The organism is Streptococcus parasanguinis, from assembly GCF_047465465.1.
In the GTDB taxonomy this organism is placed as follows: Bacteria; Bacillota; Bacilli; order Lactobacillales; family Streptococcaceae; genus Streptococcus; species Streptococcus parasanguinis_AI.
In genome coordinates this window covers 402,206-459,644 of record NZ_JASGZU010000001.1, presented here as the reverse complement: position 1 = coordinate 459,644, position 57,439 = coordinate 402,206, and the positions used below count along the sequence as shown (strand labels likewise).

General features: G+C 42.5%; 58 protein-coding genes, 3 tRNA genes and 1 pseudogene (2 of these 62 cut by a window edge). 15 read left to right on the top strand and 47 right to left on the bottom strand.

From position 1 onward, the window contains the following. Positions 1–950 carry the 3' portion of a YdcF family protein gene (locus QM351_RS02385; RefSeq protein WP_414326397.1) on the top strand. The gene continues 73 nt to the left of window position 1, outside the view, so only the last 950 of its 1,023 coding nucleotides appear in the window; its start codon lies off the left edge, out of view; the stop codon is at positions 948–950. Positions 951–997: 47 nt separating this feature from the next. On the opposite strand, the gene QM351_RS02380 is transcribed toward QM351_RS02385, so the two are convergent. After that, entirely contained in the window at positions 998–1,552 is a 555-nt protein-coding gene (locus QM351_RS02380) for a GNAT family N-acetyltransferase (RefSeq protein WP_061455550.1), read from the bottom strand. A gap of 95 nt (positions 1,553–1,647) precedes the next feature. Between QM351_RS02380 and QM351_RS02375 the strand changes: the two genes are divergently transcribed. After that, entirely contained in the window at positions 1,648–2,991 is a 1,344-nt protein-coding gene (locus QM351_RS02375; RefSeq protein ID WP_371495048.1) for an MATE family efflux transporter, read from the top strand. Positions 2,992–3,064: 73 nt separating this feature from the next. Here QM351_RS02375 and QM351_RS02370 read toward each other — a convergent pair whose 3' ends face one another. Continuing rightward, on the bottom strand, positions 3,065–4,735 hold the full coding sequence (locus QM351_RS02370; protein WP_150906028.1) for a formate--tetrahydrofolate ligase: 1,671 nt from the start codon (positions 4,733–4,735) through the stop codon (positions 3,065–3,067). A gap of 175 nt (positions 4,736–4,910) precedes the next feature. Here QM351_RS02370 and QM351_RS02365 point away from each other — a divergent pair, with 175 nt between their 5' ends. The 5 genes from QM351_RS02365 (at position 4,911) to QM351_RS02345 (ending at position 9,166) form a co-directional block, all read left to right on the top strand. Further along, positions 4,911–5,588, top strand: coding sequence for a phosphopantothenate--cysteine ligase (locus QM351_RS02365; protein ID WP_414326394.1), 678 nt, complete (start codon positions 4,911–4,913; stop codon positions 5,586–5,588). A 10-nt stretch (positions 5,589–5,598) separates the two neighbouring features. Then, positions 5,599–6,138 carry a phosphopantothenoylcysteine decarboxylase gene (coaC, locus tag QM351_RS02360; RefSeq protein ID WP_201037592.1) on the top strand — a complete coding sequence of 180 codons (540 nt, stop codon included), beginning with the start codon at positions 5,599–5,601 and terminating at the stop codon, positions 6,136–6,138. Beyond that, the gene (locus tag QM351_RS02355; protein WP_150906024.1) at positions 6,135–6,695 is read left to right on the top strand and encodes an ECF transporter S component; all 561 of its coding nucleotides are present in this window, start codon (positions 6,135–6,137) and stop codon (positions 6,693–6,695) included. The genes coaC and QM351_RS02355 overlap by 4 nt, the downstream gene beginning before the upstream one ends. Before the next feature lie 150 nt (positions 6,696–6,845). Then, positions 6,846–8,561, top strand: a complete 1,716-nt coding sequence (locus QM351_RS02350; RefSeq protein WP_003007201.1) for a phospho-sugar mutase — start codon at positions 6,846–6,848, stop codon at positions 8,559–8,561. 257 nt (positions 8,562–8,818) lie between these two features. Further along, positions 8,819–9,166 carry a PedC/BrcD family bacteriocin maturation disulfide isomerase gene (locus QM351_RS02345; RefSeq protein ID WP_156672267.1) on the top strand — a complete coding sequence of 116 codons (348 nt, stop codon included), beginning with the start codon at positions 8,819–8,821 and terminating at the stop codon, positions 9,164–9,166. Between the two features lie 181 nt (positions 9,167–9,347). On the opposite strand, the gene mutY is transcribed toward QM351_RS02345, so the two are convergent. The 5 genes from mutY to QM351_RS02320 all read right to left on the bottom strand — a co-directional run bounded on the left by mutY (position 9,348) and on the right by QM351_RS02320 (position 14,108). Beyond that, on the bottom strand, positions 9,348–10,502 hold the full coding sequence (gene mutY / locus QM351_RS02340) for an A/G-specific adenine glycosylase (protein ID WP_414326391.1): 1,155 nt from the start codon (positions 10,500–10,502) through the stop codon (positions 9,348–9,350). 246 nt (positions 10,503–10,748) lie between these two features. Next, complete coding sequence (gene pta, locus QM351_RS02335; protein WP_021153149.1) at positions 10,749–11,723, bottom strand: phosphate acetyltransferase; 975 nt, start codon at positions 11,721–11,723, stop codon at positions 10,749–10,751. A gap of 21 nt (positions 11,724–11,744) precedes the next feature. Continuing rightward, on the bottom strand, positions 11,745–12,638 hold the full coding sequence (locus QM351_RS02330; RefSeq protein ID WP_285307990.1) for an RluA family pseudouridine synthase: 894 nt from the start codon (positions 12,636–12,638) through the stop codon (positions 11,745–11,747). Further along, the gene (locus QM351_RS02325; RefSeq protein ID WP_414326715.1) at positions 12,635–13,453 is read right to left on the bottom strand and encodes an NAD kinase; all 819 of its coding nucleotides are present in this window, start codon (positions 13,451–13,453) and stop codon (positions 12,635–12,637) included. The genes QM351_RS02330 and QM351_RS02325 overlap by 4 nt, the downstream gene beginning before the upstream one ends. Further along, on the bottom strand, positions 13,437–14,108 hold the full coding sequence (locus tag QM351_RS02320; RefSeq protein ID WP_023918039.1) for a GTP pyrophosphokinase family protein: 672 nt from the start codon (positions 14,106–14,108) through the stop codon (positions 13,437–13,439). The genes QM351_RS02325 and QM351_RS02320 overlap by 17 nt, the downstream gene beginning before the upstream one ends. 95 nt (positions 14,109–14,203) lie before the next feature. On the opposite strand from QM351_RS02320, the gene QM351_RS02315 reads away from it, so the two are divergent. From QM351_RS02315 to QM351_RS02290, 6 genes are all read left to right on the top strand, one after another. Continuing rightward, complete coding sequence (locus QM351_RS02315; RefSeq protein ID WP_042766570.1) at positions 14,204–14,761, top strand: CYTH domain-containing protein; 558 nt, start codon at positions 14,204–14,206, stop codon at positions 14,759–14,761. Positions 14,762–14,833: 72 nt separating this feature from the next. Continuing rightward, entirely contained in the window at positions 14,834–15,790 is a 957-nt protein-coding gene (locus tag QM351_RS02310) for a ribose-phosphate diphosphokinase (RefSeq protein WP_003007186.1), read from the top strand. 9 nt (positions 15,791–15,799) lie between these two features. Continuing rightward, positions 15,800–16,912, top strand: coding sequence for a cysteine desulfurase family protein (locus QM351_RS02305; RefSeq protein WP_118228207.1), 1,113 nt, complete (start codon positions 15,800–15,802; stop codon positions 16,910–16,912). A 9-nt stretch (positions 16,913–16,921) separates the two neighbouring features. Continuing rightward, a complete protein-coding gene (locus QM351_RS02300) occupies positions 16,922–17,269 on the top strand; it encodes a DUF1831 domain-containing protein (protein WP_009730974.1) in 348 nt (115 codons plus the stop codon). A gap of 1 nt (position 17,270) precedes the next feature. After that, positions 17,271–17,486, top strand: coding sequence for a DUF4649 family protein (locus tag QM351_RS02295; RefSeq protein ID WP_129824812.1), 216 nt, complete (start codon positions 17,271–17,273; stop codon positions 17,484–17,486). A 129-nt stretch (positions 17,487–17,615) separates the two neighbouring features. Continuing rightward, entirely contained in the window at positions 17,616–18,263 is a 648-nt protein-coding gene (locus QM351_RS02290; RefSeq protein ID WP_031576289.1) for a redox-sensing transcriptional repressor Rex, read from the top strand. A 202-nt stretch (positions 18,264–18,465) separates the two neighbouring features. On the opposite strand, the gene radC is transcribed toward QM351_RS02290, so the two are convergent. From radC to gyrA, 4 genes are all read right to left on the bottom strand, one after another. After that, positions 18,466–19,149, bottom strand: coding sequence for a RadC family protein (gene radC, locus QM351_RS02285; protein WP_045759397.1), 684 nt, complete (start codon positions 19,147–19,149; stop codon positions 18,466–18,468). Between the two features lie 54 nt (positions 19,150–19,203). Beyond that, positions 19,204–19,482, bottom strand: a complete 279-nt coding sequence (locus tag QM351_RS02280) for a hypothetical protein (RefSeq protein ID WP_003003299.1) — start codon at positions 19,480–19,482, stop codon at positions 19,204–19,206. A 169-nt stretch (positions 19,483–19,651) separates the two neighbouring features. Further along, the gene (locus tag QM351_RS02275) at positions 19,652–20,395 is read right to left on the bottom strand and encodes a class A sortase (protein WP_014713268.1); all 744 of its coding nucleotides are present in this window, start codon (positions 20,393–20,395) and stop codon (positions 19,652–19,654) included. 13 nt (positions 20,396–20,408) lie between these two features. Continuing rightward, positions 20,409–22,865, bottom strand: coding sequence for a DNA gyrase subunit A (gyrA, locus tag QM351_RS02270; RefSeq protein WP_254728079.1), 2,457 nt, complete (start codon positions 22,863–22,865; stop codon positions 20,409–20,411). 198 nt (positions 22,866–23,063) lie between these two features. Between gyrA and QM351_RS02265 the strand changes: the two genes are divergently transcribed. Further along, the gene (locus tag QM351_RS02265; protein WP_021153137.1) at positions 23,064–24,050 is read left to right on the top strand and encodes an L-lactate dehydrogenase; all 987 of its coding nucleotides are present in this window, start codon (positions 23,064–23,066) and stop codon (positions 24,048–24,050) included. Between the two features lie 44 nt (positions 24,051–24,094). Here the strand turns inward: QM351_RS02265 and QM351_RS02260 are convergent, their stop codons facing one another. The 11 genes and pseudogenes from QM351_RS02260 to parE form a co-directional block, all read right to left on the bottom strand. Then, complete coding sequence (locus QM351_RS02260) at positions 24,095–24,511, bottom strand: NUDIX hydrolase (protein WP_045759394.1); 417 nt, start codon at positions 24,509–24,511, stop codon at positions 24,095–24,097. Between the two features lie 56 nt (positions 24,512–24,567). Beyond that, positions 24,568–24,639 (bottom strand) — tRNA-Arg (locus tag QM351_RS02255). A 76-nt stretch (positions 24,640–24,715) separates the two neighbouring features. Further along, positions 24,716–25,915 (bottom strand): 30S ribosomal protein S1, encoded by a 1,200-nt coding sequence (gene rpsA, locus QM351_RS02250; protein ID WP_003011990.1) that lies wholly within the window; start codon positions 25,913–25,915, stop codon positions 24,716–24,718. 168 nt (positions 25,916–26,083) lie between these two features. Continuing rightward, positions 26,084–26,155 (bottom strand) — tRNA-Gln (locus QM351_RS02245). Positions 26,156–26,164: 9 nt separating this feature from the next. After that, positions 26,165–26,245: transfer RNA gene (locus QM351_RS02240), tRNA-Tyr, on the bottom strand. A 52-nt stretch (positions 26,246–26,297) separates the two neighbouring features. Further along, entirely contained in the window at positions 26,298–26,528 is a 231-nt protein-coding gene (locus QM351_RS02235; protein WP_049473022.1) for a DUF2969 domain-containing protein, read from the bottom strand. A gap of 236 nt (positions 26,529–26,764) precedes the next feature. Beyond that, positions 26,765–27,793: pseudogene (locus tag QM351_RS02230) on the bottom strand (branched-chain amino acid aminotransferase); the annotation flags it as partial. Between the two features lie 162 nt (positions 27,794–27,955). After that, positions 27,956–30,409 carry a DNA topoisomerase IV subunit A gene (parC, locus tag QM351_RS02225; RefSeq protein ID WP_414326387.1) on the bottom strand — a complete coding sequence of 818 codons (2,454 nt, stop codon included), beginning with the start codon at positions 30,407–30,409 and terminating at the stop codon, positions 27,956–27,958. A gap of 187 nt (positions 30,410–30,596) precedes the next feature. Further along, positions 30,597–31,415, bottom strand: a complete 819-nt coding sequence (locus QM351_RS02220; RefSeq protein WP_414326386.1) for an aminoglycoside 6-adenylyltransferase — start codon at positions 31,413–31,415, stop codon at positions 30,597–30,599. A 72-nt stretch (positions 31,416–31,487) separates the two neighbouring features. Further along, positions 31,488–32,717, bottom strand: a complete 1,230-nt coding sequence (locus QM351_RS02215) for a hypothetical protein (protein ID WP_414326384.1) — start codon at positions 32,715–32,717, stop codon at positions 31,488–31,490. Positions 32,718–32,730: 13 nt separating this feature from the next. Continuing rightward, positions 32,731–34,680 (bottom strand): DNA topoisomerase IV subunit B, encoded by a 1,950-nt coding sequence (gene parE / locus QM351_RS02210; protein WP_414326382.1) that lies wholly within the window; start codon positions 34,678–34,680, stop codon positions 32,731–32,733. Positions 34,681–34,867: 187 nt separating this feature from the next. Here parE and plsY point away from each other — a divergent pair, with 187 nt between their 5' ends. After that, positions 34,868–35,512, top strand: coding sequence for a glycerol-3-phosphate 1-O-acyltransferase PlsY (gene plsY, locus QM351_RS02205; protein ID WP_414326381.1), 645 nt, complete (start codon positions 34,868–34,870; stop codon positions 35,510–35,512). Positions 35,513–35,594: 82 nt separating this feature from the next. Here the strand turns inward: plsY and QM351_RS02200 are convergent, their stop codons facing one another. From QM351_RS02200 to QM351_RS02080, 25 genes are all read right to left on the bottom strand, one after another. Further along, positions 35,595–36,878 carry a glycosyltransferase gene (locus QM351_RS02200; RefSeq protein WP_414326379.1) on the bottom strand — a complete coding sequence of 428 codons (1,284 nt, stop codon included), beginning with the start codon at positions 36,876–36,878 and terminating at the stop codon, positions 35,595–35,597. Then, entirely contained in the window at positions 36,838–37,494 is a 657-nt protein-coding gene (locus QM351_RS02195; RefSeq protein ID WP_414326378.1) for a hypothetical protein, read from the bottom strand. Before QM351_RS02195 ends, QM351_RS02200 begins: the two co-directional genes overlap by 41 nt. Continuing rightward, complete coding sequence (locus tag QM351_RS02190) at positions 37,487–38,629, bottom strand: glycosyltransferase (RefSeq protein WP_414326377.1); 1,143 nt, start codon at positions 38,627–38,629, stop codon at positions 37,487–37,489. The genes QM351_RS02195 and QM351_RS02190 overlap by 8 nt, the downstream gene beginning before the upstream one ends. Continuing rightward, a complete protein-coding gene (locus tag QM351_RS02185; protein ID WP_414326375.1) occupies positions 38,626–39,402 on the bottom strand; it encodes an SDR family NAD(P)-dependent oxidoreductase in 777 nt (258 codons plus the stop codon). Before QM351_RS02185 ends, QM351_RS02190 begins: the two co-directional genes overlap by 4 nt. 367 nt (positions 39,403–39,769) lie before the next feature. Continuing rightward, positions 39,770–40,180 carry a hypothetical protein gene (locus tag QM351_RS02180; RefSeq protein WP_414326373.1) on the bottom strand — a complete coding sequence of 137 codons (411 nt, stop codon included), beginning with the start codon at positions 40,178–40,180 and terminating at the stop codon, positions 39,770–39,772. A 56-nt stretch (positions 40,181–40,236) separates the two neighbouring features. Beyond that, on the bottom strand, positions 40,237–40,602 hold the full coding sequence (locus QM351_RS02175) for a hypothetical protein (RefSeq protein ID WP_414326372.1): 366 nt from the start codon (positions 40,600–40,602) through the stop codon (positions 40,237–40,239). A 378-nt stretch (positions 40,603–40,980) separates the two neighbouring features. Then, entirely contained in the window at positions 40,981–41,766 is a 786-nt protein-coding gene (locus QM351_RS02170; RefSeq protein WP_414326370.1) for an L-threonylcarbamoyladenylate synthase, read from the bottom strand. A 98-nt stretch (positions 41,767–41,864) separates the two neighbouring features. Then, positions 41,865–42,455 carry a 3-isopropylmalate dehydratase small subunit gene (leuD, locus tag QM351_RS02165; protein ID WP_414326368.1) on the bottom strand — a complete coding sequence of 197 codons (591 nt, stop codon included), beginning with the start codon at positions 42,453–42,455 and terminating at the stop codon, positions 41,865–41,867. 11 nt (positions 42,456–42,466) lie between these two features. Next, on the bottom strand, positions 42,467–43,849 hold the full coding sequence (leuC, locus tag QM351_RS02160; RefSeq protein WP_024055810.1) for a 3-isopropylmalate dehydratase large subunit: 1,383 nt from the start codon (positions 43,847–43,849) through the stop codon (positions 42,467–42,469). A gap of 24 nt (positions 43,850–43,873) precedes the next feature. Next, positions 43,874–44,152, bottom strand: coding sequence for a DUF1294 domain-containing protein (locus QM351_RS02155; RefSeq protein WP_150905996.1), 279 nt, complete (start codon positions 44,150–44,152; stop codon positions 43,874–43,876). 1 nt (position 44,153) lies between these two features. Next, complete coding sequence (gene leuB, locus QM351_RS02150; RefSeq protein ID WP_414326366.1) at positions 44,154–45,191, bottom strand: 3-isopropylmalate dehydrogenase; 1,038 nt, start codon at positions 45,189–45,191, stop codon at positions 44,154–44,156. Positions 45,192–45,203: 12 nt separating this feature from the next. Further along, entirely contained in the window at positions 45,204–46,766 is a 1,563-nt protein-coding gene (locus QM351_RS02145) for a 2-isopropylmalate synthase (protein WP_414326364.1), read from the bottom strand. Between the two features lie 433 nt (positions 46,767–47,199). Further along, the gene (locus tag QM351_RS02140) at positions 47,200–47,832 is read right to left on the bottom strand and encodes a YpmS family protein (RefSeq protein ID WP_414326362.1); all 633 of its coding nucleotides are present in this window, start codon (positions 47,830–47,832) and stop codon (positions 47,200–47,202) included. Then, positions 47,801–48,643 carry an SGNH/GDSL hydrolase family protein gene (locus QM351_RS02135; protein WP_414326360.1) on the bottom strand — a complete coding sequence of 281 codons (843 nt, stop codon included), beginning with the start codon at positions 48,641–48,643 and terminating at the stop codon, positions 47,801–47,803. The genes QM351_RS02140 and QM351_RS02135 overlap by 32 nt, the downstream gene beginning before the upstream one ends. A 14-nt stretch (positions 48,644–48,657) precedes the next feature. Next, positions 48,658–49,926, bottom strand: coding sequence for a dihydroorotase (locus QM351_RS02130; RefSeq protein ID WP_414326358.1), 1,269 nt, complete (start codon positions 49,924–49,926; stop codon positions 48,658–48,660). An 11-nt stretch (positions 49,927–49,937) separates the two neighbouring features. Next, positions 49,938–50,402, bottom strand: coding sequence for an NUDIX hydrolase (locus QM351_RS02125; protein ID WP_414326357.1), 465 nt, complete (start codon positions 50,400–50,402; stop codon positions 49,938–49,940). Positions 50,403–50,411: 9 nt separating this feature from the next. Further along, positions 50,412–51,065: a uracil-DNA glycosylase gene (locus tag QM351_RS02120; RefSeq protein ID WP_414326356.1), complete on the bottom strand. Its 654-nt coding sequence runs from the start codon at positions 51,063–51,065 to the stop codon at positions 50,412–50,414. Between the two features lie 130 nt (positions 51,066–51,195). Next, positions 51,196–52,701, bottom strand: coding sequence for a glycosyltransferase family 39 protein (locus QM351_RS02115; protein ID WP_414326354.1), 1,506 nt, complete (start codon positions 52,699–52,701; stop codon positions 51,196–51,198). Positions 52,702–52,849: 148 nt separating this feature from the next. Beyond that, complete coding sequence (locus tag QM351_RS02110) at positions 52,850–53,341, bottom strand: DUF3592 domain-containing protein (RefSeq protein WP_414326352.1); 492 nt, start codon at positions 53,339–53,341, stop codon at positions 52,850–52,852. Positions 53,342–53,397: 56 nt separating this feature from the next. After that, positions 53,398–53,997, bottom strand: coding sequence for a hypothetical protein (locus QM351_RS02105; RefSeq protein WP_414326350.1), 600 nt, complete (start codon positions 53,995–53,997; stop codon positions 53,398–53,400). After that, the gene (locus QM351_RS02100; RefSeq protein ID WP_414326348.1) at positions 53,957–54,079 is read right to left on the bottom strand and encodes a hypothetical protein; all 123 of its coding nucleotides are present in this window, start codon (positions 54,077–54,079) and stop codon (positions 53,957–53,959) included. The genes QM351_RS02105 and QM351_RS02100 overlap by 41 nt, the downstream gene beginning before the upstream one ends. 60 nt (positions 54,080–54,139) lie before the next feature. Then, entirely contained in the window at positions 54,140–54,772 is a 633-nt protein-coding gene (gene pyrE, locus QM351_RS02095; protein ID WP_214259581.1) for an orotate phosphoribosyltransferase, read from the bottom strand. Positions 54,773–54,917: 145 nt separating this feature from the next. Further along, entirely contained in the window at positions 54,918–55,610 is a 693-nt protein-coding gene (gene pyrF / locus QM351_RS02090; RefSeq protein WP_013903499.1) for an orotidine-5'-phosphate decarboxylase, read from the bottom strand. Between the two features lie 179 nt (positions 55,611–55,789). Beyond that, a complete protein-coding gene (locus QM351_RS02085) occupies positions 55,790–56,728 on the bottom strand; it encodes a dihydroorotate dehydrogenase (protein ID WP_315377310.1) in 939 nt (312 codons plus the stop codon). A 9-nt stretch (positions 56,729–56,737) separates the two neighbouring features. After that, positions 56,738–57,439: the 3' portion of a dihydroorotate dehydrogenase electron transfer subunit gene (locus QM351_RS02080; RefSeq protein WP_414326345.1), read on the bottom strand. Its footprint extends 105 nt past the window's final position; 702 of the gene's 807 nt are visible here — the last part of the coding sequence; its start codon lies off the right edge, out of view — the gene reads right to left on this strand; its stop codon occupies positions 56,738–56,740.

Genomic DNA, 57,439 nt, shown 5'->3' with positions numbered 1-57,439 from the left:
TGATCAATGCTTATCTCTTTTCAATAAGTTTCGGACTTTTCCTCCTAATTTCTGCCCTTCTACTAGTTGTTCGTACGGAGCTCTGGTTTAACCAAAAAGTTGCCATCATTATCTTTTCAGTACTTGCTATCCTTGTTTTACTCAGCATTATTTTCTCAACTGTTTTTCTTCTTTTTAACGGCCGTCAAATGATGTCTTTTGAAGGTAAAAGGTTGTCTAACCTCCTCTCACTCCTATATGGGATTTTTATTATCGGCACCTTGGCGCTTCATTTTCTTCCTGATTTCCCAGGAAAAGATCTCTTGATTTATCCAACAGACTTTGCTCTCTTTTACTCTACTTTTCTTTATCTTTCTTATGTTTTATATGGGACTTTTTGCAATTACTTCCCCGTTCGTAAAGAGCCGGATGCTATCATTGTCCTTGGCTCCGGTCTAATTGGGGATAAAGTACCACCACTTTTGGCCCAGCGTCTCACTAAAGGAAAGGCTATCTATGAGCAGTTCGAGGGACGACCAAAACTGATTGTTTCTGGTGGACAAGGAGCAGACGAATTGACTTCTGAAGCTGCTGCTATGGCAAACTACCTGATGGAACAGGGGGTACCACAGGAAGACATTTTGATCGAGAATCGCTCACGTACTACTTTTGAAAACTTGACTTTTAGTAAGGCTATCCTTCAAGAACAGGGACTAGGAAAATATGTTTTAGTCGTGACCAATTCTTTTCACGCTCTTCGGGCTGGTATCTTTATGAGACAATTAAAAATCCCTGGACGCAGTGTCGGTTCAAAAACAGCTTTTTATTATCTCCCATCGGCTTGGATCCGAGAGACGGTTGGGCTAGTTTCTCTCTATTGGAAATGGCATGCTGCTTTCTTAGCTTTTCTGTTTCTGCCTTGGTTCTTTTCACAAGTCATGAGTATCGTGAACTATTTCTTTATTTACTAACCAAAAAAGTTCTCTGCAAATTAGCTGAGAACTTTTTTAAATCATGTCTAATGATCACTAAAGCGTCGGTATTCAATACGGAAATCAAAGTAATTCTCTGCCTGCAGTTTATGGAAGATGTCCCGATAAGCCTCTTCATCAAATTGATCGCCTCGATAGAGAATCTCAAAACTCAGATCATCGTATTCTAAAAAGGCATTAGCAGTTTTAAATCCATTTCGCTTATAGAAATCCATCCGAGACTGACGTTGCTCTATATTGTCGCATTCTTCATCTAAACGTTCCACTTCAAGAATCATGGTCCTTTGGTAAAATTCCACCAATTTTTCAATGATTTCTTGACCATATCCGTGGCTTCTTAAATGTGGCATAATGGCAAAAAAACTGACATAAAAAGCTTTCTGATTATAGATTGAAAAAGCAAATCCGACAAATTCTTCCTCGTTATAAAAAGCAAAGAAATTGGCATCGTCATTGTCCGTATAGCGTAAAAATTCTGACAAAGGAACACGCTCTTCTTCTGGAAATGCTTCGATATTCAGCCTTTCGACCTTATCCAGATCTGGAAACGTTTCAGTGATTAATTGGCTCGTTAAGCTCATAAGGCCTCCTTTTCTGACACGATTATATCAAAAAATGTAAGGGGATTCAACCATCGATGCTTGTCGCCGGTTACTGAAGTTGGTATAATGGCACTATGAAAAGAATTCAACGTGTGGACCTCATAGATGGTCCTATTTTACCCGCTCTTTTAAGTTTTGCCTTTCCTATTCTTTTGTCCAATATCTTTCAACAACTCTACAATACCTCGGATGTTATGATTGTGGGGCGTTTTCTAGGTCAAAAATCATTGGCTGCCGTTGGAGCAACCTCTGCTATTTTTGATTTGATCGTTGGTTTTGCTGTCGGTGTTGGAAATGGAATGGGCATTATTATTGCGAGAAATTATGGAGCCAAAAACGAAGACCAATTACGAAAATCAGTTGCAGCAACTACTGTTATTGGTGGCATCCTCAGTCTCCTCGTGATCTTCATTGGTGCTGTCGGACTTTATCCACTGCTCCAGTTTTTAGGGACCCCATCAGCTATTGTAGCTCAGTCCTATCTATATATTTCCACCATTGTTAATGGTGTGGCAGTGACCTTTGCCTATAATCTTTGCGCCGGACTTCTGAGAGCGGTTGGCGATAGCTTAGCGGCACTCTACTTCCTGATTATCGCTGCCATTCTCAATATTCTTCTCGATCTATATTTTATTACCCAACTACATCTCGGAGTCCAATCTGCTGGAATTGCGACTATTATTGCTCAAAGCTTCTCCGCACTTCTTTGTTTCTTTTATATCCGCAAAAAGGTCCCTTTTCTTTTACCAAGTCGAAAAGATTTTGTCTGGGATCAAAGGCTGTATCAGGATTTGATTAGCCAAGGACTGACAATGGGTCTCATGTCTTCGATTGTCTCTATTGGAACCGTCATCTTACAATCAGCTATCAACAAGCTTGGAATGACCATCATTAGTGCTCAAATCTCAGCCCGCCGGATCATGTCCTTTGCCCTTCTGCCAATGGCCGCTATTTCTACAAGTATGACGACCTTTACCTCGCAAAACTTTGGTGCTAAACAATTCCGACGCATTCAAAAAGGCGTTAAACAAGCTTGTCTCCTCTCTCTTATTTGGTCCATTTTTGTTGCAGTTTTCCTCTTCTTTACAAGCCCCTTCTTTACAAGCCTCATATCTGGATCTAGCGATCCTAACTTGATCGCAAATGCCAGTCTTTATCTGCAGATCAGCTCTTTCTTCTATCCAGTTTTAGGATGCCTCTTGATTTTAGGGAATTCCCTCCAAGGTATCGGCCGAAAATTGACCCCTTTGATTTCTAGCTTTATAGAGTTAACAGGAAAAATTCTCTTTGTTCTCCTGATTATTCCCTATACAGGCTATATAGGAGTCATTCTTTGCGAGCCTCTCATTTGGGTTCCAATGACCCTTCAACTTTGGTTTACCTACCACAAAGCCAGTCATCAGCTTCTTGCATCATAACATTTGACGAGTACATAATAAAACAACTTCTGCTCATTTGAACAGAAGTTATTTTTTGTCATCAGGCGTCTAATTAGAACAAGCCGATCGCTGTTCCATCAGCAGCCACATCCATATTTAAAGCAGCTGGACGTTTTGGTAGACCAGGCATGGTCATCACATCCCCAGTCAAAGCGACAATAAAGCCTGCTCCCAATTTTGGAACCACTTCACGAATAGTAATTTCAAAGTTTTCAGGAGCTCCCAAGGCGTTTGGATTATCGGAGAAGCTATATTGTGTTTTGGCCATACAGATTGGCAACTTATCCCAACCATTTTTCACGATTTGAGCAATTTGTGTCTTGGCTTTCTTCTCAAAATTCACCTTCGTACCGCGGTAAATCTCTGTAACAATCTTTTCAATTTTTTCTTCAACAGAAAGGTTGTTATCATACAAGCGTGTGTAGTTAGCTGAACTTGTTTCGATGGTCTTAACCAAGGTTTCAGCAAGGTCAACTCCACCGTCCGCACCATTCGCCCATACACTCGCAAGCTCAACTGGAACATCAATTTCAGCACACAATTCTTTCAAAGCAGCAATTTCTGCTTCTGTATCAGTGATAAATTCATTGATGGCAACCACTGCAGGAATGCCAAACTTACGGATATTTTCAACGTGACGTTTCAAGTTGGCAAAACCAGCACGAACAGCCTCTACATTTTCTTCAGTCAAAGCATCCTTGGTCACTCCACCGTTCATCTTGAGAGCACGGAGAGTTGCTACGATCACAACCGCATCTGGTGATGTAGGCAAGTTTGGAGTTTTAATATCGAGGAATTTTTCAGCGCCAAGGTCAGCCCCAAAACCTGCTTCTGTAATCGTATAGTCTGCTAAATGAAGAGCTGTCGTCGTTGCTAACACAGAGTTACATCCATGGGCGATATTGGCAAATGGACCACCGTGGACAAAGGCAGGTGTTCCATAGATGGTTTGAACCAAGTTTGGCTTGATCGCATCTTTGAGGATCAAGGCAAGAGCCCCTTCCACTTCCAAATCACGGACATAAACCGGGCTACGATCATAACGGTAACCAATCACGATGTTGGCCAAACGACGTTTCAAATCTTCAATATCTGTCGCCAGGCAAAGGATGGCCATGATCTCAGAAGCAACGGTAATATCAAAACCGTCTTCACGCGGAATCCCATTTAAAGGACCGCCAAGACCGACAGAGACATGACGAAGAGCGCGGTCATTCAAGTCCACTACCCGTTTCCAGATAATCCGACGTTGGTCAATACCTAGCTCATTTCCTTGATGCAAATGATTATCAATCAATGCTGAGAGGGCGTTATTAGCCGTTGTGATCGCATGCATATCCCCTGTGAAATGAAGGTTGATGTCTTCCATCGGTAGAACTTGGGCATAGCCACCACCAGCAGCACCACCTTTAATCCCCATAACCGGACCTAAAGAAGGTTCGCGAATAGCAATCATGGTTTTCTTACCGATTTTATTCAAAGCATCTGCTAGACCAATGGTGATGGTTGATTTCCCTTCTCCAGCTGGAGTTGGGTTGATCGCAGTGACTAAGATAAGTTTTCCTACTGGATTTTTCTCAACTTCACGAATCTTATCAAAGCTCAATTTCGCCTTGTATTTTCCATACAATTCAAGATCATCGTCTACCAAACCAATTTTCTTCACAACGTCCACAATCGGTTGGAGTTCAATGCTTTGAGCAATTTCGATATCTGTTTTCATAAGGGACTCCTTTATATTTGATAGATCTATTATACCTAAAATTCGCGAAAATAACATGGTTTTTCAACCTTTTGAATCGAACGTTCGTTTTTTATCTAAATTTTATGGCTACACATAGCTAATCCTAATAGCTTCAGAACTTTACTTACGTATCTTTTTTGTGTAAAATAAGCATATGCATATTTTAATTACATCAGGCGGAACCAGCGAAGCCATTGATAGTGTTCGTTCGATCACCAATCATTCCACCGGGAGCCTAGGGAAAATTCTTGCAGAAATGGCTCTTGCAAAGGGACATCAGGTGACCTTGATCACAACGCCAACCGCGCTTAAACCCGATCCTCACCCACAGCTTCGTCTTCTATTGATCCAGAATGTCGAAGAATTAGTCGCACAAATGAAAACGGAAGTCCCTCATCATCAGGTTTTGATTCACGCTATGGCTGTTTCAGACTACACACCTGTTTACATGACAGGCCTTGAGGAAGTTGAGAAGGCTCAAGACCTTCATAGCTTTATCCATCGTGAAAATCAGGAAGCGAAAATTTCTTCCAAAGAAGAATACCAAGTACTCTTTCTAAAGAAAAATCCCAAGATTATCTCGCTTGTCAAAGAATGGAACCCTGCTATTCAACTAATCGGCTTTAAGCTATTAGTCGACGTTTCTTCTGAAGAGTTGATCCAGGTAGCGCGTGAAAGCCTGGTTAAAAATCATGCCAGCATGATCGTTGCCAATGATCTGACCAAGATTCAGAACGGTCAGCATCAAGCCTATCTAGTGACAGATGATCACATCCTAGAAGCTTCTACGAAAACAGAAATCGCAGAGGCTATCCTACGTTATATCAAATAAAAAGGAACATATGACACACATTACTTTAGCGGTTACCGGTAGTATTTCTGCCTATAAAGCGGCTGATATTACCAGCCAACTAACCAAATTGGGCTTTGAAGTGAAAGTCCTCATGACTCCTTCAGCCCAAAAATTTATCACCCCTTTAACCTTGCAAGTTCTTTCAAAGAATCAAGTCGGGCTAGATGTTATGATGGAAGACGATCCACAGCGGATCGAGCACATCGACCTTGGGAAAGAAACTGACCTCTTTCTTGTAGCGCCAGCCAGTGCCAATACCATTGCTAAATTGGCTATTGGACTGGCAGATAATATGGTCACAAGCACAGCTCTAGCCTTGCCTCAAAGGACTAAAAAATTACTGGCCCCTGCTATGAATACAAAAATGTTAGAACATCCCGCTACCCAACGAAATCTAAAACTCTTACAAGACTATGGTTACCAGATTATCCAACCTCGTGATGCTATTCTTGCTTGCGGGGACAAAGGTTCTGGAGCTCTAGCGACTGTAGAATCTATTGTTGAAGCTGTTAAGGAGAATTGTTTATGAGAAAGTCATCTTCTATTTCACGAATTGCCATCTTTTTTGCAGTGATGATTACCATTCACTTTGTGACATCTTTCATTCTGCAATTTGTTCCATCAGGAATTCAACCAACCTTGGTTCATATTCCTGTCGTGATCGCCTCTATCATATACGGTCCACGGATTGGAGCTATCTTAGGACTCCTCATGGGACTCTTTAGCCTCACCATGAATACCCTGATTATAACACCAGCCAGCTATCTCTTTAGTCCCTTTGTTCCTCACGGGAATCTCTACTCCCTTATCATTGCCATAGTCCCTCGGATTCTCATCGGGGTAACCCCTTACTTCGTCTATCGTTGGATTCGCAATCGTACAGGACTTGTGATCGCTGGAATTGTCGGCTCTATGACCAATACTATTTTCGTTCTAAGTGGGATTTATTTCTTCTTTGGAAATAGCTTCGGTGGTGGGATTCAACATTTCCTAGCCTTGATTGTATCTACCAACTCTCTCATCGAAGTCATTGCGACAGTACTCATTACCAGTGCAGTCGTTCCATCTCTTGAAAAATTAAAATAACCTTTCAAGCCAAGACCAATTTATCTTGGCTTTTTTTGATGGTGAATTAGCTCTATTTTTTTGAAAAGATTTACAATTATCGCTAGAGTTTTCTGAAAAAATTTGCTATAATGTAAGCGATTAAATTATAAGCAAAAAGGAGACGCTTGCATGACCTATCAAGAAAACTACCAAAAATGGCTCGACTTTGCTGAATTACCAGCTTACCTTCGTGATGAGTTGGTCGCAATGGATGAAAAAACAAAAGAAGATGCCTTCTATACCAACCTAGAATTCGGTACAGCTGGTATGCGTGGATTAATCGGTGCTGGTACTAACCGTATTAATATCTATGTTGTTCGCCAAGCAACTGAAGGGTTGGCCCAATTGATCGACTCAAAAGGTGAGGAAGCGAAGAAACGCGGCGTTGCGATCGCCTACGACAGCCGTCACTTCTCTCCAGAGTTTGCTTTTGAATCTGCTCAAGTTTTAGCTGCACACGGAATCAAATCTTATGTATTTGAAAGCCTACGTCCAACACCGGAATTGTCATTTGCTGTTCGTCATCTTCACACATTTGCTGGGATCATGGTAACCGCTAGCCACAACCCTGCTCCATTTAACGGATACAAGGTATACGGTGAAGACGGTGGACAAATGCCTCCAGCAGATGCTGATGCATTGACAGATTACATCCGTGCTATCGAAAATCCTTTCACTGTACAATTAGCTGACCTTGAAGAAAGCAAAGCTAACGGCTTGATTGAAGTTATTGGTGAAAATGTTGACGCTGAATACTTGAAAGAAGTGAAAGGCGTTAACATCAACCAAGACTTGATCAATGAATACGGTCGCGACATGAAGATTGTCTACACTCCACTTCATGGTACTGGTGAAATGTTGGCTCGTCGTGCTCTTGCCCAAGCTGGATTTGAAGCTGTTCAAGTTGTTGAAGCTCAAGCTGTTCCAGACGCTGACTTCTCAACTGTTAAATCTCCAAACCCTGAAAACCAAGCTGCCTTTGCTCTTGCTGAAGAACTTGGCCGCAAAGTAGACGCTGATGTATTGGTTGCAACTGACCCAGATGCTGACCGCCTTGGTGTTGAAATCCGCCAACCAGATGGTTCTTACCTCAACCTTTCTGGTAACCAAATCGGAGCGATCATTGCTAAATACATTCTTGAAGCTCACAAAACAGCTGGTACCCTTCCTGCCAATGCTGCCCTCTGTAAATCAATCGTATCAACTGAGTTGGTGACTAAGATTGCAGAAAGCTACGGCGCAACAATGTTTAACGTCTTGACTGGTTTCAAATTTATCGGTGAAAAAATCCATGAATTTGAAACACAACACAACCATACTTACATGCTTGGTTTCGAAGAAAGCTTCGGTTACCTCATCAAACCATTCGTACGTGACAAAGACGCTATCCAAGCCGTTCTTATCGTTGCTGAGATCGCAGCTTACTACCGCTCACGTGGTATGACTTTGGCAGATGGTATCGAAGAAATCTACAAACAATACGGTTACTTCGCAGAAAAAACCATCTCTGTTACCCTTTCAGGTGTGGATGGAGCTGCTGAAATCAAGAAAATCATGGATAAATTCCGTGGTAATGCTCCTAAACAATTTAACAATACAGACATTGCTAAGACAGAAGACTTCTTGGAACAAACAGCTACTACTGCTGACGGCGTTGAAAAATTGACAACTCCTCCAAGCAACGTTCTTAAATACATATTGGCTGATGATTCATGGTTTGCCGTTCGTCCTTCAGGTACAGAACCAAAAATCAAATTCTACATCGCTACAGTTGGTGAATCTGAAGCAGATGCTAAAGAAAAAATTGCAAATATCGAAGCAGAAATCAATGCTTTTGTAGGCTAAAACACGAGGCTGGGACAAAAGTCCTAGCCTCTCAATTATTTTTGGATTGTCGAGCAAGACGCAGTGGTTGAGTGGACTCTACTACGCTGATTTTATCAGCTTTTACAGCCCTACTCAACTGTGCGGAGGTGGGACGACGAAATCGAATTCTAACGAATTACCGATTTCTGTCCCACTCTCTCTTTTTTTCGTAGCAAATACCAGCGATTTTATAGAAAATATGGCATACTAGACATAGAAGAAAGCGAGGTAATCTCATGGAACAATTTTTAGAAGATATTAAAGATCTTGAAGTCACAACTGTCGCGTGTGCGCAAGAAGCGATCAATCAAAAAGAAACAGCGACCTTCTTTATCGGACGCAAGACTTGTCCTTACTGCCGGAAGTTCGCTGCTAAATTAGCAACTGTCGTAGCTGAAACAAAAGCTCATATCTATTTTATCAATAGCGAAGAACCAAGTCAGCTAGACGCGTTACAAAGCTTCCGCTCAACCTACAGCATCCCAACTGTCCCAGGATTTTTACATGTCGAATCTGGTGAAGTCACTGTTCGTTGCGACTCATCCATGTCTGAAGAAGAAATCAAAGCATTCGCTCATCTATAAAAAAAAATGAGGCTGGGACAAAAGTCCTAGCCTCTCAATTGTCTTTGGATTGTCGAGCAAGACGCAGTGGTTGAGTGGGCTCTACTACGCTGATTTCATCAGCTTTTACAGCCCTACTCAACTGTGCGGAGGTGGGACAACGAAATCGAATTCTAACGAATTACCGATTTCTGTCCCACTCTCATTTTTCGTTTTCCGTAAACGTCGTCCAAATCTTCTGCTGAGGTTTAGCAAAAGGATAGTCCGAAAATTCTTCTGGTGTTAACCAAACAGTCGATTCACTTGCTGGCTGCACTCCTTCTTTTACCAGGCCGAATCGGATCTGAACCTGCCATTTGCGATGCGAAAAGATATGCTGAACGATAGGATACGATCTGTCCTGCCAATCAATGGCCAAGTCATAGTCCTGTTCAAAAGAAATAATTTCTGGGTTACTCTCTGCTTCCCCCTTCCCATCCAATAGAGATAATTGGCCTAGGTTCTCAGATAGGCTATCCACTTCGATCAAGGGGAAATGCCAGAAACCTGACAAGAGTCCTTCTCGCTCATTTTTCTCCAACAAATAGCGGCCTTGACTATCCTTGATAATAAAGGCTGTGAGATAGACAGGTACCGGTTTCTTCTTGGGAGCCTTAATGGGATAACGATCCATGGTCCCATGTTGGTAGGCCGCACTAAATTCCTTAACAGGACTCTCTTCCGGACGTGGATTGACTGGGGACTCAATATCGGAGCCCAAATCCATCAAGGCCTGATTGAAATCACCCGGCTGGGCCGGATCGATCAAGATTTCCATCATGGCTTGAAAAATCTTGCGATTGGTTGGAACTCCGATATCGTAGTCCACCTCAAACAAGCGAGCTAGAACACGCATGACATTGCCATCCACTGCTGGCTCTGGTAATCCAAAGGCAATACTAGCAATGGCACCAGCTGTATAAGGCCCAATTCCCTTGAGTTTAGATATTTCCTCATAACTTGATGGAAACACTCCTCCGTGATTTTCCATTATCTGCTGGGCAGCTTTCTGCATATTGCGGACACGTGAGTAATACCCCAAGCCTTCCCAAGCTTTTAAGAGTTTTTCTTCAGGGGCTTGAGCCAAATCAGCGACCGTCGGAAACCAGTCTAAAAAACGTTCATAATAAGGAATCACCGTATCGACACGTGTCTGCTGGAGCATAATTTCTGAGATCCAAATTTTATAAGGATCCTGGGTCCTTCTCCAGGGAAGATCCCGTTTATGGGCATCATACCAGGCTAATAACTTTTCTCGGAAGGAAGCAATTTTTTCCTCCTCCCACATGGTAATCCCGTAATCTTTTACATCTAACATATTCCTAGTATACCACAGAATGAGTTAGAGTATAGAAATTCTGATTTTATAAAGAAAAAGAGGCTGGGACAAAAGTCCTAGCCTCTCAATTATTTTTGGATTGTCGAGCAAGACGCAGTGGTTGAGTGGGCTCTACTACGCTGATTTCATCAGCTTTTACGGCCCTACTCAACTGTGCGGAGGTGGGACGACGAAATCGAATTCTAACGAATTACCGATTTCTGTCCCACTCTCTAAATGCATTTCTTATTGTTCCACAGCTTGAGCTGCTGTAATCAAGGTTAATTTGTAAACGTCATCTGCATTACATCCACGAGAGAGGTCGTTGACTGGTTTATTCAATCCTTGCAAGACAGGACCTACTGCTGCAAAGCCACCAAGACGTTCAGCCATCTTGTATCCAATGTTACCTGCTTCAATACCAGGGAAGATAAAGACATTAGCTTGACCTGCCACCTTGCTTCCTGGAGCCTTCAAGGCTGCAGTTGCAGGGACAAAAGCTGCGTCAAATTGCAATTCCCCGTCAATTTCAAGGTCTGGACGAAGTTCATGAGCAAGCTTAGTCGCTTCAACAACCTTATCAACACTTTCACCGAAACCAGATCCTTTTGTTGAATAGCTCAACATAGCAATTTTTGGATCAATTCCAAACATCTTGGCTGTGATAGCTGAGTTGATGGCAATTTCGGCTAATCCTTCAGCATCTGGATTGATGTTGATGGCACAGTCCCCGAACAAGTAGCGTTCAGATCCACGAACCATAAGGAAAGCCCCTGAAGTACGTTTTACATTTGGACGAGTTTTGATAATTTGCAAGGCCGGACGAACAGTTGCGGCTGTTGAGTGAATCGCACCAGAAACCATCCCATCAACAATTCCCATGTGCACCAACATGACACCAAAATAGTTAACGTCGTCTTTCAAAACTTGACGCGCTTCTTCTTCTGTCATTTTGCCCTTACGACGTTCTACTAAGGAAGCTACCATTTCTTCAAAACCTGGATAAGAATGAGGATCGATGACTTCATATCCATCCAAAACCCCTTCGATTTCAAGATAAATCCGAATTTTATCTGGATTACCAAGCAAGACAGGGGTTACTTCTGTCTCGTTCACAATGCGTTTTGTCGCTTGGAGGATACGAGGTTCTTCACCTTCTGGTAATACAATACGTGCATTCTTACCAACGAGGTTGGCTTTGAGATTTTCGAAAACTTCCATGAGTTTTACTCCTTTTAATAATTAATAACTAGTTTGAAGCTGTGTTAATACAGCTTGGAAATCTGGAGGCAGTGGACTTTCTATGACCAATTCTTCCTCTAGAAATGGATGATAATAGGATAGACGATGACAATGAAGGGCTTGGCGCTCAATGCCGTCTTCTAAACTTCCGCCATAGAGATCATCTCCCAAGAGCGGAAAACCAATATGGGAAAAATGAACGCGGATCTGGTGGGTTCGACCTGTGTGTAACTGAATATCCACTAGGTGAATATCACCAAAAGATTGAACAACCTGGTAGCTTGTATGAGCATACTTGCCACCTTTAGCTACCTTTCGGGTGATAATTGAATCTTCATCACGCGCAATCGGAGCAATAATCTCTCCGACAGGATCAAGCTTCCCAGATCCCTTGACCAAGGCATAATAGCGTTTCTGAATCTTTTTAGACTGCAATTGCTTATCCAAGCGGGCATGGGCATAGCCATGTTTGGCAAAAAGCATGACGCCACTAGTATCCTTGTCCAGGCGAGTGACAATGTGAACCTGCTGGTTCTCGTAGCCCTGCTTCACATAGTAGCCTTTTACAAAATTGGCTAAGGTATTGGAATGAATCGCACTTGGAATAGAAGCAATCCCAAAGGGTTTGTTTAAGACCAAAAAATGATCATCTTCAAACAAAATATCCAAAGGCCGATCCATGGGTTTTAGGGTTTCGAACCCTTCTTCTGCTGGAATATCAATGACCAAGCGATCCCCAATATCCAACAAATAAATTGCATTCTCCGGACGTCCATTGACAAGGATCTGGCCACCACGAAACTTAATCTTTGCTAAGAGACCCTTAGAAACCTCGTGCTTTTTCAGGAAGGTCTTGACCTTGACATGCTCATCGACAATGAATTCAAATCTCATTCTCTATCATCTCCGATAAAGGCATCCTTGACCCGATTCCAGAAGCTGGTGTGACTGGAACTTGCCACAAAATTAATCTTATGGTTGTCAATCTGATATTCTACCTTTGCAATATTACGGTAAGAATAGGTTGAATTGTCGACAGAGATAATGTGGAAGCCAGGTCTCGTCGGTGTAATCTCGATCTTATCCTTTTTAGGGACAATGACAGAAGAACCCAAGGTACGATAGACACGATTGTTGAGACTAGCAATCTCAGCGATCTGCAACGCCTCAATAGTCGGGTGAAGGACTGCTCCTCCCAAGGATTTGTTGTAAGCCGTACTTCCTGTCGGAGTCGAAACGGTAATCCCGTCTCCTCTGAAGCGCTCAAAATCCACTCCATTAATCGTGAGATCGGCAACCATAGTCCGGTCGCTTCTCTTAATCGTTGCTTCGTTCAACGCTCTCATAGTACGGGTTTCCCCATTGTCGAAAGTGATCTTGACATTCAAAATGGGGTAAGAAATCTTGGCACCTGTATCATATTTTAAATTTTCAACCAGCTTATCGATTTCACTGTCTAAGTAATCTGTATAGAATCCTAAGTGTCCGGTATGGACGCCAACAAATCGCACCCGATCCAACTGGTGTTCATACTTGTGAAAGGCCGATAGCAACATCCCATCGCCACCAATTGAAATCACAATATCCGGGTGCTTCTCCGTCAAAATAAAATTATTTTTCCGAAGCTTATAGCGCAATTGCTGAAAAACCTCTTCACTTTGACGCTTGCGATTGCGAATAATGGATACTTTTTTACCTGTAGTCTTCATCTGTGTCATCACTATTTCCAACGCCATCATTTAACTTACGATGAAGTGGATCAAACAGGGCTTGAGCCTCCTGAATCGCATCCCGAATTGCCCCCATCTCTTCATCCAAGAGATAGGCCAGGTTTGCTGTCGTCTCTAAGCGTTTTTTGATCTCGTCTGGAAAGTCTCCTTTATATTTATAATTGAGCGAGTGTTCAATGGTTGCCCAAAAATTCATGGACAAGGTCCGAATTTGAATCTCTGCTAAGATCGTTTCATTTCCATCAATAGTATCGACCGGATACTCGACCACGACGTGGTAACTCCGGTAGCCACTTGATTTCTTGTGGCGGATGTAGTCTCGCTCTTGGACCACGCGCATATCCTGCCGTTGTCTCAGAACCTCTAGGATCTCTTCGACGTCATCTACGAACTGGACCATGATACGAAGACCAGCAATATCTTGCATATCCTGAGCCAAATTTTCTTCAGAAATATTTCTTCGGATCATCTTTTCGCGGATACTCTCAATCGGCTTAACACGACCTGTGACAAACTCGATTGGAGAATGCTTTTGTTGCTTACGATATTGCTTACGAATCCCACGCAGTTTGATTTTTAATTCCCCAACTGCTTGGATATACGGATCTAAGAAGTTTTCCCAATCAATTGCCATCCTACCACCTTGTAATCTGAACCATTTTTGTATACAATAAACACATCTCCTATTATATCATGAATCGCTTTCAAAAAAAAGCAAAGGACTACAAAATGAACCATTTAGAAATTGAATACAAAACCTTGCTAGACAAGGAGGAATACCAATCCCTCCTTCCACTTTTTGCTGATACAGAATTGGTTGTCCAAACCAATCACTATATCGATACACCCGACCAGCTCATGCGTAAGGAAAAAATGGCCCTGCGGGTGCGTACTTTCACAGATCAGGCTGAATTGACTCTCAAGGTCCCTGAAGCAGTTGGCCATTTCGAGTACAATCAGAACCTCAGCCCAGAAGAAACCGAGGCGATCCTTCAACACCAACAGTTTCCTGACGGAGAAATCAAAAACCTCTTGATCTCTAAAGAAATCCCCGTTGAACAACTCGCTGTCTGGGGAAGCCTTACAACAGAACGCTTCGAAAAAGAAACAGCTGCAGGATTGGTGGCACTAGACCACAGTCTCTATCTAGACACTGAAGATTATGAATTAGAAATCGAGGTCGAAACTGCTGAGCAGGAAGAAAATTTCCATCAGTTCATCAAAGAGCATGGAATCGTCTACAAAGCTGCTAAAAATAAAATCGCCAGATTGGCGGAAAGATTGTAAAATAGCTGAAATTATCGCAAATTTTTGCTAAAATAGTGCTAAGATCAAAAATCTAAATGAGGTTGGAATCACATGTCAGATAAAAAAAATATGAAGCTCTTCTCTCTCAATTCAAATCCAGAGATTGCGCAAAAGATTGCGGATCACGCTGGGGTTCCACTTGGGAAAATTTCATCCCGTCAATTCTCAGATGGTGAAATCCAAGTCAATATTGAGGAAAGTGTTCGTGGATATGATATTTATATCATTCAATCAACCAGTTTCCCTGTCAACAATCACTTGATGGAACTCTTAATTATGGTAGATGCTTGCCAACGGGCCAGCGCAAATACTGTCAATGTGGTCATGCCTTACTTCGGTTATGCTCGCCAAGACCGGACAGCTGCTCCTCGCGAACCAATCACTGCTAAGCTCGTCGCAAATATGTTGGTCAAAGCTGGGGTGGATCGCGTCGTCACACTGGATCTCCACGCTGTTCAGGTCCAAGGTTTCTTCGATATTGCCGTGGATAACCTCTTTACCATTCCACTCTTTGCAGAACACTACATTAATAAAGGTCTAACTGGTCCTGATGTTGTAGTCGTCAGTCCTAAAAACTCAGGTGTCAAACGGGCTCGTAGTTTAGCGGAATATCTTGATGCACCGATTGCCATCATTGATTACGAACAAGATGATGCAAACCGTGATTATGGCTATATTATCGGGGATGTCAAAGATAAGAAAGCAATCTTGATTGACGATATCCTCAATACCGGTAAGACATTCTCAGAAGCTGCGAAAATCGTCGAACGCGAAGGTGCTACTGAAATTTATGCTGTTTCAAGCCATGGTTTATTTGTGAAAGGAGCTGTCGAGTTATTAGACCAAGCTCCAATCAAAGAAATCTTGGTAACTGATTCTGTTGCTCCAAATGGACCAACTCCAAAAAATATTAACTATCTGACAGCTAGCGAACTGATCGCTGAAGCTATTGTTCGCATTCAAGAAAGAAAACCTGTTAGTCCTCTATTTGCCTACCACAAGAAATAAGGTCTTAATGTGATATATTTTGATAATGCCGCAACAACTCCCCTTCTACCTGAAGTCATTGATAAAATGTCTGAAACTATGAAGACCACTTTTGGAAATCCATCGAGCCTTCATGCTCATGGACGGATGGCTAGTAAACTCCTTCGAGAGTCTCGCGAGCAGATTGCTCAGTCCCTCCATACTCTTCCAAATCGGATTTTTTTCACCTCAGGTGGATCAGAAAGTAATAATACTGTTATAAAAGGCTACTGCTTGAAACACCAAACAGATGGCAAACACATCATTACGACCGCTTTGGAACACCATGCGGTTCTTGAACCCATCGAATATCTTGTAGAACGTTTCGGATTTGAAGTGACGATCGTCCAACCAAGAGATGGACGCATTCAGGCTATTGATATCAAGGCGGCTCTTAGACCGGATACCATTCTTGTCTCTACCATGTTTGCCAATAACGAGACAGGCGATCTTCTACCGATTAAAGAAATCGGAGAACTCTTAAAAGATCATCCATCTGCCTTTCACGTTGATGCGGTCCAAGCAATCGGAAAGGTCCCTGTCTATCCCGAAGAGTTGGGAATTGATTTTCTCAGTGCTTCTGCCCACAAATTCCACGGACCAAAGGGAGTCGGCTTCCTTTATGCAGCCGTCCCAGATTTTGATAATCTCATCCATGGTGGGGATCAGGAAAGTAAGATGAGAGCCAGCACGGAAAATCTCATTTCTATTGTCGGGATGGCAACCGCGCTTCAGCAAGCTACACTTCACCAAGAAGAAAATTTCAACCAGGTTCAAAAACTTGGCCAAGAACTAGTTAATGGTTTAACAGACTACGACTACTACGTAAATGCGAATGACGATCATCTTCCATTTGTTTGGAATCTTGGCTTTCCGGGTGTCCAAAATGACGTTTTATTGATGCGACTCGATCTTGCTGGAATTTCTGTCTCTACAGGTTCTGCTTGTACCGCTGGTACAGTTCAACCCAGCCATGTCCTTGAGGCACTCTATGGAAAAGATAGCTCACGCCTAAAAGAATCCCTTCGAATTAGTTTTTCAGAACTCAATACCGTAGAGGAGGTTCAAGACTTCCTCTCAAAACTTAAAGAAATTTTATCATAGGAGAACAATATGGCTTTTGAAACAAGTGTTTCATTGAAAGACTGCAAATATACCTATAGTCTACACCCAAATGTTAAAAAATATACCTTACGTGACAATACATTCGCTGTTACAAAAGTTGGAAATTACGAGTTAAATCGTTTGCTCGAGGCCGTTCCAAATAGCGGCGAAGGCTTCCTACTTAAAATCATTTTCAATAAAGATTTGACAGGTTTTAAGATCAATATTACAGACAAGTCTGGGCTTCGCCTGGTTAATATCTTTAAAAATCCAGAAAATGACATTATCCAACAAAAATTCTATTTCTTAATGGATAGTCTTGTCGAAAGAGAAATTTTCAACAAAACAGAGGCCTAATATGGTAACCCTAACTTATATCGATGCTTACCAAGTAGAACGAACGACTACTTATCCCGACCTTGCAGCCTGTATTCTAGCTTTTTCAGGCTGTGTAACCTTGCCTGACTCTTACTCAATCGTATCCATTGAATACAAGGGTCAAAAGCTCCCCTATACAGGGCGAGTCGATGGACTCTATGCTTTTTTGAAAAAGGTAGAACAAGCTGAAAACTAAGCTGATGCTGATGGAACTCTCTATCGCCATCAGCTTTTTCTTTAGACAAAAATATTTTTGAAAAACCGCTCTAGATAGTTGATTTTTTCACAATCTTCCTATACAATAAGAGGGAAAGGTTGTGATATTGTGAAACATGATAAAAATACTCCAATTCCACGCGCAACAGCAAAACGCTTATCGCTCTACTACCGCATTTTTAAACGCTTTAACTCTGAAAAAATAGAACGCGCCAATTCCAAGCAAATTGCTGATGCAATTGGGATTGACTCTGCTACTGTTCGCCGAGATTTCTCTTATTTTGGTGAATTAGGAAGACGGGGATTTGGTTATGACGTAAAAAAACTGATGAACTTCTTTGCGGATCTCTTAAATGACAATGCCATTACCAATGTCGCTATTGTGGGGATCGGAAATATGGGAAGTGCGCTTCTCAACTATCGCTTCCATGAACGCAATAAGATGAAAATTGTCATGGCGTTTGATGTAGATGATCATGAACTGATTAATACCAAAAGTAAGGATGGAATTCCTATTTACGGTATTTCCTCCATCAAAGAAAAGCTCAAACAAGAAGGCATTCAAACAGCCATCCTAACTGTTCCAAGCGTCAAGGCTCAAGAAGTGGCTAGCCTTTTGGTAGACGCTGGGGTCAAGGGAATCCTTAGCTTCTCACCAGTGCATCTGACAGTCCCTAAGGATGTCGTCGTCCAATATGTCGACCTTACTAGTGAATTACAGACACTTCTTTATTTCATGCGTAAAAATGAAGAATAAAGACTTATACATTAACAAGAAAAGAGGCTGGGACAAAAGTCCTAGCCTCTCAATTATTTTTGGATTGTCGAGCAAGACGCAGTGGTTGAGTGGGCTCTACTACGCTGATTTCATCAGCTTTTACAGCCCTACTCAACTGTGCGGAGGTGGGACGACGAAATCGAATTCTAACGAATTACTGATTTCTGTCCCACTCTCTTTTTTATACCAAATAATCTGTCTCTTCACGGTAACTATAATAGTTTTCTTCAGATACAATCAAGTGATCCAATAGGGTTAAACCCATCACTTCACAGGCCTCTAAAACTCGTTGCGTTACTTCATCATCATTTTTACTGGGAAATACGGCACCAGATGGATGATTGTGAGCCAAGATGATAGAGGTTGCCATGTGCTTTAGTGCATAATGCAGGATTTCACGCGGCTCCGCAATACTTCGATTCACCGTTCCAATAAAAATGGTCTGTTGATGAATAATTTCATTCTGCGTATTCAAATAGAGGGCAACCAGGTGTTCCTGTTTCTTATGGCCGATTTCCTGTTGAATTTTATGGGCCAATTTCTGGCTGCTCATAATCTGTTCAGAACTCATTAATTCATCTTTATGAATCCTTCGTCCAAACTCAATCACAGCCTGAAGTTCGATTGCCTTCACTCGGCCAATGCCAGAGATTTCCTGTAGCTCCTCTAGGGTTAATTGACTTAACTCCTTTAAACTATTAACCGAACTCAAAAGACCTTGTGCAATCTCATAAACGCTTTTTTTCTTATTGCCTGTCCGTAAGAGAATGGATAGCAATTCTTGATGACTCAGCTTATCTACCCCTTCAGAAACCAAACGTTCTCTAGGAAGCAAAGATGGTTCAATAAATGATATGTCGTACATAATTTCCTCCTCACTTATTAATTCGTAATAAATGAAGAAAACGACAACCTTTCATTATTTACAGGCGATTTCTTGTTTCAAGTCATCTAACACTAAGACTTCATCTTTATTAAAGCGGATCTGGTAACCTGTTTGAACTTGTTCAAGCTCTTTTAAAAACTGTTGAATTTCACAGCGAATCAAGTACTCCTGGCTCTGAGGAATGGCCTCTAAAGCTTGGTAGACCTGCTCTACTTCGTAGATTCCTTTCGTAATTAAACCATTTCGTGGAAAATCGTTTACTAAGAGATTATAGAAATGATGCAAGAGATGGTAAATTCGCTCTTTCGTCACTATTCTACCTCCTTATCATACTCTTTCCCCTTTATTATATACTGATTTTCCCTTAATATTATGACAAGTTCCTTACATTATATTACCAATCTCTTACAATTTTACAAGAATTTCTCCCAGCCTCCTACATAGAAAAGGCCCAGACATTTCTGTCTCGGGCTTTATTTTCTTAAAGTTGCATTTGATTATAAGACTTGCTGAATGAATCCAGGATGTCTTTTGGAGCCTTGTCATAGTCAACAGAGGTTTCCAAATTTCCTTTTACAATCGTACGGTAAGTCGCTGCAGCATCCTCACAGGTCACTAAAGTGATCTCATTAACGCCTTCACGATCTTGAATGACATCTACACGATCTGGAGTCACTGTCTCAACTGACGAGATGACATAAGTATAGATTTTTTCTTTGTCCGTGATGTAGATCTTCATTCCCGCCTTGGCTTTCTCTAATGGTGAGAATAACATGGCATTTGCTCCAGTTAGGCCAAATACATGGTGGCTAGCAAGAGAATAATTGCCTTGCCCCATGACTTGGTTTTCCTTCATGGTCCCTGCTCCGTAGTAGAGGGCTACATTTTCAAGCCCCTTAAAGATCGGAAGGTTCATGTTTAATTCAGGAATCGAAATCCCCCCAATTACTGGTAGCTTTTGAGCTTGCCATTGGGCATTGATGACGGCTTCCGTCGAGAGTGACTGGACATGTTGGAAATCAAAGCTCGTCTTCACTTCTTTATTCTTATCAATGGTTTTTTTATCGACCTTGCTAACCTGGTATTGGTTGGTATGCCAAACCATAATCATGTTTCGGATCGGAGCATTGAAAATCAAGAGAAGCGAGAGAATAATCAAAAGTGTTGCAACGATATTGATAAGAGTATTGCGTAAACTCTTTTTCTTTTTTCTTTTGCGTGACATGCTGTCCCCTTATCTATTCGTTTTCTTCCACTACTTCTTCATCTTTTTCATCGGGCTGGACTGTTGTAAAGGTCACAATTTTCGCATCCTGATCCAGTCTCATGACTTTCACACCCTGAGTTGAACGACCCGTTTGAGAGATATTTTCAACACTTGTACGGATCATGACTCCGGTATCGGTAATGATCATCAGATCTTCATCCCCTTTAACGGTTAAAAGACCAGCTAAGGGACCATTTTTCTCTGTGATATTGGCTGTCTTGATTCCTTTACCGCCACGGCCTTTGGTTGGGTATTCGCTAGCCATTGTCCGCTTACCATACCCTTTTTCAGTGATGATCAATACTTCATCTTGATCCGTAACGACGCTAGCCCCAACAACCTTGTCTCCTTCGCGGAGATTCACACCACGTACACCTGTGGCAGAGCGTCCCATATTCCGAACTACAGCCTCATTAAAGCGGACAGAATAACCATACTTGGTACCGATAATGACGTCAGCATTGCCATCTGTAAGGAAGACATTGATCAATTCATCCTCATCGCGCAGATTCAGAGCTTTGAGACCGTTCTGACGAATATTTGAAAATTCAGCTACATTGGTCCGCTTGACCAAACCTTGTCGCGTCGTAAAGAAGAGATAAGCTTTATCACTGCGGTCTTGCTCCACATTGATAATGGTTTGAATCGATTCACCTTCGTCCAATTTTAAGAGGTTGACGATTGGTAATCCTTTAGCTGTCCGGCCATATTCTGGAATCTCATAACCTTTCAGACGATAGACACGCCCTTTATTGGTAAAGAAGAGCAAATGATCATGGGTGCTCGTAGAGACCAGTTCACGGACAAAGTCATCATCTTTGACACCAGTTCCTTGGACCCCACGTCCACCACGTTTTTGAGCGGTAAATTCCGCTTGATCCAAACGTTTGATGTAGCCTTTGTTAGAAAGGGTGATCAAGACATCTGTTTCTTCAATCAAGTCCTCATCTTCAAGAGAAAGGACTTCTCCGATCATCAACTCAGTTCGGCGAGCATCGCCAAACTTGCGTTTGACTTCTTCCAATTCTTCCTTGATGATGGTCGCCACACGTTCTGGTTTCGCCAAAATATCAGCCAAATCAGCAATCAAGGCAACCAAATCATCGTATTCACTTTGGATCTTGTCTCGTTCCAAACCGGTCAAACGACGAAGACGCATGTCCAAAATGGCTTGGCTTTGACGTTCAGAGAGCTTGAATTTAGCCATCAATTCAGCTTGTGCTTCAGCGTCTGTCCGGCTATTGCGGATGATCCGGATCACTTCATCGATGTGATCCAAGGCAATGAGCAAACCTTCTAAGATATGGGCACGTGCTTCCGCTTTTTCTTTATCAAAGATGGTCCGTCGAGTCACCACTTCTTTCTGGTGCTCAATATAAGCCCCTAAAATTTGTCGAAGAGAAAGAATCTTTGGAACACCATTTTGGATCGCCAACATATTGAAACCAAAATTGGTTTGCATTTGTGTCATCTTAAAGAGGTTGTTCAAAATAACGTTAGCCGAAGCATCTCGGCGGACCTCAATCACAAAACGAACCCCTTCACGGTTTGATTCATCACGTACAGCTGTAATCCCTTCGATCCGTTTTTCTTGCACCAAGCGAACGATGTGCTCGTGCACCTTGGTTTTATTGACCATATAAGGGAACTCAGTGACAACAATCCGTTCACGGCCACTCTTGGTTACTTCAATCTCTGTACGAGAACGAAGAACAATTGAACCTTTCCCTGTTTCATAGGCCTTATGAATACCTGATTTCCCCATGACCAAGGCTCCGGTTGGAAAATCTGGACCAGGCAGCACTTCCATGAGTTCACGAGTGGTCACTTCAGGATTGTCCATCATCAGCTTCACTGCATCAATGGTTTCTCCCAAATTGTGTGGAGGAATATTGGTTGCCATCCCAACGGCAATCCCTGTAGCTCCATTCACAAGAAGGTTAGGGAAGCGTGCTGGTAGCACCATGGGCTCCCGCTCACTGGCATCATAGTTATCTGCAAAATCAACTGTATTCTTATTGATATCCCGCAACATCTCAAGTGCGATCTTGCTCATACGGGCTTCGGTATACCGTTGTGCAGCGGCCCCATCTCCGTCCATAGAACCAAAGTTCCCATGGCCGTCCACTAGCATATAGCGATAGCTCCACCATTGCGCCATCCGAACCATGGCTTCATAAATAGAGGAATCCCCGTGTGGGTGGTATTTACCCATAACATCCCCTGTGATACGGGCTGACTTCTTATGTGGTTTATCTGGCGTAACACCCAATTCATTCATACCATACAAAATACGACGGTGAACGGGTTTTAAACCATCCCGAACATCAGGGAGGGCACGAGCTACGATAACACTCATGGCATAATCGATAAAACTCGTCTTCATTTCTGATGTTAAATTCACATCAATTAGATTATTATCCTGCATTCAAAAAATGCCTCTCTTTACTTAATTCACCATACTATTATAACACATTTTAGCCTATTTTTCTTCTTAGGAACACAAACGTAAAAACGTTTACATCAAGGATTCATACTGTTTCAGATGACAAAGACTTTCAAAAGTGGTAGAATGAAGTCGTATGAGAATCTATCTCAAAAAAAAATGAAGGAGACGTTTAGACTCATGGATTTGACTAAACAACACAAAAAAGTTATCCTTGTCGGTGACGGTGCCGTAGGTTCATCTTATGCATTTGCACTTGTCAACCAAGGAATTGCACAAGAGCTTGGAATTATCGAAATTCCTCAATTGCACGAAAAAGCTGTCGGAGATGCGCTTGACCTTAGCCACGCCCTTGCCTTCACTTCACCTAAGAAGATCTATGCGGCTGAGTACGCTGACTGTGCGGATGCTGACCTTGTTGTAATTACTGCAGGTGCTCCTCAAAAACCAGGTGAAACTCGCCTTGATCTTGTTGGTAAAAACCTTGCCATTAACAAATCAATCGTAACACAAGTTATTGAATCAGGATTTAACGGTATCTTCCTTGTAGCTGCTAACCCAGTTGACGTTTTGACATACTCTACATGGAAATTCTCAGGATTCCCTAAAGAACGCGTTATCGGTTCTGGTACTTCTCTTGACTCAGCTCGTTTCCGTCAAGCACTTGCTGAAAAATTGGACGTTGATGCTCGTTCAGTGCACGCCTACATCATGGGTGAACATGGAGACTCAGAATTCGCTGTATGGTCACACGCTAACATCGCTGGTGTAAACCTTGAAGAATTCCTTAAAGACACTCAAAACGTTCAAGAAACTGAATTGATCGAATTGTTCGAAGGTGTTCGTGATGCTGCTTACACCATCATCAACAAAAAAGGTGCTACATACTACGGTATCGCTGTTGCCCTTGCTCGTATCACTAAAGCAATCCTTGATGATGAAAATGCAGTACTTCCACTTTCTGTATTCCAAGAAGGTCAATATGGTGTTAGCAACGTCTTTATCGGTCAACCTGCCATCGTAGGTGCACACGGTATTGTACGTCCAGTGAACATCCCATTGAACGATGCCGAACAACAAAAAATGAAAGCTTCTGCTGATGAATTGCAAGCAATCATTGATGAAGCATGGAAAAACCCTGAATTCCAAGAAGCTTCTAAAAACTAAGAAAAAAACATCTCCTTATTAAAAGGGGATGTTTTTTAGCTGCTTTATTTGGATTTGTCAGCAAGGATTTCAAGCAAATAAGGCACAACGAGATTGCTCTCTATGTCTTTCAAAGAAGAAATCCATTTAAAGTCTGTATGCTCTTCTGGATCTAATATAAAATCACGCTCTTCCAAAATCTCGCCAGCATAAACTAGGCGTGTAAAGACAGTATCTTTGCTGGCATCAAATTGACTATCTTCGTGGATAATCTTATTAATCCGAAGCTTTTGATTAACCTCCTCAATAGCCTCACGTAGAGCAGCCTCTCTGGGCAATTCATTCTCTTCTACACTTCCACCTGGAATATCCCAATAAGATGGATAGACATTAGGGAGACCTCGCTTTATTTTCGAGCGTTTGATAAGCAGATACTTCCCGTCTTTCTCAATCAAGGTATGGGCGATTAATTTTACTGTCATTGCATGTTCCTCCAAGAAAGAGCAAAAAAGACTCCGAGGAGCCTCGTTATGAATCATCCACCCTGAGGGAATCGAACCCCCATCTCAAGAACCGGAATCTTACGTGATATCCATTACACTAAGGGTGGCAACTGTTACAGTATATCAAATTCTCGAGAATTTTACAAGTAAAAAAAGCTTACCGAGAGGTAAGCTTTTTGAATATTACAATTCGATATCGCCAAACAAGTCAGCCATTGAGAATCCAGTTTGAGTTTCTGGAAGATCAAAGTCGCGTTTTTCTTGTTTTGGACGACGTGGGCGAGATTGACGTTTTTCTTGTTTTTCGCCTTCTTCTTGAGCTGGACGTTCTTCAAGAGCTTTGATAGAAAGTGATACACGTTCATCTGCAGCATTTACTTCAAGAACTTTAACAGTTACTTCTTGTCCAACTTTAAGAACATCTTTTGGATTTTCAACACGTTTGTGTGAAATTTGTGAGATGTGTACAAGTCCGTCGATACCTGGCAATACTTCAACGAATGCACCGAAGTCAGTCAAACGTTTAACAGTTCCTTCGATAACATCACCAGCAGCCAATTTTTGTTCTACGCCATCCCAAGGTCCAGGTGTTGTAGCTTTCAATGAAAGTGATACACGACCTTCTTCTTCGTTCAAGTCAAGAACTTTCACTTGGATTTCTTCACCAACAGTTACTACTGATTTAGGTGATACGTTGCGTTCGTGTGACAATTCTGTCAAGTGAACCAATCCATCAACACCACCAAGGTCGATGAAGGCACCGAAGCTTGTGATACGTGCAACTTTACCAGTTACAACATCACCAACGTTCAATTTACCAAATACTTCTGCGCGTGCTGCAGCTGATTCAGCTTCAACAACTTCACGACGTGAAAGGATAAAGCGGTTTTCTTTTGGATCTACTTCTTTGATTTTAGCATCAAATTCTTGACCTACGAAACGTTCAGTGTTACGTACAAAACGAGTATCAAGCATTGAAGCTGGAATAAATCCACGAAGTCCTTCAAATTCTACTGAAAGTCCGCCCTTAACAGCGCGAGTTCCTTTAACAGTAACAACTTCTTCTTCACGTCCAACCAATTTGTCCCATGCTTTGCGAGCTTCCAAACGTTTTTTAGATACAAGGTAAGTTACTGTATCAGTATCTTTACCAACTACTTGACGAAGAACAAGCAATTCAAGTGTTTCACCTGGTTTTACCAAGTCGTTGATGTCAGCATCACGATCGTTTGTCAATTCGCGAAGAGTCAAGACACCTTCGACACCAGTTCCAGAGATTGCAACGTTAGCTTGGTTCGCGTCAACTGTCAATACTTCAGCAGTAACAACGTCACCTGGTTCAACTTGGCTAACACTGTTTAGCAAATCTTCAAATTCATTCATCTAAAAAATCCTCCAACAATCAAGTTTTCTAAAACTTGACATACTTATAATTATTTTTCCTAAGCAAGCACTCGCAATGAGATCAACTACAATCTTTAACGACTCATCCTATAAAGAAATAAAATACCTGGATAGATATTTTATCACTTATCTGATATTACCTAAGAACTGGGGTAGCTGGATTCGAACCAACGCATGAGGGAGTCAAAGTCCCTTGCCTTACCGCTTGGCTATACCCCATGGATGAAATGGAGAGAGAGGGATTCGAACCCCCGAACCCGAAGGAGCGGATTTACAGTCCGCCGCGTTTAGCCTCTTCGCTATCTCTCCATATAAATCAACAGGATCTATTATACCATTGATTTACTATGATTGCAAGCCCTTATTTATTCAAATTATAATTTTCTATTAAAATTTCAACGGCTTTTTCAAGTTTTTTGTAAAGAGAATCCACATTTCCATTTTTGATAATGGCAAATTGACCAGACATGTCTGCAATTTCACCAATCGTTTTCTTTCCAATGGACAAAGTGAATCCATCAAAAGTGTCTTTCCCGACGGTTACTTTACTATCAACGATTTGAATCTCAATTTTCTTATCTTTTTTACTCATTTCAACCCTCTTTTCACTTTTTCTATTTTACAAAAATTCTCTTGATGACGCAAGAGAAAAGGGAGTGGGTCAGAAAGAATTTAGTTAGAAATTCCTTCTTTATCCCACCCCCGCAAGAGTCATTCGTCACCCTTCTATTCCTAAAAGCGAATGAAGAGAAACATTAGCTACTGCGTCTTTTCGTTAAGACTTGTTCTCATTGAAGCCTGGACACTTTGATCTCAGATGCTTTCGGTTTAATCGACTTTGACAATCCATCCTTCTGGTGCTTCGACATCGCCAAATTGGATACCGGTCAACTCGTCATAGAGTTTCCGTGTGACAGGTCCTACTTCTGTTTCAGAATAGAAAACATGGAAGTCATCCCCGTGTTGAACACCTCCGATTGGAGAGATCACAGCTGCGGTACCACAAGCTCCTGCTTCCACAAAGCGATCCAAGTCATTAATAAAGACATCCCCTTCAATAGGTGTCATACCAAGACGGTGTTCTGCTAGGTAAAGCAAAGAGTACTTAGTAATAGATGGCAAGATAGAAGGGCTCAATGGCGTCACAAATTCGTTATTAGCAGTGATACCAAAGAAGTTTGCAGAACCAACTTCTTCAATCTTGGTGTGAGTCGCTGGATCAAGGTAAATCACGTCTGAGAAGTTACGATCATGGGCAATCTTCCCTGGTAACATACTAGCTGCATAGTTTCCACCAACTTTAGCAGCCCCTGTACCATGTGGTGCAGCACGGTCATACTCATCTTGAATCAAGAAGTTAGTTGGAACCAGACCACCTTTAAAGTAGTTACCGACAGGCATGGCAAAGATGGTAAAGATATACTCATCTGCTGGATGCACGCCGATAATATCACCAACCCCAATCAAAAGTGGACGAAGATAAAGTGTTGCCCCTGTACCATATGGTGGAACGTACTCTTCATTGGCTTTTACCACTGCCTTACAAGCATCCACAAACATGTCAACAGGTACTTGAGGCATCAGCAAACGATCCGCCGTGCGTTGCAAACGTTTGGCGTTTTGATCTGGACGGAACAATTGGATGCTTCCATCTTTTGTACGGTAGGCTTTCAACCCTTCAAAGGCTTGCTGACCGTAATGCAAACTTGGAGAGGATTCGGACAAATGCAAGGTCGCATCTTCTGTCAATTCTCCCTTTTCCCAAGCTCCATTGCGATAATACGCCAAATAACGATAGGGTAATTTCATATATGAAAAGCCAAGGTTTTCCCAATCAAGTGATACTGTCATGATCGTGCTCCTTAAATTTTTTCTTTTTGACCTGGTTCAGGTCCATTTAGTTTCTCAATCTATGTAAACTATTGTACACCATTTCATGAGAATTTCAAGTGATATTTTCAATTTTCAGAAAATTTATTTTTAAAGAAAGTCAGTCCTAGAATGGACCGACCCCTTCTTTTATTTGATAGTGGCTGAAAAAACTTCTTGATCCGAAATGGTATCGTTAACAAAGGATCCATTGCTTGTTCTTTCAGAAATGCTTAATTGTGTCAAATCAACTTCTGTCACCTGACCTGTTGTGGAAGTGATCTGAAGGATTTGATCTTGCCTTGCTACTTCTTCTTGGCTCGTAAAGAGATCAAAATCTCCCTGGTCCGTGAAGACTGGACCTGCCTTGAAGACGCGATGTGGTTTATTTTTCAACTCACGCAAGACCTGTAGTCCCCGTTTAGCCCGACTGGTCACAGGAATATCGTCCTGAGACATCCGTTTGAGACTGCCTCGTTGAGTCAGAATGTACATGCTTGGAGTCGTTGACTTAAAGGCGGCAGCAACTTGATCTCCGTCTTTCAGGTTAATGGCTTTGACCCCTGCTGCTTTGGCTCCTACGACAGGGACCTCCTCAATATTGAAGCGCAACCCATACCCATTTTTGGTAATAATCATGATGTCTTCAAGGACAACTGGCGCAACTGCTACGATACGGTCGTCTTGGTCTTTTAGCTTAGCATACTTAGTCGATTTAGAACGATAAGTCCGCCATGGGCTCAATTCCTTGCGTTCAAAGCGCTTGATTTGTCCTTGTTGAGTTGCCGCAAAGTAGGTTACTCCCTCAAACCGATCCACAATCTCCGCAAAGAGAATTTCTTCCTCTTGCTCAAAATTGGTCAAGGTCTGACTGAGGTGCTCTCCGATATCCTTCCACTTGGTATCTGTCAATTCGTGAATTGGTCGATAAATGGCATTCCCCAAGTTGGTAAAAAGTAAGAGATGCTGAGTGGTCTTAGCAGGCTCTACGAAAATCAACTCGTCATCGTCTCGCTTACCGACTTCTTCCAGTGTTGAGGCATTGAAAGAACGAGGCGAGGTCCGTTTAATGTAACCCGCACGGGTTACACTGACGAAGGTTTCCTCTTCAACAATGAGACTGGCTGTATCAATCTCGATCGTTTTAGCAGTGTCTTGCAATTCACTACGACGCGGATTACCAAAGAGCTTCTTGACTTCACGCAACTCCTTCTTCATGAGGTTGAACATGGTCCGTTCATCCCCAATGATGGCTGCCAAAGTCGCGATTTGCTCCTTGAGACTGGCATGCTCTTCTTCCAAGGTGACGATATCCGTATTGGTCAAGCGGTACAATTGCAAGGTAACAATAGCTTCTGCTTGTTCTTCCGTGAAATCGTAGCTGACCTTGAGGTTTTCTTTAGCATCTGCCTTATTATCAGAAGCCCGGATCAAGGCGATGACTTCATCGAGGATAGAAATGACGCGGATCAAGCCCTCTACGATGTGGAGGCGTCGTTCTGCCTTTTCCTTATCAAAGCGCGAGCGAGCGACAATAATATCCCGACGGTGAGCAATGTAGCTAGAGAGAATCGGTACGATCCCCACTTGACGAGGGGTATAATTGTCAATCGCCACCATATTGAAGTTGTAATTGACCTGCAGGTCTGTATACTTGAACAAGTAATTCAAGATCAAGTCTGCATTGGCATCTTTTTTGAGCTCAATGGCAATGCGAAGACCATCTCGGTCAGACTCATCCCGGACTTCCGCAATACCGGCCACCTTGTTGTTAACACGGACATCGTCGATCTTCTTGACCAAGACTGCCTTGTTGATCTCATAAGGGATCTCGGTAACCACGATTTGCTGCTTACCGCCTTTGAGCTGCTCAATCTCAGTTTTAGAGCGGACAACCACACGGCCCTTACCGGTTTCATAGGCTTTCTTGATCTCATCCCGTCCTTGGATAATGGCACCCGTTGGAAAATCAGGTCCAGGTAAAAACTCCATGAGTTTGTCTACCTTGGCAGATGGATGGTCAATCATGTAGACCACTGCATCGATGACTTCAGCGAGGTTATGTGGTGGAATATCTGTTGCGTAACCAGCTGAAATCCCTGTAGCTCCATTGACCAAAAGGTTTGGAAAAGCTGCCGGCAAAACAGTTGGCTCTTTTTCTGTATCGTCAAAGTTCCAGGCAAATGGCACTGTGTTCTTTTCGATATCTTGCAAAAGATAGCCAGCAATTTCAGACAAACGCGCCTCGGTATAACGCATGGCCGCTGGCGGATCACCGTCCATGGAACCATTGTTTCCATGCATTTCAACTAGGATCTCGCGGTTCTTCCAGTCTTGAGACATGCGGACCATGGCATCATAGATGGAACTGTCCCCGTGAGGGTGAAAATTCCCCATGATGTTCCCGACAGACTTGGCAGACTTACGGTAGCCCTTGTCATGGGTATTGCCGTCCTTATTCATAGAATAAAGAATCCGCCGTTGAACAGGTTTCAAGCCATCCCGAATATCAGGAAGAGCCCGTTCTTGAATAATGTATTTGGAGTAGCGACCAAAGCGCTCCCCCATGATGTCCTCCAAGGACATATTCTGGATATTACTCATATAGGATACAAAGCCCGTAAAATACAAAGTGAAAATTAGAAATTTATCTTTTTCACACAGCACTCAGGGCGTGTTCAACTCCTTTCAAAGAATGTTGAGTAGTCTTTTGTAGAAAAAGGAATTCAGTCACACCAAGTAACTAAACTATCCTTTCTGTAGTTTAAAGTATTTAAAATAGATTATTGAATCAATGATTAGAAAGTTTCTCTTCAGCATAAGCCATCATCTTCTCAGCCACTTTCAGATCATAGTCAAATCCCATCTTTTGGGCCAGGCTTTGCGCTTCTCGATCAAAAATATTCATGGTAGCAAACAAGGACTGGCTGACCTTCTCTAAACTAAATAGATCTAGCAAAGCTGAGAACTCCTGCTCCTTCTGAACAGTCAAATAGTGAAAGAGATACTTGTAGTTTTTCCCGATATCAACTGCTCCCTTATCGCTTGCTACCTTCCAAGCCAAGATCTTAAGGAGTTCTTGCTGGCAAATGCCATAGAGGTGATCGGTCGCATAGATGAGCTGATTTCTTCGAATGGCCTTGACGACATAAGTCGATACCCACCAAAATTCATTGCAGGAGGCTGCAAATTCTTCTTCGATAGGCGGACAGGTCCAGTAGCGCTTCGGACTAGGAATGTAAGAGTCAAACAAGCCTTTGTCGTCTTTTATAACTTCAAAATTTGCTTCGCTGTCCACCCACTCTTGGATATACTCCTTGGGGCAGAGGGTTAAATCAATACGATTCCCATCTTCAAAAAGCATGAGATACAGACGACGGTGTCCAAGGACATTGTGCTGTTCAATCAGACGCATTCCAAACTGGTCTAGCCAAGATAAATCAGATAACAAATCGTTCAGATTCTCAACAATATAGACTACATCATAATCTTGAAACTCATCTCTTAGAGAGTGGATATCGGCCCGCGAGCCGGATAAAGCAATTGCTGAAATACTTAGATTTTTTGAGATCTGCAAAATTTTATTAACTATCTTAATTTCAGATTTCATGGAAATACCTATTCTAATACAGTCTAATAATAATTAAATTCAAAAGTTTGCTACTCTTTAATGATTAATACATTAACTTGGAGAAATTACATAATTACACAACCTAAAATACTTATCATCCTGTCCTTTTATTTTATCCTGTCCTTCTTTTAATATCTTTTCATCGATAAAAAATATGAAATTAGATAGAATATTGATTTTCTCATACTTACAAATTTCTCTAACATAAAGTTCAACTCCTTGAGCAGAAAAACCTTGTTGTAGATGTAACATTTGTTCGTTGAAATTTTCTTTAAGAAACTCCTCCGTGCTTTTTTCAATAGAAAACCAGAATTGACTTCCATCTTCTCCATTTACATCTACGGGAAGACAAATATATCTCTTTCCTTCTTTAACAGTATTTTGGTGTTTTGAAAGAAGTGTCACATTCCTAACAAATCTTTCAAACTCATCTATACTGTTTATTTTGAAGCAAGAATACTCAAGTCTAGAGTCAAGATAAAGTTTTATACAGCGTTCTACTGTTTCACACTCCATTTTTAACTCTTTCACTTTTCGATTTAAGGAAATTATTTCCCTATCAGCTAACTTACTTCTTTCTGATTCAGTTAATTTACTTTCTAGTTGAACTAGTTCTTTATACTGAACATGGATAGGTATATCTTCTAAATCATCAGTAATATATTTCACAATTAGTTGTTGAATCTCATTTCGATTAGTAATTTCTGGTACACCTTTTTTTACATCAATTTCAATGTCTAAACTTTTAGCTGATTGTATGATTCTTTCACAATTATTTATTTTTACATTATCATTTTGGTTTGTCAATTCATCAATGTTATTTTCAAAACCATCAATTTGAGCATGTGTAAGTGAATTGATAGTTCGTAAAGTAGCTATGTCTGCTTGTGAAAATTGCGAGGTTTCTTGAATTGTTTTTATTAATTGTTGATAAAGCTCATCCATAAGACTAATAGATAAATCCTTATCTATATCTTCTTTGTCATCATATAACTTATTTAAATAAGTTTTAAATTCTTCATAATCTTTATATTTACTATTCGAGTTATATTGAATTTTTATAAGCTCTTCAGAAACTTGGTTTTCCTTCCAGAATTTAGCTATACCCTCATAGCAAGGATTGTCTCCATGTCTCTCCAATATATATTTGTCAAAATCGTTTACAGCCTTTTTAATTTTTTTTCGTTTAAGGTATCCAACTACCCCTAATCCCTCTAGAAGCTTGTCCAAATCTATCCCTAAAAAATCAAAGAAAAAAGATATAATTTTTTGTTTATCCATATGTTTTTCTCTCTTAAAACGCTGTCGTTTCTTCCAAGGTAAACTTAACATTGTCTTCAATCCATTGACGTCGTGGTGCAGCCTTATCTCCCATTAGGACGGAGACACGGCGTTCTGCACGCGCCAAGTCATCAATGGTGACACGGATCAAGGTGCGGGTTTCTGGGTTCATAGTTGTTTCCCAAAGCTGATCCGCATTCATCTCCCCCAACCCTTTATAACGTTGGAGGGTTGCCCCACGACCAAAGGTCCGACGTAGGTCTTCCAATTCACTGTCTGTCCAGGCATAAGCCACTTCTTCTTTCTTCCCTTTGCCTTTAGACATCTTGTAAAGAGGAGGCATGGCGATATAGACACGTCCTGCTTCAACCAAGGGGCGCATATACCGGTAAAAGAAAGTTAGGAGCAGGGTCTGAATATGGGCTCCATCTGTATCCGCATCGGTCATGATGATAATCTTGTCATAGTTGGCATCTTCAATCGTAAAGTCAGCCCCGACTCCAGCACCGATGGTGTAGATCATGGTGTTGATTTCCTCGTTTTTGAGGATGTCACTCATATTGGCCTTCTCAGTATTGAGAACCTTCCCTCGAAGCGGAAGGATGGCTTGGAACTTGCGGTCCCGACCTTGCTTAGCAGAACCACCGGCTGAGTCTCCTTCGACTAGATAGAGTTCGTTCTTGGCAGGATTCTTGGACTGGGCTGGCGTCAATTTACCAGATAAGAGTCCCTTGTCCTTCTTGTTCTTCTTGCCATTTCGACTCTCATCCCGCGCTTTTCGAGCGGCTTCACGCGCATCCCGGGCTTTAATAGCCTTACGAATGAGATTAGAAGCCAATTCTCCATTTTCCATGAGGAAGAAGGTCAATTTATCAGAAACAATGCTATCGACAACTGGACGAGCCAAGGGACTTCCTAATTTGTCTTTGGTTTGTCCTTCAAACTGCAAATGAGCTTCTGGAACCAAGATCGAAAGAACAGCAGACAAACCTTCGCGGTAGTCTGATCCTTCCAGATTCTTGTCTTTTTCTTTGAGGAGCCCTGTCTTTCTTGCATAGTCGTTCATAGCCTTGGTAATGGCTGTCTTCAGACCCGTCTCGTGGGTTCCCCCATCTTTGGTGCGGACATTATTAACGAAGGACAAGATATTATCTGAGTAGCCATCATTGTATTGCATGGCCACTTCCACCTGAAAACCATCTGATTCGCCACTAAAGTAAAGAACAGGTGTCAAAGTTTCCTTGTCTTCGTTCAAGTACTCTACGAAATCTTGGACACCATTTTCATAGTGAAAGGCCACATGGTTATCTTCTTCCTTGCGGAGATCGGTCAGCGTCAGCGTCACGTCCTTCAGCAAGAAGGCTGATTCTTTGATTCGCTCAGCAATGGTATTGAATTTGAAATCTGTCGTTGAAAAAATGGTTGGATCTGGCATGAAGGTGACCTTAGTCCCTGTCTTTGACTTGGGAGCGGAGCCGATCTTTTCAAGGGTCGTAACTGGTTTTCCCCCATCTTCAAAACGTTGCCTGTAGACAGCTCCATCACGAGTAATTTCTACCTCTAGCCAGCTAGAAAGGGCATTGACGACAGAAGATCCCACTCCGTGAAGACCTCCAGATGTCTTATAGCCTCCTTGACCAAACTTCCCTCCGGCGTGGAGAACCGTAAAGATCACCTCAACGGTTGGTTTACCCATAGCATGCATCCCGGTCGGCATTCCACGTCCCTGATCTTCTACCGATAGAGAGCCATCTTTATTAATCGTGACATCGATTTGTGAGCCAAAGCCAGACAAGGCTTCATCGACCGCATTATCCACGATCTCCCAGACCATGTGATGCAAGCCATTTCCGTCGGTCGATCCGATATACATCCCTGGACGTTTACGGACCGCATCCAACCCTTCTAGTACCTGAATGGCATCGTCATTATAATTATTAATATTGATTTCCTTTTTTGCCACAAGGAACCTCCTGTTTGTTCATCTTTTCTATATTACAGTTTTTTAGGAAATTTTGCAAAATTTTTTCTCTCTATATGGAGATTTCTATTTCCCAGTACAAAATGTTGGCTGGACACTTTCTTCAGATGTCACACTTGAACTCCAGAAATTGCTTTTTCTATCGATGGCTTTTTGATATAATGAGAGTATGATAAAAGAAATAAGTGTTTTAATCTTAGCCTATCTGTTAGGCTCCATTCCTTCGGGATTATGGATTGGAAAAGTCTTTTTTAATATTAATTTACGAGAACATGGATCAGGCAATACAGGAACAACCAATACCTTCCGGATCTTAGGAAAAAAAGCTGGAATCATTGTCTTTGCGATTGATTTCTTAAAAGGGACACTGGCCGTCCTCCTTCCGACTTTCTTTGGAATTCAGGGGATCTCGCCGATGGTCTTTGGTCTCTTAGCTGTATTGGGGCACACTTTCCCAGTTTTTGCTGGATTCAAGGGTGGAAAAGCAGTGGCGACGAGTGCTGGTGTCTTACTTGGTTTCTCGCCTATCCTGCTACTCATTTTAGCTGTTTATTTTGTAGCCAGCCTGTATTTAACCAGTATGATTTCGTTTTCGAGTGTTACTGTTGCGCTACTCGCCATTCTTTCGGTTCTCCTTCTTCCTTTGACTGGATGGATCTTGAACAGCTATGATCCGCTTTTTACAATCATTGTCTTGGCCCTAGCAACCTTGATCATTCTTCGTCACAAGGACAATATCCAACGGATCAAAGAGAAAAAAGAAAATCTCATCCCTTGGGGAAAGAACATCACCCATCAACAACCAAAAAACTAGAGCGCATGCTCTAGTTTTTTATGTTCATTAAATAGAAGATCTCTGGAAGAAAGCAAATATGAGTCTCTCCCTCCTCTTTCTTCTATAACTTCACTTTCAGGAGTCTCTCAATTTCTTGATAAAGAATCTTTGTTGGCTGGTAGGCTTTGCTTTTCTGAGCCAGATCCTTTAGGTGCGACCAATCTTCCCGAGAAACCAATTCATTAAATAAACGCAAGACTTCGGAATTCGTCTTTTTACGAGAAACCAATCCTACTTGGAATAACTCAGCCCGAACCGCATTGTCAAACTGGTCATAGTCTTGGGGCAAAATCAGACTAGGAATCCCCTCTTCGATACACCCCATCAAAATCCCAGCACCTGCATGATGAATGGCAAAGTCCATCTGATTTAGAACATCTGAATAAGGAAGGTAATCAAAAATCAGAAGATTATCTGACAACATCCTTGGTGGATGCTCCAAACCACTAGGGTCGCCTAGGGTTACGTAAAAGACATAGTCAGGATGTTCTTGGCTCAAAAGCTTTGCCAACTCCACCATCCGCTCTTTTTCCCATTTTAAATGAGTGCCGCAAGTGACCAGGACCCGCTTTTTAGAACTCATAAAATACTGTTTCTGTTCTTGAGGAAGGTGGTCAAAAGAGAGACAGCGATAACCAATCCATTTGAGTTGGGATGGAAAATCATCTCGAAACTCCAACTCTTTCATGCCTAGAGCCAAGATTGAGTACGGAGAATAGATGGCTTCTGTCCCATCTTCACGGTAGAGTTTAAAATCCTGTAGGGTATCGAGATTCTTCTTAACCAGCGCTAATCCAACCTTCTTTGCTAGACGGATGACTTGCCTACCCAGAGCATCTCTCCACTTGTAGAAGGTCCCCTGGTGCGGTTTCCATCCTCCTAGATATGCAGGGGTAGTCGTGCGACTTTCGATCGCTACTGGACTTGGAATGGTCGTAATCCAGGGAATGCCCAAACGATCTGCTAAAACTCCAGCAGGAGCGGCTACAAAATCTGCAATAATCAAGTCTGGTTGTCCTTCAGAGTCCCAAATTCGATTTATCTCGTTGAAAACTTCAGGAATCAGTTTGCTATTAGCACCTAATTGTTGGTACATGATAAAGAGATTTGCTTGCTTGGCTGTATTGGCTATATCTTCCATGACTGTCGGACGGTCAGGAAACAAGGCAAGGCAGTCAAAACCAATCTGCTCAACCAATGCCTTTTTCTGAAAACCTGTGATGACTCGAACCTGAAAACGAGGATCCTCCAGCAAGGGCTTGACCAAAGTCAAAGTCGGAAATAAATGACCACTAAAGGGGACGCTAATCACATCGATTTTTATCACTTTGTCTAATCCAGTCATAGATGATTCCTTTCACATCTTCTCTGTATTCATAGCTATAATGATCCGTATCCACTTGGATATCCGCTGAATGGCGGTCCAAAATTCGTGAATAAGGATCTTTTTTGCCTTTGATAACCAATACCTCTACCTCCTTTTGACGTAAGAGAAGCTGGGAAACAGGTCCAAGCGCTATCACGCGCAACCTTGGCAAGGATACCTCCTTCCCTACATTTCTAAGCCACTGCGTCAGCATATTAACCCCTGAACTCTTACAAACAAGAACCACCTCCTGCACTTCCAGTAAGGGAGACAAGTGTTGTTGTAAGAGCTTTTGAAAGCGAGAGTTCAAAATCGTATGCCAATAGTAGATGATATTGGATGCAGAAGCCGACATTAGGGATACTTGAGGAAATTGTATATGTTCAAAATCTTGATTGAAGGGAAAATTACTCTCTACTACTCTATAACCTGATGGACAAATCGCATGGAGGAGGTCTAGCTGCCCAGCTGTCAGCCCGGCACAAGTGACATCACTGCTCCCACTGAGAAAGAGAACCAAGCGATTAGATTTTAGCATGGTATAATCAAGAGATAAAGCAGACAAACGGTCTAGATAGGACTTCATCTTACTCATAACGAATCTTTCCGTCCGTCACACGAATCTTCCGCCCCCGCCAATTAATCACAGGAGGAGTCATCAGAACATAGACAAACAGCCAAGGAAGCAGGAGATCATTCAGCACTTCGTAGATGACTTCATCCAAGTGTAGGCGATTGGATAGGATGCTTTGTCGATAGAGGAGCATCCATACTGCCTTGAATACCAGTAAGCTTAAGGCTAGAAGAAGATAAGGCCATCCTAAAATGAGGCTTAAGATCAAACCTGGAAGAGGTAGAAAACTCGGTAAACCTATGAGACTAAACAGCTTCCAGTCCAGGTGTTCCTTGAGATAGATAGAGCTAAAGAGAAGCCAACGCTTCAGCTGGAGCAAATATTGCTTGGCATCCTTGATAGTCGTTCGAACATTACAGGTGACCCGTGTTTGGATAATGGATACCCCTTTACTCCTTAAAAAATCAGCCACGGCTAAATCATCACATAGATAATCCTTAATCGCTGTGAAGAGCTTCTGGCCTTTTGCAAGTTCTACCGGTAGGATATAGAACATCCCGTTGATGGAGTGATTCGCCTCAACTTCTGCCATGGTAAAATAGGTAATAAAAGAATTGCCATTTACAAATGCTGCGACCAGCTTAGACCAGAAATTGCTTCTCTCCTGGTTATAAGGAATACCTGTCAGAATGACCTCTTGACCCAGATGGGCAGTTAGCTCACCCATTTTAGAAAAATCAATGACACTATCATCGTCCAAAACAATCAGATAAGGCCGGGTCAGCTCCTCTACAACCTGCTCAATCTTGTAACTCTTGGGATTAATCCCCTGAGGGACGTCTTCAATGAGAAAAATTCGAATGCGGTGGGCAAAGGATGCGTCTTGACAAATCCGATCTGCTACTCGCTGGGCTTCTATATCAGACTGATCAATCAACCAGTAGAATTCTACTGCTTCAGTTTGCTGGAGATTGGCCCGCAAATCACTTTCTAAACGAGGATCCCCTGAGAGGATGGGTTGGACCACCGTAAAAAGCTCTTCTGGGAAGTCCGCAATATGAGCCTGACCTCTTTTATAATAAGTGAAGGACAGCAACCAACGGATGAGAAATAAGAAAAGATAAGTAACGGCTAAAAATATAAATATGAATTTCATCTATTCAGTCCCTTTTTTAAATATATAGCAAGGAGACGGATGATCCACCTTTGGGGAAGCAGGCGACCTAGCCAAACTAGCAAGCGATAGCGAAGGCCGATAACAGCATAGGAAGTATCCCTTTCTATGAATCGGATCAACTGCTGAGCAGCTTTCTCAGGCTTCATCTGCAAGCTACCACCTCCCAATGCTTCTACTAGTTTGGGAGGAAAAATAGCTGTTTGGACTGGTCCAAGAATATAGAGACGTAGCTGGACCTGGGAATCTGATTGCCTCAGTTCCTCCTGGAGAGCAAGAGTGTAGGTCTGCAAGGCAGCCTTGCTAGCACTGTAGGCTGCTAGATAGGGATGAGGAAAAAGAGCTGCCAACGAAGACAGCTGGACCAGCTTGATCTTCTGATTCTTTTGCACCACCTGCTTGATTAGCTGGACTGGACTATGGTAGTTGACCTGCCAGAGGTCTTGCTCACTGGCTGAATCAAGGTCACATCCTAGGGAAAAATAGGCTAGTCCCGCACAATTGACGAGAAGATCAGCATCTAGACTCTCTACAAAAGCTTCTAGAGCCACTTGATCTAGCATATCTAATGTTAGGATTGAAAGCTGCGCCTTACTCCCAGTTAGTTCTTTTTGGACTTGGGAGAGTTTGTCAGCATCTCGACCGACTAAGATCAGATGCTCCAAACGTTGTGCCAGTTCTTTCGCTAGCTGCCGGCCAATCCCTCCTGTAGCGCCTAAAATGATTGCTTTTTTTATAGTATCTTCTATCTTCATAGCTCTAGTGTACCAAATTTCAACCAGTTAGAAAACTCTTACTACCATTCTCCAGCTTTACAGTTCAACCCCTACTTGTCAAAAAGGTCTCTAACGTAAAAATAGAGTCCTTTTGTCTTTTGTCTATTTCCCAACCGTACTTCAATAACTACTAGCTATTAGGCGATCAAATAGGAAAGGTCGGTTCAATAAAACTACTGGAGCAGTGATGATTACAAATAGTACCAACATAAAAAAGTAAGGGCAAACAAGCAGAGGAACAAGAGTCTACCTGTAGCTTTATTAAACTCATTCATTATAGTCACTAGGCCCAATGGAATCAAGAAGAAATAGGTATCTCATAAGATTTCTCTTAGATCAGTATCCACTATAAAGCATCGACTAAGTCCATCAGTATTTCCATAGGTGTTTTTTTCCTACGACCATTAACAGTTTCGATGATGTGATAAACTTTTAAACGATTGTCGTTACTGAAGACAAAATCAAAGCGAAACTCACGACCGTTCGGTGCCACAGTATCAAATTTCGTTTTATATTTATCATGAACGGGGCTAACTGGAAACTTATTGAAGAGCAAGCGTCGCTTATCTCCCGCTTCTTTTAGACAGTTTTCTAGCTCCTGACAATAGTCATAAAACAGCTGATAGAGGTCTTCTTCTGAAATTCTTCTTCTCCGAACTAATGATGTAAAATCCGAAAAATTTCTGCGCGGGATTTCAATGCTAAATGAGAATCCCTCTTGGTTGATTCTTTCTAAAAATGCATCTCTTGAAATCATAGAACTACTCTTTCTTTTATCAATCTTTAGTGAACCCTTATTGTTTCTATACATCGTCAATCCATTATGTAATCAAGCAGGTCCATCAGGGTGAGTTTCTTGCGACCATTGACGGTCTCAAAAAGATTATAAACTCTTAGTTCTTGGTTCTTTTTAAAAGCAAACTCAAAGCGAAATTCGCGACCATTGCATGCGACTATATAAAATCCGGTCTGATACTTTCTCTTATCGGCTACTGCCTGCATTTGCCGGTCTTCTACCTCTCTACAAAGTAAAAGAAAGATCTGATAGAGTTGCTCCTCAGAGAGCCTTTTTCTCCAAACTAATGACTTGAAGTTATTGTACGTCCACCATGGGATTTGGATGTTGAAGGAAAATCCTTCCTGATTGGCTTTATGGATAAATGCTTTTCTGGAGACCATACCACTTCCCCTTCTATTGGAACAAAGTTTAACTCTATTATACCATCTTTTATCCTTTCACAAAAAAAGCATCCCAAATGGAATGCTTTAAAATTTTGACAATCTGATTTTTACATAAGACAGGTTAAGGAATGCTGAAAAAAATTAAAATGATAAATATCATCAAGTTCATACAATATACACTGAAACTTTCCGCCGTGAGAAAAGTGCTAGAAACAAAATTGTTTCTAGCACACGGGAGTTTTGGAACCTTAGGTCCAAAACTAAGTCATGGAACTTCGTAGAAGTTCGCTGACGTCCGTACTCACCTAAGGAAAGTTTCTAAGATAACTTTGTCTTCAATCCGAGCATCCCAAATAGAATGCTTTTTTCTGTTTCTTAATAGTATTCCCCTTGGCGATAGTTCCAAGAGTTGAAATGATCAGATAAGTGCATCATGATCTTATCAATATCCAATCCTTTACGGATCACAACTGGACAAGTATTGACAGAACGGCTACCTGCTCCTTGTTCTGGGATCAATTTTCCTTCCGCATCAACCATAGAGACCATCACGCCTTGTTCATAGCGATTTTCAATGGTCTTGTCTGGTTGGATAGAAGCTACATAATCATCGGCTTCGATGACCAAGTCCACAGCACCTTCGATACGCTCACCGATTCCTTCAACCTTCCCGCGGTTTCCTTTACCGGAAGGGTTGGCTGAAGAAGCGTAAACCATCTTGCCTTCTTTTTCCCACATTTCTTTGGCGATTTGCTCACCAGCTTTACCAAATTTGATGACAAAGCATGAAGTTCCACGAACGTCTGTCATGAGTTCTTCACGTCCATCTCCGAAAGCTTGCAACTTTGCATAGGCATCTTCACGCCAAGGAAGGATACAACCAAGCAAGATATCTTCATCCCAATGTTTTTGGTAGAAAGCTTCGATTTCAGGATTCAATTGCGCAAGGGCACGAAGTTCATCCATGCTTCCGCAGAGAACCACACCTGGTTTGTTGCGGTTACGTTCTTTGGCTTCGAACTTCCGTTCCAAGCCAGCCTTGTCACTGGTCATGATGATATAGCCAACTTTGGTAGGGCAGACGATACAGCCACCCTCTCCTTTAAGAATATCAAATCCTTCTTGTGAAAGTTGTCCGTCCCATTGAATGTGTTTTGTCATAAGTCTCTTTCCTTTTCTATTCTTTTTAGTATTGTATCAAAAAATAGTCTCAAATTCAATATATTTTCAGAAAATTCGTAATTTGATATACAATTTTATCATTGCCAGTAGGCTGGCCGATTCTTCTCATAAGCTGCGATCAAGTCTTCGTACTGAAGCGTAATCTCGATATCATCCAAACCATTGAGCAATTTGTGCTTCCAATCTTGATCGATCTCAAAGCGAAACTCTCCAACAGGCGAGAGTATCTTCTGCTCTTCCAAATCTACCGTCACTGGATCTGTCGGCTTCAAACTTGCCAATTTTTGACGAACCTCTAGTGGTTGGACAATCGGCAGCATGCCATTATTGAGCTCATTATTGTAATGGATATCTCCGAAGGATCCGGCGATAACGACTTTAAAGCCATAATCAGCTAAAGCCCAGGCTGCGTGCTCCCGAGAGGAACCAGCCCCAAAATTGTCACCAGTGATCAAAATGGTCGCCTTGCGGTATTCTGGCTTGTTAAAGATAAAATCTGGATCCTCAGTATATTGGTCATCCAAATAGCGCCAAGCATACATAAGGTATTTCCCAAAACCCTTTTTATCAATCAACTTTAAGAATTGCTTGGGGAGGATTTGGTCGGTATCAATATTATCGTTCATCAAAGGAACCGTAGTTCCTGTATAAATGGTAAATTTCTCCATGCTTCCTCCTTTTACTCGACTTCTGGCATTTGTCGCACGTCGACAAAGCGACCAGCGATTGCTGCTGCTGCAGCCATTGCTGGGCTACAGAGATGGGTCTTAGCCCCAAATCCTTGACGATCTTCAAAGTTCCGGTTGCTAGTAGAAGCACAGTGGACGCCATCTGGAACCTTGTCTGGATTCATTCCTAGACACATGGAGCATCCTGGATCACGCCATTCAAAGCCCGCATCCATGAAGATCTTGTCTAAGCCTAATTTTTCAGCGGCTTGCTTAACTGGACGAGAGCCAGGTACCACAATAGCAGTTAAGTTTGGCGCAATTTTTTTGCCTTTCACAAACTTGGCTGCCAACTCCAAATCGCTGAGACGCGCATTGGTACAAGAACCGATAAAGATATAGCCTAATTCAATGTCTGCTGGTTTTTGGCCAGGTTCAAGATCCATATAATGATAAGCCCGTTCATCATTCATGTCCCGAATCTCTGGAAATGGAGTCTCAAAGTCCACTCCCATAGAAGGATTGGTCCCCCAAGTCACCATCGGAGCAAGATCAGATACATCCATACGGATGACCTTATCATAAACGGCATCGTCATCACTGACTATAGTCTTCCAATCAGCTACTGCGGCCTCAAAATCATCTGGCACACATTCGCGTCCCCGGAGGTAGTCAAAGGTCGTCTCATCTGGATTCATGATCCCCATTTTGGACCCGAACTCGATCGACATGTTACAGATGGTCATGCGTTCTTCCATGGTCAAGCGATCAATTGCTTCTCCCCGATACTCTACGACATAGCCAACTCCACAAGCAACACCGTAGCGCGCTATCAAAGCTAGGATGTAATCCTTTGAATAGATCCCTTTTTGTGGGGTTCCGGTGAATTCAACCAACATTTTCTTTGGTTTGACTTGCCAGATGGTTTGGGTGGCAAAGACATGCTCCACTTCACTGGTTCCAATCCCAAAGGCAATGGCACCAAAGGCTCCGTGAGTTGCAGTATGGCTGTCTCCACAGACAATAAATTTTCCAGGCTGTGTCCGACCGGTTTCAGGGCCCACCATATGAACGATTCCTTGCTTAGCAGAACCATGGGCAGCATGATCAATCCCAAAGTCCACCACATTCTCAGCTAATTTATCAATTTGGGCTTTTGAAATCACATCACGAATATCAAAAATATTGACCGTTGGAACATTGTGATCAAAGGTTCCAAAGGTTAAATCAGGTCGTCGAACCTTGCGTCCTGCATCCCGTAATCCTTGAAAGGCTTGCGGACTCGTCACTTCGTGGATGTAGTGTTGGTCCACATACATGAGTTGGGGTTGTCCTTCCACTCCTGTAATCACGTGGCGGTCCCAAAGTTTATCAAAGATAGATTTTCCACTCATTGTCTTTCTCCATTTATCTTGTTATTAGGAAATCCATTGAAGGATTAGAAAGAGGACACCTGCTAAAAGAAGGCTACTGCCCCACCAGGTGGCTTGAAAATACCATTTCCGCACCTTGTGGTGAAAAAGATATCCACCTAGTAGAGCTCCAAATCCACCAAGCAGCCAGCTCTCGAGTAACAGGACCTTTTCAGGAATCCGCCACCTGTTTTGGATAGCTTTTCGCTTATCTAAACCATAGGTCAGAAATACGATACTATTCCAAATAGCGATTAGCACTAAACAGCGATCTCTCCAAGTCATCTTAGAGATTCCCAATAATGGCTGCAGTCATCTCTGCAGTAGAAGCCTGACCACCTAGATCCCGTGTCAAGATTCCTTGATTCAAGGTTTGATTGACGGCTTCTTCGATCATTTCTGCACCTGCTGTTTCTCCAAAACTGTCTCGGAGCATCATAGCAACGGACAGAATCATGGAAATCGGATTGGCAATGCCTTGACCTGCAATATCAGGTGCTGAACCATGAATCGGTTCGTACATACTTGGTCCTTGGTCGGAATGACTGGCAGATGGCATCACGCCTAGTGTTCCAGGAAGGACGCTGGATTCGTCAGATAAGATATCTCCGAATAGATTCTCTGTCACTACGACATCAAAGCGGGCTGGATTGGTAATCATGATCATGGCCGCACTATCGACAAGCTGGTGCTCTAAGGTCACATCTGGAAATTCTTTGGCAACTTCTTCTGCCACTTGGCGCCACAATTTAGAGGTTGCCAGAACATTTTGCTTATCGATACTGGTCACTTTCTTGCCACGTCCTTGCGCGATCTTGAAGGCTTGGCGCATAATCCGACGAATTTCTTCTGCACTGTAATCATTGATATCGCGCGCTGTATCTTCTTTCAAGATATGCTCTCCAAAGTAAATCCCACCTGTCAATTCACGCACTACTACAAAGTCGACACCCTCGATACGCTCTGGTTTCAAAGGAGACAAGTGTTTCAAGGCGTCAAAAATCCGTACAGGACGAATATTGGCAAAGAGATTTAATTCCTTGCGAATAGCGAGCAGGCCTTGTTCTGGACGAACAGGAGCATTGTCATATTCAGGACTCCCGATGGCTGCGAGAAGAATAGCATCCGCTCCTTTAGCTGCTTTTAGAGTATCTTGGGGAAGTGGGTGGCCAGCAGCATCAATTCCAGCTCCCCCAAAAGGTTTGTCTTCAAGACTATAATCAAAGCCGATTTTTGGAGCGACGGCTGCGAGGACCTCCAGTCCAGCAACCATGATCTCAGGGCCAATCCCATCTCCTGCAAGTGTTACAATTTTCTTTGTCATGTTCATTTCCTCTTAGGCTTGTGGAAGATCCCGGTAGGAGACAGCTCGTCCCATCTCACCCGCATTCTCTTTTTGAACCAGCGTGTTGGCATTGATATAAGCGATGGCAGAGGCTTTCAATACGTCGAAGTCCAAACCAGATGCATTGAAAATCGTATCTGTATCGATATTTTCCACTGATACCAAGACACGGGCTTGGGCATCGATCCCATCAGTCACTGCATCGATATTATAAGATGTCAAGCGAACAGTTTGGTTGAAGAATTTATCAATCGCATTAAAGATCGCTTCAACCGACCCTTGACCATTGGCAAGGAATTCGAGCACTTCCCCTTCTTCATTGCGGAGGCTAACTGCTGCTGTAATCGTTTCGTCTGGATTGGTTGTCAAGCGGAGATCGTTAAATTGGAATCCTTCTGGATTTTCCACTGCTGTACCGGCTACAAGGGCGCGGATATCGGCATCTGTGATCTCGTGTTTTTTATCTGCCAGAGATTTGAACTTAGCAAACAATGGCTTGATATCTTCTTCTGTGAAATCCAGTCCCAACTCATGCAGTTTTTCGACAAAGGCATGGCGACCAGATAATTTTCCAAGCGGGAGACTATTGCTCTTGACACCCACCAATTCAGGTGTGATGATTTCATAGGTAAGAGGATTTTTAAGGACTCCATCTTGGTGGATCCCAGACTCGTGTGAGAAGGCATTGCCACCAACAACCGCCTTGTTTTTAGGAATTGGAATACCAGAGTAACGAGAAACCAACTCAGAGGTGTTGATGGTTTCATTAAGGACAATCTGACTCTCCACTTGGAAATAGTCTTCACGAATATTGAGAGCAACTGCTACTTCTTCAAGCGCCGCATTGCCGGCCCGCTCCCCGATGCCATTGATGGTTCCTTCAACACGACGGGCACCATTTTTAACAGCAGCGAGGCTATTGGCCACCGCCATACCTAGGTCATCATGGCAATGAGGAGAATAGATAATCTCGCGATCTGTCTTGACATGGTCAATCAAGTACTTGAAAATGGCACCGTACTCCGCTGGTGTCGTGAAACCGACTGTATCAGGAATGTTGATATAGCTGGCCCCTGCATCGACTGCAGTCTGGACAACTTGCAAGAGGAAATCCAATTCCGTCCGGGTCGCATCTTCTGGCGAGAATTCAACAATTTCAAATTTTGAGCGAGCGTAAGAAACGTGCTCTTTGATGGCTTCAAGGATTTCTTCCTTGGTCTTGTTGAGTTTAAACTCCCGGTGAATCGGACTGGTTGCGATAAAGACGTGAATTTGTGGATACTTAGCATCCTTCAAGGCTTCATAACAAGCATCAATATCTGATTTGACAGAACGGGCCAAACCTGTCACGGCTGTCTTGGTCAAGACCTTGGCAATCTCTTGAACAGCTGTGAAGGAATCCGGACTAGCTGCAGGAAAACCTGCTTCAATAGCAGAAATGCCCCATTTTTCCAATTGCTTGGCAATGGCAATCTTTTCTTTAATTGAGAAATTGACTCCTGGAGTCTGTTCACCGTCCCGAAGGCTGGTATCTAAAAATTCAACTTTACGCATAGGGTCTCCTCATTTCTATGTAGTGGATATAAAGAAAAACATCTCACTCGGTTAACCAAGCGAGATGTTTTTGCCCGCTTGGTAAGCCAAACAGGACTAATGCTTCTGCACTAGCCCTTATACCTCAACAACAAAGCAAATTGAATAAACTTAGCTGTTTTCATGTTTGACTTTCTCCTTTGTTCAATGTCTTGTTTAGTATTTTAGCATAGGGAAAAAGCAATGTCAAGAATTTTCTGTAATATTCTGAATTTTTTGAATAGAAACAAAATAAAGCTTTCAGTTCTAGTTAGATTGAGGATATAGTCATCTTAGAAACTTCCCGTCATGAGAAAAGTGCTAGAAACACTATTGTTTCTAGCACTCGGAATTATTGAACCTAAGGAAATTTTTTAAGATGATTGTGAATTCAATTTGAATAGCCTCTTTCGCCCTACTTCTTCTGATACAAATCAAAAACGATCTTGTCATTATAGAGATCAATGGTATTGGCCTTGACATAGATTCCAAAGTCATTGTCAATTTCTGGTAAGACAATGGTGATAGTAGACTGCTTTGGCGAAATCTGGATAAAATCTGGAATAGTTTTATTCTTGCTCAAGAGCTGCAAAACCATTCTTTGTGGAATTTGAAAAGTTCCGACTGAAAAATCCTTCACCGTCAAGAGGATGTTCCCGTTTTCCAATTTGGATGGTTGAAAGTAAATATATAAGGGATAATCCTTCCCCAAGATACTCAACTGTCCTTCTAATAGGATTTGCTGATTGTCCGCATAGACCTTGTAGTCGGACAGCTTATATTTTTTCAGAAGCGATTTGATGGTATCATTGAGTTGATCACGAGTCGTTGTCATAGTTCCAACTTTGACATCTTTGGTGCCAACTGCTTGATGAAGCTGACTGACATCTTCCCTTGGCGTCGCTAAGCGTCCTTGCACGACTATAGCGAAGGCTAAGAGAAGGCTGACTAAACCTAAAAATAACCATTTCCAAATATTAATTTTTTGAAGGAAGGGGATCTTCTCTTTTATGGGATTATTTTTGACTCCAAGTTTTCTTCGTGGCATTGATTTTCTCCAATATTGCTTCTTTCATCTTTTCATAGCCCATATTGTTAGGGTGAAAACTATCCTCTTCATACAGGGCATCATTGATAACAGTTGTCTTCCCGTCACTAATTTCTGACACGCCCATTTTGCCATCAATTCCTTTATATAGCAGATCATTGATCGGAACGAAATAGACCTGATCAAATTGCGCGATGGTTTCTTCCGTCGTCTCATTCCAACGATCTACAGCCGTCTGAATACTGGTTAATTCAGGAAAATTCAGGTAAAGAGGATTGTAGATCCCCACTACATAAATGGGAAGATGGGGATTGTCCTTTCTGGCCTTTGTGATAATTTCTTTGAGGTTAGCTGTATAATTCTTGAGCGGTTTTCGGATATCTGATAGAGAAAAATCACTCAGATGATCGACAACGACTTTGCGTAGATCATTTCCTCCAACCGTTAAGGTCATGACACGCGCCTTCTTGAGATCCTTCTGAAGGTCTGTTTGCTTCTTGAGTCGATCTAAGATCTGAGCACTTGTATTCCCAGCTACTCCATAGTTGACAGGCTGGTACTGGCCGTCATTTTCATTGGACAGGCTTTGGGCAAGGATGGGCACAAATCCCCCTTGATTGGTGCTATCCCCTACTCCTTCGGTCAGTGAATCACCTAGAGCTACATAAGTATAGGTGATTTCTTTCGTAGCCGATTTGGGCTTGGTCATGCGAGGGGACGCAGTTGGTAACAGAGCACGAAATAGAAAGACAAAGACAAGAAGGCTGGTTAAAAAGAAAACCAAGCCTTGCATCATTTTTTTAAGATTCATATGAATACGATCGCTTATCCTTGAAAAATCACTTGTCCATCACAGATTGTATAAGCAACTTTCCCTTTTAATGTTTCGCCCACAAATGGTGAATTGCCCGCTTTTGAAGCGAAATGATCCGATACCAGACGATCTGCTTCTGGATCAAAGATGGTCAAATCTGCCGGTCCATCCACTGCAATATAACCAGCATCAAAATCATAAAGACGTGCTGGATTATAGGACATCTTTTCAAGCAATTGCATCAGGCTCAAATGTCCTGCTTGCACCAAGTAGGTCAAACCAAGAGAAAGAGAGGTTTCAAGCCCAGTCATGCCAGATGGTGCCTTGGTAATATCAGGGACATTCTTCTCATCCGCATGGTGAGGCGCGTGGTCCGTCGCAATCACGGAGATAACGCCTGACTTCAAGCCTTCAATCACTGCTAGACGGTCAGATTCCAAGCGAAGAGGTGGATTCATCTTAGCATTGCTTCCTTTAGTCAAGAGCAGACTTTCTGTTTTCGAAAAGTGTTGAGGTGCCACTTCTGCCGTCACATGAGCTCCTAATCCTTGGGCAAATTCCACCACCTTGACACTTTCTTCCTTGGAAAGGTGTTGGATATGGAGGTGAGCACCTGTCGCATGGGCAATCATGGCATCCCGCGCAGCCATTGAATATTCAGCTACACCCGTCGCACCACAGACATGGAAGTGTTCCTTGGCAATGTTCTCATTCAAACCAAGAATGCCATTCAACTCAGGGTCTTCTTCATGAAGACTAATAAAGGTCCCTAGACGCTTAGCTTCTTCCAAGGCTTCACGGACAACCTTAGTGCTTTGAAGGGGAATCCCATCATCTGAAAATCCTACTGCACCGGCCTTAAGCAGTCCTTCGAAATCTGTAAGGTGTTGACCGTCAAAGTTCTTAGTTACCGTCGCAACCGTATGAATGTGAAGATTTTCCTTGGCTGCAGAAGCTAAGACTTCCTCTAAGGTCGCAATATCTGAAATGGTCGGATTGGTATTGGCCATCATGACCACTCGAGTAAAACCACCAGCAGCTGCGGCTAAGGCACCCGTATGGATGTCTTCTTTATGAGTTTGACCGGGTTCGCGGAAATGCACGTGTACATCGATCAAACCAGGTGCCACAACCAGACCAGTAGCATCAAGGACTTCTTGCCCATCCGTTCGGAGGTTCTCAGCGATCTCTACAATTTTCTTTCCTTCAATGCGAAGATCACAGACTTGATCCAAGCCAGTCTTGGGATCCATTACGCGACCATTTTTAATGACAACCATTGCATTCTCCTTTATTCATAAAAATCAACATGCGACTCTAACAAGCGGTCGCCGTCATAGCGAAACATTGCTGAAAAGAAGGGTTTATCCTCCAACAACCACTCGACAAAGGTGTGGTCCCCTTCCCAGGTTGGTTTTGAGAGAACTCGATCATAAGGTACCCACTCCAAGGTCCCTTCGTTACACTCGATCAGTTCTCCCTCAAAATCTGTTACCTTGAAGACATAGGTGTACCAGTCCAAATCTGGAGTAAACTCTGGAAAGGTAATGATCCCTTTCAAGACTGGCTTGGCTCTAAGGCCCGTCTCCTCAAAAATCTCACGCGCCGCACACTCCTGAGGGGTTTCCCCGCGTTCTAATTTTCCACCAACTCCGATCCATTTACCTTCATGGACATCATTGGGCTTTTTATTACGATGCAGCATGAGAAATTCTTTCCCATTGTCAATGTAACAAATCGTTGCTAATTGTGGCATTTCTTTCTCCTATCTTAACCAATCAATCGGCTCACGTCCCGCCTCTTTCAAAAACTCATTGGTTTTTGAAAAGGGTTGGGAACCAAAGAATCCTCGGTAGGCCGATAAGGGACTCGGGTGAGCTGATTCAAGGACCAAATGTCGATCGTGGGTAATCAGAGGCTTTTTCTTACGGGCATAAGATCCCCAGAGGATAAAGACAACAGGCTCCTCCAACTCATTGACCACCTTGATCACAGCATCTGTGAAAGGCTCCCAAATTTGTCCTGCATGGCCATTGGCCTGACCAGCAGGCACCGTCAAACAGGCATTGAGCAAGAGCACTCCTTGCTCTGCCCAAGAGGTCAGATCATGGGAACGCTTCTCTCCAATATCTGAGCGCAATTCTTTGAGAATATTTTGCAAAGACGGCGGCGCTGGTACATGATCCGGAACAGAAAAACTTAAGCCCTGCGCTTGATCCGGTCCATGGTAGGGATCTTGGCCTAAAATCAAAACCTTGACCTGATCAATCTCTGTCGTCTGCAAGGCCTTAAAGACCTTGTCACGCGGTGGATAAACCACTCCTTTGCTGTAGACTTCATTCATAAAGTCATTGATCTGGTGAAAATACCCTTCTGGAAGATGGGATTTGATGGCTTCATGCCAGGGTGAATGCTGCATGGAAACTCTCCGCTATCCAATAAATTCTTACCTTCCATTATACCACATTTGGCGCAGATCCACTGGATAAAAAAGAGGCTGGACATTTTTGTCCAACCTCAATTTCTGTCTGTCAAACAAGCCAGAGCTTTTAGGTATTTTCTTTCTTGGTAAATCCTGCTAGACCGATCGAAGCGACTAGTAAAATTTGCGGTAAGAATTGGATGAGGTAGCGGGTTTTCCCACCTTCAAAGATGGTTAAGAAGAGCAAACCACCAAAGACCGCTAAGGAAAGGAAGTTAAATTCATCTGTATCTCGACGTTTGAGATAAGCTCCAACCAAACCAGCCGATAGGATGATCCAGATCACCTGCTTCACAAATTCATAATACTTGTACTGCGGTCGATCAATGCTGAGGAAATAGGTCCGCACCCATTTTGCCAAACCATTATTTTTAGTCAGAGGTGCATAGAGAGGATTGATAAAAGGCGTCTTCTCATACTCTACATCTCGGTAAAGCCAACCGAGGGTCCCTTCTGCTACCGTCAAGGATTGCTTGTAGTAGATATGCCCGATCAAACCGAACGGTCCGTACTCCTTAAGACGGCGCTTGATTTCTTTGATCACATTTTCTTTTTTAAAGAGGCCATTGTTGTAATCCGAGCGCTTATCCTCATCAATATAGGCTAGCAAGCCTTCTTTCATATCTTCTTGGTTGTGCCCCATATCTGTCAAGCCCAGATTGATAAACAAGAGCGGTCCTTTAGCCAACCCTTCTTGTTTCAAGATCGGCACAACTCTTTGATGATTGACCGCCGTATTCAATCCTGCAAAGACAAAGCCCGTCATCACCACGGTCACCGTAGCAATCTTTCCAAAGGCCTTCCAATTTCCTCTGAAGAAAAGCACAGCCCAAAAGGCAATCATGACAATAATTGTCGTTGGACGGATCAACATGGATAGGCCAGATAAGATGCCCAAGCCAACTATCTTCTTCCAAGAGATGCTTGCTTGGTCTTCCTTCAAGAGATCCAAGGCCCACCATAACTGAAGAGCGATCAAAGGAAGCGGCGGAATGTCCGTGTACATTGAATAGAAATACGGCGAGTAACAGATCAAGCTCACATAGAAGAGATAGGCTAGATCAGCCGTTTTTTGATTGAAATGCTTCTGGGACAGCTTGTACAAGAGGACTGCTCCCAGATTGACATAGAGGATATTGAGAGCCTGCATGACCCACAGACCGCTAGAGCCAAATAAGACATAGAAAAACTTCTCGTAAAGAAAGAGCGGAATGTTATTGGGATTGCGACTGAGGTAGTTGGTTATGGAAGATTGCTTCAGAAGATCAAAAGCCCCTTTGAAAACAACTGCAGCATCCCGACGGATAAAAAGCTCCGCACAGACCATAACAATCAACTGAAAGACAACCGCTCCAAGCAAGAAGCCTTTTTTATGCCGAGTCAACCAAGCAAAGGCACTCTTTAGCCCATCGCGTTTCAACCAGGCTAGCAGAAATAGCAATCCAGCACCTAAAATGGCTAGCCATGAAATTTCTCTCAGATAGGTCACACTGATCAAGAACCAGTGGACCATCACCAGCAACATGACAACATGAAGCATCCCAAATAGAATACGTTTACTTTTCGATAACATAGGTCCATTATATCAAAAAAACAGCATTTCTGCTGTTTTGGACTGACTATCAACTGTAAAGTGCAAAGAAAAGTTGTTCTAAAATGTAATTTATAAACATACTCATTTTATCGAAGCAATTTTTAACTCTTAACCTTAACTAACAGACCTAAAATACTAGAATTAAAATACATAATAATACAAGATAAATTCCAACTGTTAGAATCATTCCGATTTTATAGAAACCGACTAAGCCGGCATATCGTTCGACAAAACCGATCTGTGGGTCGACTGGATTATAAAAGACTGTCATGGGAGACCCGATTGGGAATATCATCCGCAAATCCAGATTTTTGCCGGCTCCAAGAACATAGGTTCTATCGAAAACATTGGCCTGCCTAGATTTGGAAGAAGTCTCCCTAAAATAAGCATAGGTGAATGTCTTTTGGTATCTTTCGCCCCCGACCTGATACTCCACCACAGGCAGAGAAATAAGCGGTTGATTTTTGGAATCAAAAGCAACTACTTCTCCCATAATTTTTGCGGTTGATTCTGTTTTCACTTTAATTTCACGACGATACAAGGTGTAAAAGATAAGCAACATGATCAAGAAAACAAGGGTCAGAATGCCCAAACTAAGCCAGAATGTTGTTACTGTCATTTGTTTTTTACCCTTTCACAAAAACTAGTTGATTTCAAACCACTTGAAAAGTCATCTTACTCTCCCCTTTTCAACCAATTCTGTTGCTGCGCTTTTTCTGCAAGATCTTTTGCTTTGTTTATATCTAGTGAGTTTGAATCTGATGGGGCATTGGATTCGATTTCTTCTTTCAATTCTTGTAAGGTTTGAACATCTTTCGGAGTTAAATTGGAGATCGAGCTAGATTCTTTTTCTGTCGAACTTTCTGGTACAGACTGGATCTCGCTATTAGTTTTTATTACCTCAGTTCCTACATCCGTTTTTGGAGCTGGTCGGTATAACATGAAGAATCCAACAATTACAATGATGAAAGATAGGATCGATATCCCATTTCGTTTTTGAATTTCTTCCTGAGGAATTTCTACTCCTTTTGTTGATAAATTCTTCCATTCTGGATGTTCCTTCTCAGCTGCTTTTTTCTCATAAAAGACAGGTGCAATCAATGACTGATTGATGAAGGTGAGAGTTCCAAGACAGGTTATAAAAAAGGGCACTTCACGAGAGTGGCTAAGCAATATCTGAATATAAAATACACTAGCAATTATACCTAGGACGATAATAATTGTAAATCTAATTTTAAATTCCTTCTTCATTTGCAAATAATCTTCTTTTGTCATCTTCTTCTCCCTTAAAAATAGTTTTTCCTTCATCCATAAAAACAATTACTACTATCATACCGGATTTTACTTTGAGATTCAAGTTAACCACCAACTAGTGAAAAGAGTATAAAAAAGAAGCGTTAGAAACGCTTCAGTTGAATTATTTATTTTGCCAAGTTTCTTGGTTTTCTTTGAAACGGCGTAACAACTCTAAACCTTCAGAAGTGATGTAACCTTGTTCTTCTGCCAAATGAATCAATTCTGTATAGTTAGACAAGGTTTCAAGTTGAACGCCAGCTTCCGCAAATTTCTTATCAGCTTTCTCCAATTGGTAGGTGAAGATAGCTACGACACCAAGGACATCCGCCCCTTCGCGCTTGGCAGCTGCGACAGCATCCAAGACAGATCCACCAGTAGAAATCAAATCTTCCACTACGACCATCTTTTGACCTTGTGGTACACGGCCTTCAATTTGATTACCAGCACCGTGGTCTTTTGGTTTGCTACGGATGTAGGCAAATGGCAAATTCATCTTGTCCGCAATAATAGCTCCGTGAGGAATCCCAGCAGTTGCTGTCCCTGCAATCACTTCTACTTCAGGGAAAGCTTCCTTAATTTTATCTACAAATCCATTTTCGATCAAGGTGCGAGTTTCTGGATAAGCGAGTGTTACACGGTTATCTGTATAAATTGGGGATTTGATCCCAGATGCCCAAGTAAAAGGTTCTTCTGGTTTCAAATAAACCGCTTCGATTTTCAAAAGATGGCTAGCAATATCTTTAGCTAATGACATGATGACTCCTTTTTACGATTTTAATCATATACGAATTAAATCATTTTTTGATTTAAACAACAACATTTCAGGTTAGTGAATAGTTTAGGAAAGATCCCATCGAACTTTCCGTAGAACGTCTAAGAAGCTGTGCTTCAAGACGTTCTTAACTATTCCACTGTCTCTTAATTTCATGGTAAGCGTCCCATGGGTTTTCTGCTTGGATGATTGGGCGTCCAACGACAATATAGTCAGATCCAATTTTATGAGCTTCTTGTGGCGTCATGACCCGTTTTTGGTCGCCGATTTCAGCTCCAGCAGGACGAATCCCTGGTGTTACACAGACAAAGTCTGATGAAGTGGCATCCTTGATCAAGGCTACTTCATGGGCTGAACAGACAACGCCATCCAAGCCTGCTTCTTGGGCCTTGCGAGCATAATTAACTACAGACTCTTGGACCGTTGTTTGGATGTTTTGGCAATCACGCATGTCTTCTTCACTGGTAGAAGTCAACTGGGTCACGGCTACCAATTTAGCTCCTTCACCAAGAGCTGCCTTGGCTTCGCGCATCATCTCTACACCACCAGCTGCGTGAACTGTCACCATATCTACTCCGAAAGTCCCCAGTACGGACATGGCTGATTTGACTGTATTTGGGATATCATGCAATTTTAAATCAAGGAAAATGCTGTGTCCAAGCCCTTTGAGGTAATGTACAATTTCAGGACCAACTGCATAGAAAAATTCCATTCCGATTTTTACAAATAATTTTTCGTCTTCTGGAAAATGCTCTAAAAAGTTTTTGACATCCTCGAAAGCTGGGAAGTCAAGGGCGATAATAGGACGTTCTTCACGCATGGATTACTCCTTTTTTGATTGATCATTTTGTCTACAAAAAAACCTTGCACGAGGCAAGGTTACACGAAAATTAGGTAGGAACAACTACCATGATTCACCGTCTAGACCTTAGGAGCCTCTCTGGACTGCTTTAAAGGTTTTTATTTATTGTAGTACGATATTTGTGAAAAGTCAAGGATTTACAGTAGATTTTCCCGTACATGTTTACGGAAGTTCTCAAGGGTGTCAATACCGTATCGATCCATGACCTGTGGCAGATCTTCGATGATGGTTGGACATGCATAAGGATCGGTAAAATTAGCGGTTCCAACTCCAATCGCAGAGGCCCCTGCAATCATCATTTCAATGGCTGCTTCGGCTGAATCGACACCTCCCATTCCGATAATCGGAAGTTTAGTGGATTGGGCAACCTGACGGATGAGTTTCAAAGCAACTGGGAAAACGGCTGGACCCGACATGCCTCCGGTTCCATTGGCGATGATGGGCTTACCAGTCTTGAGGTCAAAGCGCATTCCGACCAAGGTATTGATCATGGTTAAGCCAGTCGCCCCTGCATCTTCTGCTGCTTTTGCGACCTGCGTGATGTCTGCCACGCTAGGCGTTAACTTGACATAGACAGGGACGGAGGACGCTTCTACCGCTGCTTTCACAGCCGCATAGGCCAACTCAGGAACCTGCCCGATTAAGAGGCCGTTGTTCCCATGGTCTACGTTTGGACAAGAGATATTGAGCTCAATGGCCTTGACATTTGGTGCTTGCGAGATCTTCCTAGATACCGTTGCATACTCTTCATTGGAGAAGCCGGCTACGTTGGCGATAATCGGTAGATCTGGATAATGCTGGGCCAACCAAGGGAGTTTTTCCGCCAGGACCACGTCTATGCCTGGATTTTGGAGCCCAATGGCATTGAGCATGCCGGCAGGCGTCTCAGCGACACGTGGCGTTGGATTACCAAAACGAGCCTCAGCAGTTGTCGCCTTGATCATGATGGATCCAAGCAGGTCTAAGTCATAGTATTTGGCATATTCCTGACCGAAGCCAAAACAGCCAGATGCCGGAATAATCGGATTTTTCAAGTCTAAACCAGGTAAGGATACGGCTAGTCGATTTTCTGTCATAAGGTCCTCCTACATCACAATCGTACCGGTTTCAAAGACCGGTCCGTCTTCACACACGCGCTTATTGGCCGCTTGGCTTTCATTTTCCAGATGCACTACACAGGCGTAGCAAGCCCCCATCCCACAAGCCATACGCGATTCCATAGAAATATAGGCACGGGGATGATCATGGAATTTGGTATTGACATATTTGAGCATTCCAGGTGCTCCACAAGAATAGATAGCGTCAAACTCCTGCTCCATCTGATCAATGACCGTCGAGACATAGCCCTTAGTGCCATAAGTCCCATCGTCTGTCGTTACAGTGACATGAGCCACCTGAGAAAGTTCTTCTTCCAAAATGACGGCTTCTTTGGTCGCAAAGCCGACAACCACTTCAACTTCCACCCCTTGTTGGTGGAGTTGTTTGGCCACTTGGACCAAAGGAGGAACACCGATCCCACCTCCAATAATCAAGGCTTTCTGACCTTGGCCGAGATCGTTGAGATCAAAGCCATTTCCCTGAGGCCCCATGACACTGAGTTTGCTACCGATTGGCAATTGGGAAAAGATAGCTGTCCCCCCACCTTCGATGCGGTATATCAAGCGACACGTCTGTGTCTTACGGTCAATCTCAGAAATTGAAATCGGACGGCGAAGGAGCTTGGAGCCATCAGGGACGCGGATATGAAGGAATTGACCTGGCAGCATCTGCGCCACCATTTCCCCCTT

What these genes read in the sequence shown, in the direction of transcription:
- QM351_RS02380 (WP_061455550.1), bottom strand. Translation starts at nt 1,552, where the DNA reads ATGAGCTTAACGAGCCAATTAATCACTGAAACGTTTCCAGATCTGGAT.
- QM351_RS02375 (WP_371495048.1), top strand. Translation starts at nt 1,648, where the DNA reads ATGAAAAGAATTCAACGTGTGGACCTCATAGATGGTCCTATTTTACCC.
- QM351_RS02370 (WP_150906028.1), bottom strand. Translation starts at nt 4,735, where the DNA reads ATGAAAACAGATATCGAAATTGCTCAAAGCATTGAACTCCAACCGATT.
- QM351_RS02365 (WP_414326394.1), top strand. Translation starts at nt 4,911, where the DNA reads ATGCATATTTTAATTACATCAGGCGGAACCAGCGAAGCCATTGATAGT.
- coaC (WP_201037592.1), top strand. Translation starts at nt 5,599, where the DNA reads ATGACACACATTACTTTAGCGGTTACCGGTAGTATTTCTGCCTATAAA.
- QM351_RS02355 (WP_150906024.1), top strand. Translation starts at nt 6,135, where the DNA reads ATGAGAAAGTCATCTTCTATTTCACGAATTGCCATCTTTTTTGCAGTG.
- QM351_RS02350 (WP_003007201.1), top strand. Translation starts at nt 6,846, where the DNA reads ATGACCTATCAAGAAAACTACCAAAAATGGCTCGACTTTGCTGAATTA.
- QM351_RS02345 (WP_156672267.1), top strand. Translation starts at nt 8,819, where the DNA reads ATGGAACAATTTTTAGAAGATATTAAAGATCTTGAAGTCACAACTGTC.
- mutY (WP_414326391.1), bottom strand. Translation starts at nt 10,502, where the DNA reads ATGTTAGATGTAAAAGATTACGGGATTACCATGTGGGAGGAGGAAAAA.
- pta (WP_021153149.1), bottom strand. Translation starts at nt 11,723, where the DNA reads ATGGAAGTTTTCGAAAATCTCAAAGCCAACCTCGTTGGTAAGAATGCA.
- QM351_RS02330 (WP_285307990.1), bottom strand. Translation starts at nt 12,638, where the DNA reads ATGAGATTTGAATTCATTGTCGATGAGCATGTCAAGGTCAAGACCTTC.
- QM351_RS02325 (WP_414326715.1), bottom strand. Translation starts at nt 13,453, where the DNA reads ATGAAGACTACAGGTAAAAAAGTATCCATTATTCGCAATCGCAAGCGT.
- QM351_RS02320 (WP_023918039.1), bottom strand. Translation starts at nt 14,108, where the DNA reads ATGGCAATTGATTGGGAAAACTTCTTAGATCCGTATATCCAAGCAGTT.
- QM351_RS02315 (WP_042766570.1), top strand. Translation starts at nt 14,204, where the DNA reads ATGAACCATTTAGAAATTGAATACAAAACCTTGCTAGACAAGGAGGAA.
- QM351_RS02310 (WP_003007186.1), top strand. Translation starts at nt 14,834, where the DNA reads ATGTCAGATAAAAAAAATATGAAGCTCTTCTCTCTCAATTCAAATCCA.
- QM351_RS02300 (WP_009730974.1), top strand. Translation starts at nt 16,922, where the DNA reads ATGGCTTTTGAAACAAGTGTTTCATTGAAAGACTGCAAATATACCTAT.
- QM351_RS02295 (WP_129824812.1), top strand. Translation starts at nt 17,271, where the DNA reads ATGGTAACCCTAACTTATATCGATGCTTACCAAGTAGAACGAACGACT.
- radC (WP_045759397.1), bottom strand. Translation starts at nt 19,149, where the DNA reads ATGTACGACATATCATTTATTGAACCATCTTTGCTTCCTAGAGAACGT.
- QM351_RS02275 (WP_014713268.1), bottom strand. Translation starts at nt 20,395, where the DNA reads ATGTCACGCAAAAGAAAAAAGAAAAAGAGTTTACGCAATACTCTTATC.
- gyrA (WP_254728079.1), bottom strand. Translation starts at nt 22,865, where the DNA reads ATGCAGGATAATAATCTAATTGATGTGAATTTAACATCAGAAATGAAG.
- QM351_RS02265 (WP_021153137.1), top strand. Translation starts at nt 23,064, where the DNA reads ATGGATTTGACTAAACAACACAAAAAAGTTATCCTTGTCGGTGACGGT.
- QM351_RS02260 (WP_045759394.1), bottom strand. Translation starts at nt 24,511, where the DNA reads ATGACAGTAAAATTAATCGCCCATACCTTGATTGAGAAAGACGGGAAG.
- rpsA (WP_003011990.1), bottom strand. Translation starts at nt 25,915, where the DNA reads ATGAATGAATTTGAAGATTTGCTAAACAGTGTTAGCCAAGTTGAACCA.
- QM351_RS02235 (WP_049473022.1), bottom strand. Translation starts at nt 26,528, where the DNA reads ATGAGTAAAAAAGATAAGAAAATTGAGATTCAAATCGTTGATAGTAAA.
- parC (WP_414326387.1), bottom strand. Translation starts at nt 30,409, where the DNA reads ATGAGTAATATCCAGAATATGTCCTTGGAGGACATCATGGGGGAGCGC.
- QM351_RS02220 (WP_414326386.1), bottom strand. Translation starts at nt 31,415, where the DNA reads ATGAAATCTGAAATTAAGATAGTTAATAAAATTTTGCAGATCTCAAAA.
- QM351_RS02215 (WP_414326384.1), bottom strand. Translation starts at nt 32,717, where the DNA reads ATGGATAAACAAAAAATTATATCTTTTTTCTTTGATTTTTTAGGGATA.
- plsY (WP_414326381.1), top strand. Translation starts at nt 34,868, where the DNA reads ATGATAAAAGAAATAAGTGTTTTAATCTTAGCCTATCTGTTAGGCTCC.
- QM351_RS02200 (WP_414326379.1), bottom strand. Translation starts at nt 36,878, where the DNA reads ATGACTGGATTAGACAAAGTGATAAAAATCGATGTGATTAGCGTCCCC.
- QM351_RS02195 (WP_414326378.1), bottom strand. Translation starts at nt 37,494, where the DNA reads ATGAGTAAGATGAAGTCCTATCTAGACCGTTTGTCTGCTTTATCTCTT.
- QM351_RS02190 (WP_414326377.1), bottom strand. Translation starts at nt 38,629, where the DNA reads ATGAAATTCATATTTATATTTTTAGCCGTTACTTATCTTTTCTTATTT.
- QM351_RS02185 (WP_414326375.1), bottom strand. Translation starts at nt 39,402, where the DNA reads ATGAAGATAGAAGATACTATAAAAAAAGCAATCATTTTAGGCGCTACA.
- QM351_RS02180 (WP_414326373.1), bottom strand. Translation starts at nt 40,180, where the DNA reads ATGATTTCAAGAGATGCATTTTTAGAAAGAATCAACCAAGAGGGATTC.
- QM351_RS02175 (WP_414326372.1), bottom strand. Translation starts at nt 40,602, where the DNA reads ATGGTCTCCAGAAAAGCATTTATCCATAAAGCCAATCAGGAAGGATTT.
- QM351_RS02170 (WP_414326370.1), bottom strand. Translation starts at nt 41,766, where the DNA reads ATGACAAAACACATTCAATGGGACGGACAACTTTCACAAGAAGGATTT.
- leuD (WP_414326368.1), bottom strand. Translation starts at nt 42,455, where the DNA reads ATGGAGAAATTTACCATTTATACAGGAACTACGGTTCCTTTGATGAAC.
- leuC (WP_024055810.1), bottom strand. Translation starts at nt 43,849, where the DNA reads ATGAGTGGAAAATCTATCTTTGATAAACTTTGGGACCGCCACGTGATT.
- QM351_RS02155 (WP_150905996.1), bottom strand. Translation starts at nt 44,152, where the DNA reads ATGACTTGGAGAGATCGCTGTTTAGTGCTAATCGCTATTTGGAATAGT.
- leuB (WP_414326366.1), bottom strand. Translation starts at nt 45,191, where the DNA reads ATGACAAAGAAAATTGTAACACTTGCAGGAGATGGGATTGGCCCTGAG.
- QM351_RS02145 (WP_414326364.1), bottom strand. Translation starts at nt 46,766, where the DNA reads ATGCGTAAAGTTGAATTTTTAGATACCAGCCTTCGGGACGGTGAACAG.
- QM351_RS02140 (WP_414326362.1), bottom strand. Translation starts at nt 47,832, where the DNA reads ATGCCACGAAGAAAACTTGGAGTCAAAAATAATCCCATAAAAGAGAAG.
- QM351_RS02135 (WP_414326360.1), bottom strand. Translation starts at nt 48,643, where the DNA reads ATGAATCTTAAAAAAATGATGCAAGGCTTGGTTTTCTTTTTAACCAGC.
- QM351_RS02130 (WP_414326358.1), bottom strand. Translation starts at nt 49,926, where the DNA reads ATGGTTGTCATTAAAAATGGTCGCGTAATGGATCCCAAGACTGGCTTG.
- QM351_RS02125 (WP_414326357.1), bottom strand. Translation starts at nt 50,402, where the DNA reads ATGCCACAATTAGCAACGATTTGTTACATTGACAATGGGAAAGAATTT.
- QM351_RS02120 (WP_414326356.1), bottom strand. Translation starts at nt 51,065, where the DNA reads ATGCAGCATTCACCCTGGCATGAAGCCATCAAATCCCATCTTCCAGAA.
- QM351_RS02115 (WP_414326354.1), bottom strand. Translation starts at nt 52,701, where the DNA reads ATGTTATCGAAAAGTAAACGTATTCTATTTGGGATGCTTCATGTTGTC.
- QM351_RS02110 (WP_414326352.1), bottom strand. Translation starts at nt 53,341, where the DNA reads ATGACAGTAACAACATTCTGGCTTAGTTTGGGCATTCTGACCCTTGTT.
- QM351_RS02105 (WP_414326350.1), bottom strand. Translation starts at nt 53,997, where the DNA reads ATGACAAAAGAAGATTATTTGCAAATGAAGAAGGAATTTAAAATTAGA.
- pyrE (WP_214259581.1), bottom strand. Translation starts at nt 54,772, where the DNA reads ATGTCATTAGCTAAAGATATTGCTAGCCATCTTTTGAAAATCGAAGCG.
- pyrF (WP_013903499.1), bottom strand. Translation starts at nt 55,610, where the DNA reads ATGCGTGAAGAACGTCCTATTATCGCCCTTGACTTCCCAGCTTTCGAG.
- QM351_RS02085 (WP_315377310.1), bottom strand. Translation starts at nt 56,728, where the DNA reads ATGACAGAAAATCGACTAGCCGTATCCTTACCTGGTTTAGACTTGAAA.